The 57,671-nt window shown below is 43.2% G+C and carries 55 protein-coding genes (1 of these 55 running past the window's edge); 38 read left to right on the top strand and 17 right to left on the bottom strand.

The window, feature by feature from the left end; genetic code table 11:
- The 14 genes from HF312_07020 to htpG all read left to right on the top strand — a co-directional run.
- Nucleotides 1-892 carry the end of a hypothetical protein gene (locus HF312_07020; GenBank protein MCU7519954.1) on the top strand. 941 nt of this gene lie to the left of the window's left edge, so 892 of the gene's 1,833 nt are visible here — the last part of the coding sequence; the start codon falls outside the window, past its left edge; it ends in the stop codon at nt 890-892.
- Between the two features lie 39 nt (nt 893-931).
- Nucleotides 932-2,776 carry a PQQ-binding-like beta-propeller repeat protein gene (locus tag HF312_07015; protein MCU7519953.1) on the top strand — a complete coding sequence of 615 codons (1,845 nt, stop codon included), beginning with the start codon at nt 932-934 and terminating at the stop codon, nt 2,774-2,776.
- Nucleotides 2,777-2,861: 85 nt separating this feature from the next.
- Nucleotides 2,862-4,058 (top strand): class I SAM-dependent RNA methyltransferase, encoded by a 1,197-nt coding sequence (locus HF312_07010; GenBank protein MCU7519952.1) that lies wholly within the window; start codon nt 2,862-2,864, stop codon nt 4,056-4,058.
- A 111-nt stretch (nt 4,059-4,169) separates the two neighbouring features.
- Complete coding sequence (upp, locus tag HF312_07005; GenBank protein ID MCU7519951.1) at nt 4,170-4,805, top strand: uracil phosphoribosyltransferase; 636 nt, start codon at nt 4,170-4,172, stop codon at nt 4,803-4,805.
- Entirely contained in the window at nt 4,780-5,808 is a 1,029-nt protein-coding gene (locus HF312_07000; protein ID MCU7519950.1) for a tetratricopeptide repeat protein, read from the top strand. Before upp ends, HF312_07000 begins: the two co-directional genes overlap by 26 nt.
- Nucleotides 5,809-5,892: 84 nt before the next feature.
- Nucleotides 5,893-8,073, top strand: coding sequence for a bifunctional (p)ppGpp synthetase/guanosine-3',5'-bis(diphosphate) 3'-pyrophosphohydrolase (locus tag HF312_06995; GenBank protein ID MCU7519949.1), 2,181 nt, complete (start codon nt 5,893-5,895; stop codon nt 8,071-8,073).
- A gap of 43 nt (nt 8,074-8,116) precedes the next feature.
- Nucleotides 8,117-8,560 (top strand): Holliday junction resolvase RuvX, encoded by a 444-nt coding sequence (gene ruvX / locus HF312_06990; protein ID MCU7519948.1) that lies wholly within the window; start codon nt 8,117-8,119, stop codon nt 8,558-8,560.
- Between the two features lie 98 nt (nt 8,561-8,658).
- A complete protein-coding gene (gene eutM / locus HF312_06985) occupies nt 8,659-8,943 on the top strand; it encodes an ethanolamine utilization microcompartment protein EutM (protein ID MCU7519947.1) in 285 nt (94 codons plus the stop codon).
- A gap of 5 nt (nt 8,944-8,948) precedes the next feature.
- Nucleotides 8,949-9,527: a BMC domain-containing protein gene (locus HF312_06980; protein MCU7519946.1), complete on the top strand. Its 579-nt coding sequence runs from the start codon at nt 8,949-8,951 to the stop codon at nt 9,525-9,527.
- A gap of 167 nt (nt 9,528-9,694) precedes the next feature.
- The gene (locus HF312_06975; protein ID MCU7519945.1) at nt 9,695-10,615 is read left to right on the top strand and encodes a hypothetical protein; all 921 of its coding nucleotides are present in this window, start codon (nt 9,695-9,697) and stop codon (nt 10,613-10,615) included.
- A gap of 3 nt (nt 10,616-10,618) precedes the next feature.
- Nucleotides 10,619-11,248 (top strand): dTMP kinase, encoded by a 630-nt coding sequence (gene tmk / locus HF312_06970; protein ID MCU7519944.1) that lies wholly within the window; start codon nt 10,619-10,621, stop codon nt 11,246-11,248.
- A 1-nt stretch (nt 11,249) separates the two neighbouring features.
- On the top strand, nt 11,250-12,893 hold the full coding sequence (locus tag HF312_06965; protein ID MCU7519943.1) for a S41 family peptidase: 1,644 nt from the start codon (nt 11,250-11,252) through the stop codon (nt 12,891-12,893).
- Nucleotides 12,894-13,040: 147 nt separating this feature from the next.
- On the top strand, nt 13,041-13,334 hold the full coding sequence (locus HF312_06960) for a hypothetical protein (protein MCU7519942.1): 294 nt from the start codon (nt 13,041-13,043) through the stop codon (nt 13,332-13,334).
- Between the two features lie 207 nt (nt 13,335-13,541).
- Entirely contained in the window at nt 13,542-15,449 is a 1,908-nt protein-coding gene (gene htpG, locus HF312_06955) for a molecular chaperone HtpG (GenBank protein MCU7519941.1), read from the top strand.
- Between the two features lie 412 nt (nt 15,450-15,861).
- On the opposite strand, the gene HF312_06950 is transcribed toward htpG, so the two are convergent.
- The gene (locus HF312_06950) at nt 15,862-17,574 is read right to left on the bottom strand and encodes a GIY-YIG nuclease family protein (GenBank protein ID MCU7519940.1); all 1,713 of its coding nucleotides are present in this window, start codon (nt 17,572-17,574) and stop codon (nt 15,862-15,864) included.
- A gap of 229 nt (nt 17,575-17,803) precedes the next feature.
- Here HF312_06950 and HF312_06945 point away from each other — a divergent pair, with 229 nt between their 5' ends.
- The 7 genes from HF312_06945 (at nt 17,804) to aroA (ending at nt 23,652) form a co-directional block, all read left to right on the top strand.
- Entirely contained in the window at nt 17,804-18,598 is a 795-nt protein-coding gene (locus tag HF312_06945) for a TIGR00282 family metallophosphoesterase (GenBank protein ID MCU7519939.1), read from the top strand.
- A gap of 84 nt (nt 18,599-18,682) precedes the next feature.
- Complete coding sequence (locus HF312_06940) at nt 18,683-19,672, top strand: site-specific DNA-methyltransferase (protein MCU7519938.1); 990 nt, start codon at nt 18,683-18,685, stop codon at nt 19,670-19,672.
- Between the two features lie 75 nt (nt 19,673-19,747).
- Nucleotides 19,748-20,626: a bifunctional methylenetetrahydrofolate dehydrogenase/methenyltetrahydrofolate cyclohydrolase FolD gene (gene folD / locus HF312_06935; GenBank protein ID MCU7519937.1), complete on the top strand. Its 879-nt coding sequence runs from the start codon at nt 19,748-19,750 to the stop codon at nt 20,624-20,626.
- Between the two features lie 58 nt (nt 20,627-20,684).
- Nucleotides 20,685-21,554: a deoxyribose-phosphate aldolase gene (deoC, locus tag HF312_06930; GenBank protein MCU7519936.1), complete on the top strand. Its 870-nt coding sequence runs from the start codon at nt 20,685-20,687 to the stop codon at nt 21,552-21,554.
- Nucleotides 21,554-21,778 carry a hypothetical protein gene (locus HF312_06925; GenBank protein ID MCU7519935.1) on the top strand — a complete coding sequence of 75 codons (225 nt, stop codon included), beginning with the start codon at nt 21,554-21,556 and terminating at the stop codon, nt 21,776-21,778. The genes deoC and HF312_06925 overlap by 1 nt, the downstream gene beginning before the upstream one ends.
- Before the next feature lie 87 nt (nt 21,779-21,865).
- Nucleotides 21,866-22,375: an RNA methyltransferase gene (locus tag HF312_06920; protein MCU7519934.1), complete on the top strand. Its 510-nt coding sequence runs from the start codon at nt 21,866-21,868 to the stop codon at nt 22,373-22,375.
- Nucleotides 22,375-23,652 carry a 3-phosphoshikimate 1-carboxyvinyltransferase gene (gene aroA / locus HF312_06915; protein MCU7519933.1) on the top strand — a complete coding sequence of 426 codons (1,278 nt, stop codon included), beginning with the start codon at nt 22,375-22,377 and terminating at the stop codon, nt 23,650-23,652. Before HF312_06920 ends, aroA begins: the two co-directional genes overlap by 1 nt.
- A 107-nt stretch (nt 23,653-23,759) precedes the next feature.
- On the opposite strand, the gene bshC is transcribed toward aroA, so the two are convergent.
- Nucleotides 23,760-25,385 (bottom strand): bacillithiol biosynthesis cysteine-adding enzyme BshC, encoded by a 1,626-nt coding sequence (gene bshC, locus HF312_06910; protein ID MCU7519932.1) that lies wholly within the window; start codon nt 25,383-25,385, stop codon nt 23,760-23,762.
- A gap of 239 nt (nt 25,386-25,624) precedes the next feature.
- Here bshC and HF312_06905 point away from each other — a divergent pair, with 239 nt between their 5' ends.
- A complete protein-coding gene (locus tag HF312_06905) occupies nt 25,625-26,494 on the top strand; it encodes a DUF1207 domain-containing protein (GenBank protein MCU7519931.1) in 870 nt (289 codons plus the stop codon).
- Between the two features lie 24 nt (nt 26,495-26,518).
- On the top strand, nt 26,519-27,526 hold the full coding sequence (locus HF312_06900) for a flippase-like domain-containing protein (GenBank protein MCU7519930.1): 1,008 nt from the start codon (nt 26,519-26,521) through the stop codon (nt 27,524-27,526).
- A gap of 18 nt (nt 27,527-27,544) precedes the next feature.
- On the opposite strand, the gene HF312_06895 is transcribed toward HF312_06900, so the two are convergent.
- On the bottom strand, nt 27,545-28,687 hold the full coding sequence (locus tag HF312_06895) for a glycosyltransferase (protein ID MCU7519929.1): 1,143 nt from the start codon (nt 28,685-28,687) through the stop codon (nt 27,545-27,547).
- A gap of 169 nt (nt 28,688-28,856) precedes the next feature.
- Here HF312_06895 and HF312_06890 point away from each other — a divergent pair, with 169 nt between their 5' ends.
- From HF312_06890 to HF312_06830, 13 genes are all read left to right on the top strand, one after another.
- On the top strand, nt 28,857-30,023 hold the full coding sequence (locus tag HF312_06890; GenBank protein ID MCU7519928.1) for a glycosyltransferase: 1,167 nt from the start codon (nt 28,857-28,859) through the stop codon (nt 30,021-30,023).
- Nucleotides 29,981-30,637, top strand: coding sequence for a polysaccharide deacetylase family protein (locus HF312_06885; protein ID MCU7519927.1), 657 nt, complete (start codon nt 29,981-29,983; stop codon nt 30,635-30,637). Before HF312_06890 ends, HF312_06885 begins: the two co-directional genes overlap by 43 nt.
- 121 nt (nt 30,638-30,758) lie before the next feature.
- Complete coding sequence (locus tag HF312_06880) at nt 30,759-31,850, top strand: glycosyltransferase (protein MCU7519926.1); 1,092 nt, start codon at nt 30,759-30,761, stop codon at nt 31,848-31,850.
- Nucleotides 31,850-32,830: a radical SAM protein gene (locus tag HF312_06875; GenBank protein ID MCU7519925.1), complete on the top strand. Its 981-nt coding sequence runs from the start codon at nt 31,850-31,852 to the stop codon at nt 32,828-32,830. Before HF312_06880 ends, HF312_06875 begins: the two co-directional genes overlap by 1 nt.
- A gap of 19 nt (nt 32,831-32,849) precedes the next feature.
- Nucleotides 32,850-33,680 (top strand): DUF1207 domain-containing protein, encoded by an 831-nt coding sequence (locus HF312_06870; protein ID MCU7519924.1) that lies wholly within the window; start codon nt 32,850-32,852, stop codon nt 33,678-33,680.
- Nucleotides 33,681-33,811: 131 nt separating this feature from the next.
- Nucleotides 33,812-34,696, top strand: coding sequence for a site-2 protease family protein (locus tag HF312_06865; protein MCU7519923.1), 885 nt, complete (start codon nt 33,812-33,814; stop codon nt 34,694-34,696).
- Between the two features lie 43 nt (nt 34,697-34,739).
- Nucleotides 34,740-35,522 (top strand): hypothetical protein, encoded by a 783-nt coding sequence (locus HF312_06860; GenBank protein ID MCU7519922.1) that lies wholly within the window; start codon nt 34,740-34,742, stop codon nt 35,520-35,522.
- Nucleotides 35,519-37,108: a hypothetical protein gene (locus HF312_06855; protein ID MCU7519921.1), complete on the top strand. Its 1,590-nt coding sequence runs from the start codon at nt 35,519-35,521 to the stop codon at nt 37,106-37,108. Before HF312_06860 ends, HF312_06855 begins: the two co-directional genes overlap by 4 nt.
- 42 nt (nt 37,109-37,150) lie before the next feature.
- Entirely contained in the window at nt 37,151-38,152 is a 1,002-nt protein-coding gene (locus HF312_06850; protein ID MCU7519920.1) for a hypothetical protein, read from the top strand.
- A 77-nt stretch (nt 38,153-38,229) separates the two neighbouring features.
- On the top strand, nt 38,230-39,126 hold the full coding sequence (locus HF312_06845; GenBank protein MCU7519919.1) for a PorV/PorQ family protein: 897 nt from the start codon (nt 38,230-38,232) through the stop codon (nt 39,124-39,126).
- Nucleotides 39,127-39,132: 6 nt separating this feature from the next.
- Nucleotides 39,133-40,107, top strand: a complete 975-nt coding sequence (locus HF312_06840) for a GNAT family N-acetyltransferase (protein MCU7519918.1) — start codon at nt 39,133-39,135, stop codon at nt 40,105-40,107.
- 21 nt (nt 40,108-40,128) lie between these two features.
- Complete coding sequence (locus tag HF312_06835) at nt 40,129-41,205, top strand: glycosyltransferase family 1 protein (GenBank protein ID MCU7519917.1); 1,077 nt, start codon at nt 40,129-40,131, stop codon at nt 41,203-41,205.
- A gap of 17 nt (nt 41,206-41,222) precedes the next feature.
- A complete protein-coding gene (locus tag HF312_06830) occupies nt 41,223-42,626 on the top strand; it encodes an oligosaccharide flippase family protein (GenBank protein ID MCU7519916.1) in 1,404 nt (467 codons plus the stop codon).
- A 15-nt stretch (nt 42,627-42,641) separates the two neighbouring features.
- On the opposite strand, the gene HF312_06825 is transcribed toward HF312_06830, so the two are convergent.
- Nucleotides 42,642-43,769 carry a glycosyltransferase family 4 protein gene (locus tag HF312_06825; GenBank protein MCU7519915.1) on the bottom strand — a complete coding sequence of 376 codons (1,128 nt, stop codon included), beginning with the start codon at nt 43,767-43,769 and terminating at the stop codon, nt 42,642-42,644.
- Nucleotides 43,770-43,811: 42 nt separating this feature from the next.
- Here HF312_06825 and HF312_06820 point away from each other — a divergent pair, with 42 nt between their 5' ends.
- Together HF312_06820 and HF312_06815 are read left to right on the top strand one after the other, a co-directional pair.
- Nucleotides 43,812-44,861, top strand: coding sequence for a glycosyltransferase family 9 protein (locus HF312_06820; GenBank protein ID MCU7519914.1), 1,050 nt, complete (start codon nt 43,812-43,814; stop codon nt 44,859-44,861).
- 78 nt (nt 44,862-44,939) lie between these two features.
- Nucleotides 44,940-45,434 (top strand): DUF255 domain-containing protein, encoded by a 495-nt coding sequence (locus HF312_06815; GenBank protein MCU7519913.1) that lies wholly within the window; start codon nt 44,940-44,942, stop codon nt 45,432-45,434.
- A gap of 61 nt (nt 45,435-45,495) precedes the next feature.
- Here the strand turns inward: HF312_06815 and erpA are convergent, their stop codons facing one another.
- The 13 genes from erpA to HF312_06750 form a co-directional block, all read right to left on the bottom strand.
- Nucleotides 45,496-45,849 (bottom strand): iron-sulfur cluster insertion protein ErpA, encoded by a 354-nt coding sequence (gene erpA, locus HF312_06810; protein ID MCU7519912.1) that lies wholly within the window; start codon nt 45,847-45,849, stop codon nt 45,496-45,498.
- 63 nt (nt 45,850-45,912) lie between these two features.
- Nucleotides 45,913-46,257, bottom strand: a complete 345-nt coding sequence (locus tag HF312_06805) for a hypothetical protein (protein MCU7519911.1) — start codon at nt 46,255-46,257, stop codon at nt 45,913-45,915.
- 48 nt (nt 46,258-46,305) lie between these two features.
- Nucleotides 46,306-47,463 (bottom strand): cysteine desulfurase, encoded by a 1,158-nt coding sequence (locus HF312_06800; protein ID MCU7519910.1) that lies wholly within the window; start codon nt 47,461-47,463, stop codon nt 46,306-46,308.
- Between the two features lie 95 nt (nt 47,464-47,558).
- Nucleotides 47,559-49,070 carry an NADH-quinone oxidoreductase subunit N gene (locus HF312_06795; GenBank protein ID MCU7519909.1) on the bottom strand — a complete coding sequence of 504 codons (1,512 nt, stop codon included), beginning with the start codon at nt 49,068-49,070 and terminating at the stop codon, nt 47,559-47,561.
- An 18-nt stretch (nt 49,071-49,088) separates the two neighbouring features.
- Nucleotides 49,089-50,678: an NADH-quinone oxidoreductase subunit M gene (locus tag HF312_06790; GenBank protein MCU7519908.1), complete on the bottom strand. Its 1,590-nt coding sequence runs from the start codon at nt 50,676-50,678 to the stop codon at nt 49,089-49,091.
- Between the two features lie 71 nt (nt 50,679-50,749).
- Nucleotides 50,750-52,882, bottom strand: a complete 2,133-nt coding sequence (gene nuoL, locus HF312_06785; GenBank protein MCU7519907.1) for an NADH-quinone oxidoreductase subunit L — start codon at nt 52,880-52,882, stop codon at nt 50,750-50,752.
- A 4-nt stretch (nt 52,883-52,886) separates the two neighbouring features.
- Nucleotides 52,887-53,198, bottom strand: coding sequence for an NADH-quinone oxidoreductase subunit NuoK (nuoK, locus tag HF312_06780; protein ID MCU7519906.1), 312 nt, complete (start codon nt 53,196-53,198; stop codon nt 52,887-52,889).
- 75 nt (nt 53,199-53,273) lie between these two features.
- A complete protein-coding gene (locus tag HF312_06775) occupies nt 53,274-53,780 on the bottom strand; it encodes an NADH-quinone oxidoreductase subunit J (protein MCU7519905.1) in 507 nt (168 codons plus the stop codon).
- A gap of 19 nt (nt 53,781-53,799) precedes the next feature.
- Nucleotides 53,800-54,387, bottom strand: a complete 588-nt coding sequence (locus tag HF312_06770) for an NADH-quinone oxidoreductase subunit I (GenBank protein MCU7519904.1) — start codon at nt 54,385-54,387, stop codon at nt 53,800-53,802.
- A gap of 3 nt (nt 54,388-54,390) precedes the next feature.
- Nucleotides 54,391-55,461 carry an NADH-quinone oxidoreductase subunit NuoH gene (gene nuoH, locus HF312_06765; protein MCU7519903.1) on the bottom strand — a complete coding sequence of 357 codons (1,071 nt, stop codon included), beginning with the start codon at nt 55,459-55,461 and terminating at the stop codon, nt 54,391-54,393.
- Entirely contained in the window at nt 55,461-56,576 is a 1,116-nt protein-coding gene (locus HF312_06760) for an NADH-quinone oxidoreductase subunit D (GenBank protein ID MCU7519902.1), read from the bottom strand. The genes nuoH and HF312_06760 overlap by 1 nt, the downstream gene beginning before the upstream one ends.
- A gap of 66 nt (nt 56,577-56,642) precedes the next feature.
- A complete protein-coding gene (locus HF312_06755; GenBank protein ID MCU7519901.1) occupies nt 56,643-57,170 on the bottom strand; it encodes an NADH-quinone oxidoreductase subunit C in 528 nt (175 codons plus the stop codon).
- Complete coding sequence (locus tag HF312_06750; protein ID MCU7519900.1) at nt 57,167-57,661, bottom strand: NADH-quinone oxidoreductase subunit B; 495 nt, start codon at nt 57,659-57,661, stop codon at nt 57,167-57,169. Before HF312_06750 ends, HF312_06755 begins: the two co-directional genes overlap by 4 nt.
- Between the last annotated feature and the right edge of the window lie 10 nt (nt 57,662-57,671).

Here is a 57,671-nt window from a genome sequence, read left to right as displayed (position 1 = left end):
GAAAAAGATAAAACGGATTATCTATACCATGCAGCTCAGGGGTAATCCATTAATTTGGTTCTTAATCATACTAGTCACCCCTCTGGACTATCTTTGTGCAATAGAGCTGGGAAAGCTGAAAAAAGAAATTTCGCGCCTTCTGCCGGAGTGGCTTCGGGTCTGGCACAGTCTGGAAGCTTTGTCGTCCTTAGCCAATTTTGCGTACCTGAATCCCGGCTATGCGTTTCCTGAAGTAAATGATGGAAAAAGCGGAAAGAGTTTTATTACTGTCGAAAACCTCGGGCATCCGCTAATTCCTGAAGGGCAGAAGGTGAGGAATGACTTCGTGCTGGATCAGGAAAATAAGATCAACCTTATTACGGGTTCCAATATGTCGGGTAAGAGCACATTCCTCAGGACACTGGGCATAAACTCCGCGCTTGCACTTGCGGGTGCTCCCGTAGATGCCTCAAAAATGGAGCTCAGGCTCTCAAGGCTTTTTACCTGCATCAAGGTAACGGATTCCGTAACAGACGGAATTTCCTACTTTTATGCCGAAGTAAAAAGACTTAAAACATTGCTCCTTATGCTCGATGATGGGGAAGAACTGCCTGTATTCTTTCTGATTGATGAGATCTTTAAGGGGACAAACAACGTGGAAAGGCTCGTCGGTAGCAGGTCCTTCATTAAGGCCTTGGAAGGGAAGAACGGGTTCGGGGCTATAACGACGCATGACCTGGAACTGACAAAAATCGCTGGTGAGATTTCTTCGGCAAGAAATTTTCACTTCAGGGAGAAGGTTTCAGAAAACGTCATGACGTTTGACTACCAGCTTAGAGAAGGTCCGTGCCCTACGACAAATGCGCTCAAAATAATGAGGCTTGAGGGGCTTCCAATAGATGAAAATTTTTAGCTTAAAATAAACTGTTAAACAAATCTGAAAGAAAAAAAAGTGAAAACAAAACTACTGTTAATATTTGTTCTGTTAATTTTTACTACCGGCTTTGCACAGATAAAGCCTTTCCGCTTTGCATGGATGAGCGATCTGCACGTGGGAAGCGGAACGGGAGAAGAGGACTTAAAAAGATCCGTAGACGATATTAACCGCCTTGACGGGATAGACTTTACTATCGTCTCCGGCGACATTTCACAAAGCGGCAAAGGAAGCGATCTCCGCCTTGCAAAATCCATTTTAGATGATCTGAAAAAACCTTATTATATAATTCCGGGAAATCACGATACCAAGTGGTCTGAATCGGGGGCAACTGACTTCATAAAATACTGGGGGCAGGACCGCTTTACATTCCGCTGCGAAGGGATCTTATTTTTAGGACTTCATGAAGGACCCTTAATGAGAATGGCAGACGGGCACTTTGCGCCTGAAGACCTGAGGTGGCTTGACTCAACGCTTGCAAAAGTAAAGAAAGATGAACCCGTTATTATTGTTACACATTACCCGGTTGATTCACAGATCGACAACTGGTTTGAACTGCTAAAAAGGATAAAGCCGTTTAATGTTAAGTGCATTCTGGTTGGCCACGGACACCAGAACAGGAAACTTGACTTTGAGGGAATTAAAGGGATCATGGGGCGCTCGAACCTGAGGGGAGGTAAAAAAACAGGGGGCTATAACCTGGTTGAGGCTGAAGGCGACAGCATGCGTTTTAGTGAACGCACCCCAGGAGAAAAAACACTCCCCATTTGGAACAGAATATCTCTAAAGACAGTAAACTACCTGGCCGACACGGTAAAATATGAACGCCCGGACTATTCAATTAACAGTCTTTATCCTGATACTAAAGTCGTCTGGAGGAAAGAGACCGGATACACAATTGCATCTGCTCCGGCTGTAGTAAAAGACCTTGCCGTAACAGGAAATTCAAACGGAAGTGTATTTGCCTTTTCACTTAAAGACGGCAAAACCCTGTGGACATTTAAGGCCAAAGGCGCCGTTTATTCAACGCCTGAGGTCTCAGGCACCAGGGTGGTTTTCGGATCATGCGACAGCAACGTTTACTGCCTGAACCTTAAGAATGGAAAACTTCTCTGGAAATATAAAACCGGGGCATCTGTTGTTGCCGTACCTGTAGTTTCAAACAATACGGTCTTTATTGGAAGCAGCGATCATAAGTTCAGGGCTATTGATTTATTAACTGGAAAACTAAAGTGGGAGTTTGACGGCCTGAAGGGATTTGTGGAAGCAAAACCCTTAATCTATGAAGGCAGGGTAATCTTCGGCGCCTGGGATTCATATCTCTATGCTCTGGACGTGAAGAGCGGAAAACTTTTATGGAAGTGGAATAACGGAAAAGATGAAATACTTTATTCTCCTTCGGCATGCTATCCTGTAGCCTCGATGGGGAAAGTATTTGTTGTAGCCCCTGACAGGTATATGACTGCTCTTGATGCCGCAACAGGAAAAATGGTATGGAGGACTAATAAATTTTTAGTGCGCGAATCAATCGGGATCTCGGGGGACGGGAAATCAGTTTTTGCAAGATGCATGACTGACACTGTCATTTCCGTCTCGGCCTCCCAGAACAGCTTTACTCCCGTGTGGGTTTCGGATGTCAAGTATGGTTATGACATTGACCCCAATATGCCGGTTGAAAAACAGGGATCTGTTTTCTTCGGCACAAAAAACGGTTTTGTCTATGCCCTGGATGAAAAGTCGGGTAAGACAAAGTGGGCTTACCGCACAGGCCCGGCACTGGTAAACAACATTGCCGTTAAGGACAGAAAAAATGTTGTCGTTACTACAATGGATGGAAGCGTGATGCTCCTGAGGAGCAATTAAAAATTAAAAATTAAAAAGTAAGAACAAACGGGCAGGAAGAAAGTCCCATTTTATAATCAGAGGATAATTAAGAGAGAAAATATTTATGTCTATACTTCAGGAAAAAAGAAAAATTTTAGTAAGCTGCCCGCAGAGAATTGCTCCCATATTAAAAGAGGAAGTTTTAAGCCTCGGCTATCCTGTAGTCTCTGAGTCAGAGACTTTTGTCGAGACTGAGGGGACTTTTGAAGATACGATGAGGCTTAACCTTTTTATCAGGACCGCCCACAGGGTGCTTTTTTTCCTGGAAGAGTTTCCGGCTCCAACGCCGGATGCCCTTTATAAAGGGTTCAAAAGGATTCAGTGGGAGGACTATATAGACAAAGACGGCTACATAAGTATATCTTCTTATGCCGAGCATCCTTCGGTTAAGGATACAAGGTTTCCAAACCTTAAGGCCAAGGATGCAATTGTTGACCGCTTCAGGGATAAGTTTGGTGTCAGGCCCGATTCGGGTTCGGAAAGAAAAGGCGTAATGATCTATTTCTACTGGGTAGCCAACCGCTGCTCGGTTTTCTTTGACACCTCGGGCGTAACGCTGACTAAAAGAAACTACAGGAAAATTCCCTATAAGGCTCCTATGCAGGAGGCGCTGGCAGCTGCCGTTTTAACTGCCGGCAGGTGGAACGGGGAAGGCAATTTTGTAAACCCAATGTGCGGAAGCGGGACTCTTGCAATTGAAGCAGCCCTCATGGCATTAAACAAGGCTCCCGGACTCTTAAGAAGCGACTACGCTTTTATGCACATAAAAGGCTTTGACAAGGAAGCCTGGAATAAAGTAAGGCAGGAAGCAAGGCTCCAGGGAAAGAAGAAGTTAGAAGGTAAAATTATTGCTACAGATATAAGTAAGGAAGCCATTAAGGCATCCATTCAGAATGCTAAAACAGCCGGTGTCGATCACCTGATTGAATTTAAGGTGTGCGATTTCAGGGAAACCGAAGTCCCTATCGGCGGAGGCAAAGTCTTCCTGAATCCGGAGTACGGCGAAAGGCTTGGAGAGGAAAGGGAACTGGAGGCAATTTATAAGGGGATCGGGGACTTCTTTAAGCAGAAATGCCTTGGCTATACGGGCTACGTTTTTACGGGCAACATGAATCTTGCTAAGAAGATCGGGCTCAGGACAAAAAGAAGAATCCCGTTCTTCAACGGGAAAATTGACTGCAGGCTCCTGGAATTTGAGCTTTATGAAGGATCGAGAAAAGGCCCAAGGCTGAACGGGGAACAAGAGACTTTGGATGAGTAAAATCCATGTGAAAAGGGAGTCCTTCATCTTCTTTTCTAATATTTTTTCATTAAATCAATAATTTCATTAACTTGGGACAACAAAAATACAATTTAAGGGTTTTTCAGATATATGCAGGAATTTAATAATTTTAACCTGGTAGATCATCCGCTGATAAAAAGGGATCTGACCATATTAAGAGACAAAGACACGGATCAGAACAATTTCAGGATTGCTTTAAGAAGGGTATCCTCAATTCTTGCCTTTGAAATCAGCAAAAGCTTTAAGGTAGACACATTTGAGATTGAAACGCCGCTTGAAAAAACTGACGGCTATAAACTGGCTCAGGATATTGTGCTTGTTCCAGTCCTAAGGGCCGGATTAAGCATGGTAAACGCGTTCCTGGAAATAATTCCGGAAGCAAAGGTTGGGCATATCGGAATCCAGAGAAATGAGGTTACCTTAGAGCCGGTGGACTACTACTACAAAACTCCAAAAAATATTGATATAGCAAAGGTTATTCTCCTGGATCCTATGCTTGCCACGGGCGGCAGCGGGGCCGCAGCGCTTAACTTCTTAAAGAAAAGAGGTGCTGTTGAGTGTATTTTTGCCTGCCTTGTTGCCTCACCGCAGGGAATTAAGAAAATTGAAAGCGTGCATCCGGATGTTAAAGTCTACTCGGCTGCATTGGATAGGACATTAAACGATAGGGGCTACATTCTTCCAGGATTAGGGGATGCCGGTGACAGGACGTTTGGTACTTTATAAAGCGTGGCTTTGGGTCCTGGTACTATCAGGACCGCTTTTTTGTCAGCAGTATCCCGACCAGAAGGTGGATTATCTGCTTAAAAGAGGCATAAATAAAATTATGTCTGAAGATTATGGCGAAGCAGAGCAGATGTTTCTGAAACTGAGCCAGAGCTATCCCGACCTTCCTCTGGGCAATATTTATCTTGCGGCCAATAAGATTGCAATTGCCGTGGATAACGGGGAAGCTTTTGACGAGAGATATATAAATTCTAAGTTTAACCAGGCAGAAAAGCAGATAGAAAAGCTCCTGGCTAAAAATGAGAATAACCCCTGGAACCAGTACTTCGCGGCTTTGGCCAAGGGGTATTATGCTTACTACAAGGCCTTAAACAAGGATTACTTTTCTGCTTTTTCCAACGGTCTTTCCTCAGTTTCAAAATTTGAAAAATGCCTGAAACTTGATTCCTCATTCTACGAAGCATACATTGCCATTGGGTCCTATAAGTACTGGAAAAGCGCAAAAACCGAGTTCTTAAAGTGGCTGCCTTTTGTAAATGATGAAAAGGAGTTAGGTATTAAATACCTGAAGATGGCCATGTCGAAAAGGACTTATAATTTCGTCCTGGCAGAGAATTCACTTCTGTGGATATATCTGAACCAGAAGGATTATCATAGGGCTGCCTCTCTGGCAGAAAACGTATTAAGGGAATACCCTGAAAACAGGTCTTTCAAGTGGGGCTTGGGGCAGGCTTTGCAAAGGATAAATAAGCCGAAGTCAATTGAGGTATATACGGCGCTTCTGAAGTCTTTTACAGACCAGAGATATAATAACCACTATAATGAAATTATTTTGAAGCACAGGCTGGCAATACTTTTCCATGAAACAGGAGACGACAAAAAGGCTGTAAGGCTATGTAACGAAATTCTTGCCACCACGCAGCTTTCCGAATGGGTCAAGGACAAGCTGGATGACCGGATGGATAAGGTCAGGAAATTCAAAGAAGAACTATTGCAGCAGTAAAATTGTTTATCAGGTAAATAATCCCCAAAAAGCAGTTGATTTTGACAAAATAACCTGTAAATTAAGCTTGAATTTAGGATAAATATGGCATTAGGAGTTACTAAAAACAAACGGATTTTTGAAGATCTGCTGGAGACCTGCAAGCATAATCTTCCGAGCGTGGATGAGGCAATGCTGAAAAAGGCATTTGAGCTCAGCTATGAGGCCCATAAAAACGACTTCAGGGCATCGGGAGAGCCATATTTTAACCATCCTTACGAAGTTGCCATGATTGTGGCAAAGGAGATTCCTCTAGACGATATTTCGGTCATAAGCGCGCTTCTGCACGACGTTGTGGAAGATACCGACATTGATATCTCCTTTATTGCCAAGGAATTCGGTAAAGAAGTTGCCGAAATTGTGGACGGCGTTACAAAAATGGGCGGGGTCTTTAAAGGGCAGGACATAACACAGGCAGAGAATTACCGCAAGATGCTCCTTTCAATGGTAAAGGACGTAAGGGTAATACTTGTTAAGTTTGCCGACCGCCTGCACAATATGCGCACGCTGGAATTTGTAAATCCTGAAAAGCAGAGGAGAATTGCCAGGGAAACTCTTGAAATCTACGCTCCCTTTGCACACAGGTTTGGTCTTGCCCGCGTTAAGTGGGAACTGGAAGACCTGTCTTTTAAGTACCTGAATAAGGAAGCCTACGACGACCTGGCGCGCAAAATAAAGAATAAAAGGCGCGAAAGGGAAAATTACATAAACAGGTTTAATACTCCTATAATGGAGAAGCTGAAAGAGCACGGCTTAAAGTTCGAAGTATCAGGGCGCCCGAAACACCTTTACAGCATCTACAGGAAGATGATAAAAAGGAACAAGCCTTTTGAGGAAATCTACGACCTTTTTGCAGTTAGAATTATTCTTGAATCTAACGATTCAAATGAATGCTATTATGTGCTTGGTATTATAAACCAGATATATATTCCTGTACCCGACCGCTTTAAGGATTATGTTTCCATACCAAAGACAAATAACTACCAGTCAATTCATACAACTGTAATCGGTCCCGAGGGCAAGCTTGTTGAAGTGCAGATCCGCACGCGAAAAATGCACGAAGTAGCTGAAAAAGGTGTGGCGGCTCACTGGAAGTACAAGGAAAACAAGTTTACCTCCGATTCCGAGCTGGAAGAATGGGTTAACTGGATAAGGGACGTTTTTGAGAACGCATCAAAAGATGAAGCAAGCAAGGAAATTCTTGCCAGCTTTAAGCTGAACCTATACCAGGATGAAATTTATGTTTTTACACCGAAAGGGGATTTAAGAAGGCTTCCTGTTAACTCCACTCCAGTGGACTTTGCCTTTGAAATCCACAGCAAGGTGGGTTATCACTGCATTGGTGCCAAGGTTAACGGCAAGATTGTTCCTCTGGATACAATTCTGCACAGCGGCGACCAGCTTGAGATTATTACCTCCAAGAACCAGCACCCTAACAGGAGCTGGGCAATGTTTGTTACAACCCACAAGGCCAAGGCTGCAATAAGAAGGTGGATCAACAAGGAAGAAGAGCAGCTCGTGCAGTCGGGCAAAGAGCTCTGGGAGAAGAAAGTAAAGAAGCTGAAGCTCTCTTTCAGCGCTGACGACACGATAAAGCTGGCAAAGAGCCTGAAATATGACGGCTCAGGGCAGCTTTTTAAGGCAATTGCACAGGAAAAGGTAAACCTGGATGAAGTCCTTGCTCCAAAGAAGGATAAGGAAGCCAAGGAATCGATCTCCGAAATGGAATTTGACAGCTTTGCCAACATAGCAAGAACGGACCTCGGAGGAATTCTTGTCGACGGCAAGAGTGAAAACGTGATGTACAGTTTTGCCAAATGCTGCAACCCGATTCCGGGAGATCCGATAGTGGGATACATTACAATCGGCGAGGGGATCAAGATACACAGAAAGACTTGTGACGACCTGATAAATATTGTAAAAAAAGGGGAAAACAGGCTTGTACCTGTGCAGTGGCCGACTGTGGACAGCAACCTTTTTGTTGCAGGGCTTACAATTGTTGGTGAGGATGTACCCGGCATATTAAAAGATATCTCTCACAGCATTACATCTTATCAGAACACAAATATTAAGTCTGTAAACATTGTTGCCAACAACTCCATGTTTAAGGGCACAATAACGCTTTACGTGAAGAACCTGGATCACCTTTCCAGGATAATTGAAAGGCTAAAGAAGAACAAGGGGATTTATACTGTCGAGCGCTTTGACAGTACAAATCTTGTCTAAGCTGTAATTTCTAAGCTGTAACTGTTAACAAAGTAAGAGTTTTATGGATTTCAATTCCCCGGGTGAAGAGAGGATAATGGCAATTGACTATGGCGAAAAAAGAGTAGGCCTTGCCCTTTGCGATCCTTTAAGAATATTTGCATACCCGTTTAAGACAATATTGAACGACCGGAATTTCAGGACGAACCTTCTTTCTATCATAAAGGAAAACAGTGTGAGCCTGATACTTTTAGGCTACCCGTTAAAGGAAAACGGCATGAAGACAGACGTTACCGAAGCCGTAGAGAAGTTTAAGACGGAACTTGAAGGCCTGGCAAAGCTCCCGGTTATATTAAGAGACGAAAGATACACATCAGCCATTGCCAAAGAGCGCATAATTGAAAGTGTAAAAAGTAAAAAGAAAAGAAGGGATAAAGGACTTCTGGATAAAAATGCCGCGTCCATAATTTTGCAGGATTATCTGGATGAAAATCCGAAAAAGGGGTGAATTACAGGGATTCAGAAATTAGGCTATCTGGCTTCTTGACATTTATTCCTTTATAAATTATTTTCGATGCTACAAATAAACGAAATTAGGAGCACTTTATGACACTTGATGCACTTGGAATGATAGAAACCAAAGGTTTGGTTGGTGCAGTTGAAGCTGCTGATGCCATGGTAAAGGCAGCCAAGGTAGAATTAATCGGCAAAGAGACAATCGGCGGCGGTTATGTTACTGTTATGGTAAGAGGTGATGTTGGTGCCGTTAAGGCAGCTACAGATGCCGGAGCTGCTGCAGCTCAGAGAGTAGGCGAGCTGGTGTCCGTGCATGTCATTCCGCGTCCTCACAGCGACGTGGAGCTTATCCTTCCTAAAAGACCAAAAGTTTAAAACATATGCAGCTAGCACTTGGCCTTATTGAAACAAAAGGACTTGTTGGAGCAATTGAAGCTGCCGATGCTATGGCTAAGGCAGCAGATGTTAGAGTTATCAGTAAGGAAAAAATTACAGCTGCTCTTGTTACTATAAAGATAACAGGAGAAGTTGCAGCCGTCAGATCTGCCCTGGATGCAGGTGCTGCTGCTGCACAGAGGGTAGGACAGCTTGTCTCGGTGCATATTATACCCCGTCCTGACGATCAGCTGGATAGTATTTTATACGATAATTCCCTTAGACCTTCTGAGTCTGAAGACTCCGCTAAAGATACTGCAGTCATTTCTGAGGCTGATGGCGGTTTTGAGCCTTCCAAAGAAAGCGATGAACCCTCGGGTGACGACCCGGACGATGAAGCCGAAGAAAACGGCGGAGTTGAGATTATGGACATTCAGTCGATCAGCTTCGAAGAGCTGGAACAGATGAATGTTCACAGGTTGAGGAGTCTTGCCAGGGGGCTTAGCCAGTTCCCTATAAAAGGGCGGGAGATCTCAAAGGCCAACAAACAGGTTCTTCTCGATCACTTCAAAAAGCTCAAATAGTTTTTAGTGTTCAGTAATTTATTTAAGAACTCCACAATTATTGTGGAGTTTTTTATTTTTATTTGAAATTATATTTACTGCCAGTCTTTTATTGATTATTATTGTAATAATAATCAGTGTTTTCCATTTTTTGCACACTTACTATTGAATTATTCTAAAGAAAACCGATGCCGAAAGTAAATAAAAAAGTATTCTCTATAGTTTTAGCCGTTTTATTTTCTTTTATACTGTGGGGTTCTGTTACTCTTTCCAATTCTTACTACACTACACTAAAAGTCCCTGTGCGCCTGACCAATCTTCCCAAGGGATATGCGGTCTCCAGGATGTCTATTAACGAAGTGAATTTAAGAATAAAAGGGGAAGGGTGGCGACTGGCTTCACTCATCTTAAGCAACAACCTCGAGTACTTTGTTTCTGCCGGGCTGGACAGCCAGTCGAAAACTATAAATCTTAGAAACGCCCTGGGTGAAAACACGTGGCTTTCTTCGGGAATTCAGCTCTTTGACCTTTACCCTGATCTTCTTTCTGTCAGCATGGAGAAGATTACGGAAAGAAAGCTTAAGATCAGGCCTGAACTGAGCATGAATTTCAAGGCGGATTTTGGGCTTGTATCAGGCATAAAAGTTATTCCCGATTCGGTTGTTGTTTACGGTCCCGGGAGTATTGTAAACAGCCTTGAAGCTGTTCCTACTGTAAGCAGGATATTTAAGAGTCTGGATGATAAAGTTCTGGAGAGGGTAGATCTGAAAAATATACCGGGCCTCAGCTATTCGACCGGCAGCTGTGTAATCCGCTTTGACGTACAGAAGATTGTGGACAAGGCTTTCGAAAACCTTGAAGTTGAAGTAAGAAATACGCCGAGGGGTGAGGATCTGGTGGTCTTTCCAAACAGCATTACAGTTGTCCTCAGGGGCGGCATTAATATACTGGGCAAACTCAAAAGTGAGGACGTGCATCCTTTCGTTGATTACAATCAGGTAATTAAGGATACACTCGGGATAATTGAGCCCGAGATAAAGGTCCCTGATTACATTACAGTTATTGATAAAAAACCAAACCAATTACAATATATAATTAAAAAGTACTAATCTATGTTTATTACATTCGAAGGAATTGATTTCTGCGGGAAATCCACACAGGTAGCTTTGCTTGAAGAATACCTCGTAAAGAAGAATAAAAACGTAAAAATTATAAGGGAGCCCGGAGGGACAGTCATTTCAGAAAAGATCAGGGATGTGCTGCTGGACAAAAAAAATGACAGGATGTTCATTGAAACAGAGATCCTTCTCTTCTCGGCTGCCCGCGCGCAAGTAGTCAGAGAAATAATTCGTCCTTTTTTAACTATGAATTATTACGTAATATCTGATAGGTTCCATGATTCTACAACGGCTTACCAGGGTTTCGGCAGGTCAATCCCACTGGAGTTTGTGGACACAATTACGCAGTTTGCAATCGGTGACACGGTACCGGATTTAACATTCTTTATTGACATTCCCGTCGAAGAGTCGGACAGAAGAAAATCTGCCAGGAATTCTGAGGAACTGGACAGAATAGAAGTCTCAAAAAATGGCTTTTATGAAAGGGTCCGCCAGGGTTATATTTATTTATCGGAGAGGGAAAAGCGCTTTATCAGAATTGACGGCCTCATGTCTATTGAGGAAATTCACGAGAGAATCATAAAAGAAGTAACAAAGGTTGAAGAGATGAAAGGAGCAGGATAAGATGTGGAAATGGGTGAGAATACTGTCAATACCGGCAGCGGTAGTAATTTTTTCGGGATTTTTTAAAGGGGATGCCGACATATACTTCCAGATCTCCAGGAGCATAGACGTTTTCGGGAAGGTGTATAAGGAGGTTTCCTTCAACTATGTTGATGAGCTGAACCCTGAGGAATTTATGCTGTCGGGAATAACCGGAATGCTTTCGGCACTCGACCCCTACACTACGTTTATTGATGAAAAAAGGAAAGGAGATATAGATCTTCTTACCAGCGGAAAGTACGGGGGAATAGGCGTGTCAATCGGCCTGAGAAACGAGAAAGTTACAATTGTGGATATTATTGACGGGTATTCTGCCCAGCGCCAGGGTTTAAGAATTGGCGATGTGATTACAAAGATAAATAACCAGGAAATTACAAAGGATAACTTTGACGATATTTCCTCGCTCGTTAAAGGTGATCCCGGAACGGAAGTCCAGCTCTTAATTTTAAGGGACGGCACCGATCAGCTGACATTTAACCTGCTGCGCGAGGAAGTGAAAATTAAAAACGTTACATTTGCCGATTTTGTGCCCGAAAACAGCAATAACGTCTACCTGAAGCTAACGGGCTTTACGAGAACGGCAGGCGAGGAGGTCCAGAAAAGCCTCGTATCCTTAAAGAGTAAAAAATCAGTTAATTCCGTTATACTGGATCTAAGGGGAAACCCGGGAGGGCTTCTGGACGCGGCTGTTGACGTCTGTGAGAAATTCTTAAAGCAAAATCAGCTAATAGTTACGATTAAGGGGCGCGACAGCTCAAACTTTAAGAGCTATAAGTCAACAGAAGAGCCCGTATACGGCAATTCCAACCTGGTGGTTTTAATTGACAGCGGCTCGGCCTCGGCCTCGGAAATTGTGGCGGCAGCAATACAGGATCACGACAGGGGTGTAATCCTTGGAACCGACTCATTTGGAAAAGGGCTCGTGCAGACTGTAATTCCCTTGTCGTACAACACATCGCTTAAAATTACGACTGCAAAGTATTATACGCCGAGCGGCCGCTGCATACAGAAAATTGACTACTCCAAAAACAATAAGGTATTTTCAAATCCCGATTCAGACGTTCAGAGGAGCTACAAGACCGATCATAACAGGACCGTTATAGCCTACGGAGGGATTAAGCCCGATACTGTTGTTGCGAGCGACTCGCAGTCAAATGTTGTAAACGAGCTTTCTTCAAGGGGGCTGTTCTTCAAGTTTGCAACCGAATATTCAAATATGCACAGTAAGGCAGATTATTTCAGGATGAATCCGGACGTGCTTTATTTGACCTTTATGGATTTTCTGAAAAAAGAAAAGTTCGATTACGTTCCTGCTACAGAAAAACAGCTTAACGGGCTGATTGCTTCATCCGAAAAAGAGAACTATAACAGGCAGCTCATTGACCAGCTTTCTGCATTGAAGGGCAGGTTTAAGGAAATGAAGCAGTATGAACTTAAAGAACATAAGTCTGAAATGATCAGCTCCATAAGAAGCGAGCTTGCTTCGCGGTATGACGGGTCGACCGGAAGGATAAAAGAGAATCTGAAGAGCGATAAGCAGTTTCTTGCGGCTCTTGGAGTGGCAAGTAACAACGACGTTTATTCGCACCTTCTGACGCACCACTAGTAAAAAGAAGTAGAGCATAAATTTACCCCCGGTGAGCAATTTTGCTCACCGGGGGTTTTATATTTTAAAAAATTATGGTATTTTTGTCTTCCAAATGAAGGCCTTTGGAACTGAATTAACTATTTTGGTAACTTTAAGACTTTTAATATGAAAAATCTTGCAATTTTTAACTTTAAGAATCCAACATTCGACAGATGCCCGAGCTGCAGAAAAACCGGCGTGCTCCACAGATCAAGAACGAGGAATATTAAAGAAGAAATTGTAAAGAAAGTTTCACCATATGGCCTTTACCGCTGCAAAGAATGCGGCTGGAGAGGATACCGTGCCAAAGTTGTTTTCACTTCAAGGTCACTGTTGAATTTGTTTTACTACGGACTTATAATTCTGGCTGCAGGATTTGTTGTGTGGTCTGTCTTAAAGCGGTCTGACTGGAACCTTTAAGAGCAGGCTTTCTTATACCAGTATCATTATCTATGTAACCTTCGTTTTTTTTGGCTTTATCTGTTATACCAAATAAGCTTACAGATTGGCCAATATCGATCAGCATATCCTGTTTCAGCAAATTGAAAAAGAAACAGAAAATTTTGTATGTTTAAAAAATATTGCACAAAATATCTTACATTTATACTAAAAGGAGGTAAGTAAAAAATGGCAGTTGAAAATACGGCAGCTAATCACTATGAATTTAAGGCAGAGGTAAAGCAGCTATTAAATATTCTTGTGCATTCTTTGTATACAAACAGGGATATTTTCCTGAGGGAGCTTATTTCGAACGCATCGGATGCACTTGACAAGCTGAGGTTCGAGTCGATTTCAGGAACAGACGTTCAGGACAGCGATCTTCCGCTGGAGATTAATATCTCTTTTGACAAGGATAAACACACCATCACCATTTCCGATACCGGAATTGGCATGACAAAAGAAGAAATTATAAGCAATATAGGCACAATTGCCCGCTCCGGTTCGGCTGAGTTCTTAAAGAAAGTAACTGACGCAAATAAGGACGTATCGAACATCATAGGTAAGTTCGGCGTTGGGTTTTATTCAGTTTTTATGGTGGCCTCAGAAGTCGAATTAAAGACAAAGTCATTTAAGCCGGGTGAGCCCGCAATGAAGTGGACCTCCGACGGGCTTGGATCATATGACATTGAGCAGATAGATGAGGACTTAAAGCGCGGCACAACAATTGAAATTCACTTAAGGGAAGACGCATATGAGTTTGCAGAGAAGTACCGCCTGGAAACGATTATTAAAACGCACTCCAACTTCATCACTTTCCCGATCTATCTTGAAAAAGAAAGAATAAATACACTGACTGCCATCTGGAGGGAGCCGAAGTCATCGGTTACAAAAGAGCAGTATAATGAGTTCTATAAATACTTAAGCTACGACGTTGAGGAGCCGCTGGATATAATCCATACATCGGTTGACGCCCCGATCCAGTTTAACAGCCTTCTTTATATTCCGAAGAAGAATATGGATCTCTTCGGCTTCAGCCGTCACGAGTACGGTCTGGATCTTTATGTAAGGCGCGTAATGATCCAGCATCAGAATAAAGACATACTTCCTGAGTACCTCGGGTTTGTAAAGGGTGTTGTAGACAGCGAGGATCTTCCGCTTAACATTTCAAGGGAGACTCTGCAGGAGAACGTAATATTTAATAAAATCTCCACGAGCATAACAGGACAGGTGCTCACTCACTTAAGCAAGATGGCAAAAGATGATGTGGAAAAATACAACCAGTTCTGGAAAGAGCACAGCAAGATTTTCCGTTTGGGCTACAGCGACTACTCTAACCGTGAGAAGTTTGCCGAGCTATTAAGATTTAACTCTTCAGCATGCAAGGATGCGGACGAACTGATCTCACTTGCGGATTATGCGGCCCGAATGAAACCCGGTCAGAAGGAAATCTATTATGCATCGGGAGCTTCAAGGGAAGCCATAAGTGCCGATCCGCACCTGGAGATCTTTAAGAACAAGGGGCTTGAGGTGCTTTACCTTTATGATCCGATTGATGAATTTGTCATGGATTCGCTTTACAAATACAAGGACTTTTCATTGAAGTCTGTTGAGCACGCAGATCCCAAAGAGCTTGAGAAGTTTGAGAATAAAGAAAGCAAGGAAACGGTGCAAGAGCCGCTTACCGAAGGTGAAGACAAGAAGTTCCAGGATCTCTTAAAGTACATGAAGGAAATTTTAGGTGACCGTGTAACAGAGGTCAGGGTGTCAGAAAGGCTGAGTGAAAGCCCCTCAGTTCTTGCAAATCCATCGGGGCAGATGACCAGTCAGATGGAAAAGATAATGCACATGGTTAACAAGGACGCCTCCATTCCGAAGAAGGTATTTGAAGTCAACAAGGATCACAAGCTGATTAGGAATCTGCTGAAGATATACACTCAGGATCCCTCAGATGAATACATTAAGCAGGTAACAGAGCAGCTATATGAGTCTTCACTTCTTCTTGAAGGCTACTTGAATGATCCGCACAAGCTTGTAAACCGCATCAAGGACATCCTTGAAAAGTCGAGCGAGTGGCATCTGGCTGCAAAGAAATAAAACCTCTTACATTTGCAATTGATTCCCGTGCCAGGCAAAGCCTGGCACATCTATTTTAAAAACTGCGTTAACAGTTCATTGTCTGTTGTCCCTGATGAAAGGAATTTATTTCCCAAAGAGCCTCGGAGAGGCAACTTGTCTGTAGGAAAAAATGGTCCCCAAATTCCCATAGAGCCTCGGACGAGGCGACTTGTAAATAGACGACACCACGCCTATTGTCTTTTCTACGCCTGTTGTCTTTTCTCAATTATTCACCTAATTATATTCCGCTCCTCCGGAGCTCCGGGGTGGTGGGGGATTTGGTTCCCGGGGTTCCGGCACCCCTTGGGGGTTTGTCACCGCCGGGCTACAAATCAGCCGCGGCTGATCCTTCCAGGACTCTTTTATGGGGAAAATTAAATGGAAAATGGGCTTACTGCATGAAATCTTTCAGCTGGTATCCTTTTGAGGGGCGCTTGATCTTGCCTGTCAAGCCGGACTGGATGTGCTTGAAAAGCTCGTGTTTGCTCTGGAAGTCTTTCAGGTAAAATACACGTACATTGTTCCTGTTTCGGATGAGCCAGTTTAGGGCAATTTTTATTTTGTCCAAATCACGCCTGTCGGCTTCCATATGGTAATTTATAGTGTTGTCAAAATAGTCGTCAAGTGCTTCGTCAAAATGGTCATCGTCTCCAACAATGTAATCTTTGATATATATCCTGCCCGAAAGTAGCAGAACAAAATCCTTTTTGCCCGTCGTCCTTACCTCGATCAGGACCTTTGTTGAGTTTACGGGTTCAGATAAAATCGATGTCTTGTGGATCTGCGCCAGGACGAGGTTAATTAAATCCCTAGTCTCCGAGGCTTCCTCAAACCTCTGCTTTTCTGAAAAATACTTCATCTTTGCAATGAGGCTGTCTAAGGCATACTGGTTCTTACCTGATAAGAATTCATATACTTTATCCAGCTCTTTTTCGTATTCAGCCGGGTCAAAATCCTTCATGCACGGGGCAACGCAGCGGTAGATCTGTGTAAGATAGCAGCCCCTGTGCTTGTTAAACTCCCGGTCGGAACATTCCCTTAACTGAAAAGTGCTATGAACAAGCTTCACCATGTTCTTAACCGAGTCCTTGTTCGTGTAAGGACCGAAATAATCATCCCCGTCAAAATCAAACCTGCGCGCCATCTCAACCTTCGGGTACTCATCCTGCCTTAGCACTTTAAGGAAAAAATTGTTTCCGAACTTCTTTAAGAGAACATTATGAACCGGGTTATGAATCTTTATCAGTTCGCTTTCGGCAATGAGCGCCGTTAGTTCGGAATTTGTTGTCATAAAGCCCAGGCGCTCGGCCTGACGCACTATCTTCCTGCTTTTTGACGGGGCAGTACTTGAAAAATAGTGCTTGACCCTGGTCTTCAGGCTTTTGGCCTTGCCGACGTAAATAATTTCCTCTTTGGAGTTCTTGAAGAAATATACTCCCGGAAGATCGGGAAGCCTTGCAACGTCACTGGCCAGCTTTTTCTTTGTAAGCATGTAGTCCGGTTCCTTAAAAGGCGAGCTCTGGAAATCTATAATTTCCGCCGCGGTTTTATAGCCTTCCTTTGCCTTCAGTTCCTTTATCATCTTAAGGAGCACCTTACCAGTCGCCGTGGCATCTGAAAGTGCCCTGTGGACGTTCTTATTGCGAATTTTAAGGTGTTTTATCACTGACGAGAGCGACTTACTGGAAAGTTCGGGATACATCTTCCTTGCCAGCTTCAGCGTGCACAAAAGGGGATTGGCAAATTTTTCGCTTCCGCAGTCCTCAAAGGCACGCCTGAGGAAAGAAACGTCAAACTGCAGGTTATGGCCGATTAAAATGCTGTCGTCCATGAATTCCTTGACACGGTTGGCTATTTCGTCAAAATACGGGGCGTCGTAAACGTCGGAATTTGAAATTCCGGTCAGGGTCGTAATAAAATACGGTATTTCCATTCCGGGATTGACAAACGTCTGGTAAGTCTCAACTATCTTGAGCTTTCTGATCCTGACCATACCGACTTCAATAATGCGGCAGGTAGATGGGCTCATGCCTGTAGTTTCAACGTCAACGACGCAGAATTCTGCATTCTCAAAGGGTATATCTGTTAGGTTTTTGGGCGACATCACTAAAAATCTGAATTTTAGGTTCAAATATAATAATTAAAGACGATACAAAATTGTACAATTATTTATACCCGCGAAAGTATTTAAGGCGTCCTGGTCAATAAATCCGAATATTTTCAGGAATCCCAGCAATAAATTTAGTATTATAACTTATTAAACTTTTCTTATTTAGCGGAAAAGCAGGAAAAACAACTATTCTGTAATCAAATATATTGGAATTATGGCTCTTATTAACATACTTTTTATCGGCGACATCATTGGAAAGCCGGGCATGGATATGGTAAGAACATGGCTGCCCGGACTGGAAAAAAAATACAAAGCTGATTTTATTATTATAAACGGAGAGAATGCATCCGACGGAAAAGGATGCACGGATAAAGAGGGGAAAGCGCTTTTTGAGATGGGTGCCGGCGTAATTACCGGGGGCAACCATACCTGGGATAAACACCAGTCGCAGGACTATCTTAAGACAGAGGAGCGTTACATCCGTCCCCAGAATTATCCCAGAGGGACTTTTGGACGCGGGTACTATATTGCAGACACCCCAAAGGGGAAAATTGGGGTGCTTAATCTGCAGGGACGTGCATTTATGGCTACTATCGACTGCCCGTTCAGAACGGCCGACTGGGCAATTGAGAAAATAAAGCAGGAGACGAAAGTAATTATCGTGGATTTTCACGCCGAGGCAACGGCAGAGAAAATTGCACTGGCAAACTATATTGACGGGAAGATAAGCGGATTTGTTGGGACTCACACGCACATACAGACCTCCGATGAACGCATTCTGCCCAAGGGAACAGGCTATATCACCGACGTCGGGATGACGGGGCCTTATGACTCTGTAATCGGCATGAAAACCGAAGCCGCAATAAACCGCTTCCTCTATCAGACGCCGCAGAAATACCAGACCGCGGAAAATGACCTCCATCTCTGCGGACTTTTTCTGAAGATTGATTCAGAAACGGGAAAAACAGTTGAAATAAGCAGGATTATGCTGCCGGAGTTCGTAAAACAGTCTGAATAAGTGTTTTAAGTAAATTGATTAAGATACGCTGAATTAATTACTAAGTCGGGCTGAATAATAACTATAGACAGGCTGAATCAGGTTATGGAAAAGATGACTCTGCCCAGGCTGGACAGGGATGAGGAACTCTGCCGGATGCTTCTGCCTTACTGCAGGATAAAACCGGGTGAAGTGTGGTGCGATCCTAAAGGAAGGCATAAAATAGGCTGCCTCGATGCCTTAGACATTGAGGCACTTAAGCTTTTTATGGAAAGTGAAAAGGCGGTAATGGCAATCCATGATCCGCCTTATAACATGGTTGCATTCGGGGAGATGACCTCCGGGGAATTTGTAAGCTGGTCAAAAAACTGGGTCGATAACACGGACCTCTTTCTGCAGGACAACTCTTCGCTCTATATCTGGCTTGGAGCCGATCAGAAAAACCATTTCCAGCCCTTCGGTGAATTCATCATAATGATGAAAGATACAAATTTTGAAAGCCGGAGCTTTATAAGCATGCGCAATCAGAGAGGCTACGGCACACAGAAGAACTGGATGGCCGTAAGGCAGGAACTGCTTTACTACATAAAAGGTGATCCGTATTTCAACGTAAAAGCCGTTTACACGGGCATCCCGAAGGTTGTAAGGGGATACTACAAGAAGGTAAACGGACGCGTGACAGAAAACATGGAAAGAAGCAAGTCCAGCTTCACGCGTGCCGGGAACATCTGGATCGACATACAGCAGGTTTTCTACAGGATGGAGGAGAATGTAAGTGGCTGCTACGCACAGAAGCCGCTCAAGGCAATTGAAAGAATCATTCATTCCGGAAGCCGCAAAAGTGACCTAATAATTGACTTCTTTTCACATTCAGGCACAACACTTCTGGCCTCGGAAAGAGCCGAAAGGCGTTGCTCGACAATTGATATCAACCCCGTCTTCTGCGAAATTACGCTCCGCCGCCTGGAAAGGTACAGGACCTTAGGTAAAACCGGGTGGCAGAATTCCAATCCCTTTGCCGCTGAGATAATAGGAAACAAAATTATTCTGGATTACCTGAAGAGCCGTTACTCACAGGAGGGGGCGCTTAGGTAGGTGAATAAGTACGTGCAATTCGTTTTTATTATCTTTATATTTGAAACAAAAATTTCATAAACAGACCAGAACATTATGAACTTAATTGACGGAAAGAAAGTAGCTTCCGAGATCAAGGAAGAGCTTAAAAAAGATGTTTCCCGCCTTAAAGAAGAAGGCCGGAGGGTTCCGGGACTCGTGACTATTCTTGTGGGCGATAGCCCGGCTTCACAGAGCTATGTAAAAAGCAAGGTCAAGTCCTCTGGTGAGGTTGGTATGGTCTCAAAGCTTGAGAAGCTGGACGAATCAACTTCAGAAGACGCGCTCCTTGAAATGATTGATTCCTACAACAGGAACAACGACTTTGACGGAATACTGGTGCAGCTTCCTTTGCCCGGGCACATCAATGAGGATAAGGTCATAAATGCAATATTGCCTGAAAAGGACGTGGACGGGTTTCACCCAATAAACGTCGGCAGGCTGGTAATAGGACAGGACACACTCTATCCCTGCACACCGGCAGGCGTTCAGGAACTGCTTAAATACTACAAGATTGAAACCAAAGGCAAGCACGTCGTTGTTGTGGGGCGCAGCAACATTGTTGGAAAGCCGGTTTCAAACATTATGCTGCAGAAAAAGCCGTATGCAAATGCCATTGTAACTGTATGCCACTCGGCGGCAAAAGACCTCACGCAGTACACAAAATCGGCCGACATTTTAATTGCTGCAATCGGAAAGGCTAATTTCATTACTGCCGAAATGGTAAAAAACGGTGTGGTTGTTGTTGACGTCGGAATTAACAGGGTCCCTGACGACAGCCCCAAGGGCTACAGGATTGTGGGAGACGTGGACTTTGAAAGTGTGGCTCCAAAGTCATCTTATATAACTCCCGTTCCCGGAGGCGTTGGCGCAATGACAATTGCAATGCTTCTAAAGAACACTTACAAGGCATATTTAATGAGGAACAAGAGTTAATATTTGTCCTCTTAAGAATACAAGTAAATATTTATAAAATAAAATTTTTAATGGTAAAATGGATTCATCAACAATAGATAAAGTTGTTTCACAGGTTTTTATTGAGAAAGCGCTAAGAGATTTTTATTGTGTGGGAAACACGTGTGCCGGCTGGGAAAAGAACGTAATTGACCAGCCGACGGCAGTTAAAAGCATTATCAAGCAGGGAGCTGAAAGAATTGCAGCGGGCCCGGGAGTAGGCGGCGGGATAAGCGACAAGAACCTTGCCCGCATGATCGATCATACTCTTCTGAAGCCTGAGGCCACAACCGACGAGGTAAAGAAACTGTGCCAGGAGGCAAGGGAATATTCATTTGCCTCTGTGTGCGTTAACCCTTCGTTTGTTCCTCTTTGCAAAGAGCTCTTAAAAGGAACGAGCGTCAAGGTATGCACAGTAATTGGCTTTCCTCTGGGAGCAACAACTACAGAAACAAAAAGATTTGAAGCCGAGCAGGCGCTTCAAAGCGGGGCGCAGGAAATTGACATGGTGCTGAACGTCGGACGCCTGAAGCAGGGTGATAACGAGTACGTCTTTAACGATATTAACCAGGTAGTGCTGGAGGCAAAAAAATATAATGCCGTATGCAAGGTGATCCTTGAAACAGCTCTTCTGAGCGATGAGGAAAAGGTAAGAGCCTGCTTAATCTGCAAGAGCGCCAAAGCCGATTTTGTAAAGACTTCAACCGGCTTCAGCAAGGGCGGCGCAACCGTGGGCGATGTAGCCCTTATGCGCTACGTTGTAGGTACTGCCATTGGCGTTAAGGCCTCAGGCGGCATACGCACGCTTGAAGATGCAGAGGCGATGATTCAAAGCGGCGCAGACAGAATAGGCGCAAGCGCCAGCGTTAAGATTGTTACAGGTGAAAAATCCACGAAAGACGGGTACTGATGACATTAACAATGGTAGTTACCAAAACCGATGACGGCTTTACGGCGGAAGTTCCTACAATTAAAGGATGTGAAAGCTGGGCTCACGACGAAGATACGGTAATAGATAAGACTCTGGACCTCGTTGCTTTTTATCTGAAGCTCGAGCAGTCCTACTTTGCGATGGACAAGATAAGAAGAACAGGGAATAAGTCATTCTATAAAATTATCTTTAACAAAAAGTGATTTTTTGTGAGAGAATTCAAAACAGGCTCACGCCTCAATAAAATTATTGAAGTCATCAAAAAGCGCCAGCATTCGCTGAGTGTGGTCATGGAAAATATTCACGACCCGCACAACGTTAGCGCAATTTTACGCACCTGTGATGCCGTTGGAATAGCAAAGGTATCACTGGTTTACAATGTTGAGAAATTTCCTAAACTAAACCGCACTAGTTCTGCCAGCGCGATTAAGTGGGTGGAAAGAGAGAGGTACCGCGATGTAAAGGAATGCTTCGATAACCTGCATAATGAGGGCTTTAAGATTTATGCAAGTTCACTTGCGGAGCATTCAATAAGCCTCTACGACATAGATTTTACGCAAAAAGCTGCTGTTGTGCTTGGAAACGAGCACAGGGGCATTTCAGAGGAAGCCGCCCAGAGCGCCGACGGCCTTTTCTTTATACCGATGCACGGAATGGTGCAGAGCCTGAATGTTTCGGTCGCCAATGCCGTAATACTCTATGAGGCTCAAAGGCAGAGGCTCATAAGCGGGATGTACGACAAGCCTGAACTAAATGAAGAGGAAATTGACAAATTTATTGACGAGTGGTGTAAAAAGTAATGGATAAAAGCTTCCAGAAAGTTGAAAAGGTTAAAGGTGTTCTAAAGCTCCCGGGCGATAAGTCTATCTCACACAGGTCTGTAATATTCTCAGCCTTGGCCGAAGGGACCTCATCAATTGAAAACCTCTCAGACGCCGAGGACGTAAAGTCCACAATAAGCTGTTTTGAACAGCTGGGCTGCTCATTTAAGAAGTCCGAAGGCAGGCTATTGGTTACGGGAAAGGGATTTAAGAAATTCAAAGAGCCTGAAGTTTTATATGCCGGGAATTCAGGCACCACTTCGCGCCTTTTGAGCGGTATTCTAGTTGCACAGCAATTTACTTCTGTTATTACGGGCGATGAATCGCTTTCATCGCGCCCGATGAAAAGGATTGTTGACCCTCTGGCAGAAATGGGGGGATTGATTTCAACAACCCCGAAGTTTACACTTCCAATTAAAATTTCGCCTTCAGAAAACCTTCATGCAATTGAATATAATCTTCCTGTTGCCAGCGCACAGGTAAAAAGCGCCGTTATGTTGGCAGGGCTTCACCTGGAAGAAGAAACAACCGTTGTGGAATTTACGCCGTCAAGGGACCACACCGAAAAGCTCCTTTCACTTAGGACAGAAGACACTGGTACGGAAAGACGGATCTTTGTTTCAAAAAAAGATTACCCTTGGGCAAATGAATATTTTGTTCCTTCGGATATTTCAACTGCAGCGTTCTTCATTGTGCTGGCATTATTATCCAAAGAATCTCATCTTGTTATAAAAAATATCAGCCTTAACAAAACAAGAACAGGTATACTTGAAGTTTTAAGAGCTATGGGAGCCAGGATTGAGGAGGATAATGTTAAGGTTACGATGGGTGAACAATACGGCGATCTTATCGTCTCCTATAGTGACCTACATAACATAGATATTCCCAAAGAGATTATACCTAATGTAATTGATGAGATTCCGGTATTAAGTATTGCAGGCCTTCTTGCAGATGGTAATTTCAGGATCTCAGATGCACACGAGCTAAGGGTAAAGGAAACGGACAGGATCAGTGCAATATGTGAAAACATGAAAGTGCTTGGCCTGGATGTAACTGAAAATGAGGACGGCTTTGAAATTGCAGGCCGGATAAAAAATCAGAATCCCACGTTCAAAAGCTACGGCGACCACCGCATTGCTATGGCCTTCGGGGTGCTTTCATCACTGCTTGATAGCGGCGGGAAGGTAATTGATTTTGATTGCGTAGGTATCTCTAACCCCGATTTTTTAAATCAGCTTAAGTCCATAACAAAATGAAAGAGATGTTTTATGGCAGAAGTAAGCTTATAGGAAGCATCAATTGTTAATTTGATACAACCCAGGTTTTATGAAAAAGGCCCTTATTAGGGAGCCTTTTCTTTTAGTTAAAGTTCCGTTATCTGGTGCTCGAACCTGTTGATGGCCAGTTCGCTGAACATCCACTTTATAATATCCAAACCGTATTTGTGTGCAAAATAGATAAAAGACAACTCACGCTCCTGAAAATTTCCGTTGGGAAACAAAACGTTTGAGGCTTTGTTAAGCTGCCGGATGGTGGATTCATGCTTTTTCTTCTGCGCCTCGTTTGTCTTATCTTTCAGGATCTTAAGCGACTGGTCGACCCTCTCGTTAACCTTAGATACGGCATCATTTAATGTTTTGTCAATTGAAAGAAGCTTTCCTTTGAGCTTGTCCAGCGACTGCTGGATCTCACGCTCACAGGCCTGAAATTCAGACTCAAATTCCATATCTGAAATTGATTTAATTACATTCTCAAATAAAGTTTCCTTGTCATTAAAGAAATCGTTGAACCTGAGACTGTATTTGTCTATAGTTTTCTGTATGTTCTTTTCAACTATTGTGAGCGATGACCTGGGATAAACAACGGGCTGCGGAACGTTATAAAATTTATACAGCGGGATTACCTGTGCAAAGTAAGAGATTTCTCCGGGGCCGCCAACGTAAAAAGCGGTAGGGAGTATGTAATCCTGGCAGATGGGCCTCAGAAGAACATTAGGGCTGAATTTATCGGGATTCGAGTCCAGCATTTCCATTATTGTGTGCTTTAATATCTTCTTCCTCTTGGATTTCAGCCTGAAGTCGTCATCTGCGGGTTCAATTAGGTATCTGCCGTCCTCGTCACTATAGAACAGGTTAATAGGGTTTACCTTAACCTGTGCATGGTAAACCTCTTCAAGCTCGGCACTTATCTGGACCAATTCTTTCGTATGGTCGCTGAAGTTCTCAAGCTCCTGCCTGAATACGGGTCTTAAGAGCTCCTTGATCCTGCCGTCCTGAGGGTCAAAAAATATAATTCCGTATTCATCAAAAATGTCAAATAAGAGTTTTCTGAAAGAGCTTTTGAAAGTTTCACCTTCCTTATAATAGTTCTTCAGCTTCTCCATAATCCGGGGCTTAAAGTCATTGTCCCTCAGTATGCTGTTGACCTCTTCGTTTGTCTGCGAGATGCTGCTGTTGAAGGTGAGTTTCCCCATGCTTCCGCGGTTCACCTCTGAAGGTTCTCCGTCATTATACACCACATTTACTACGTCATTACTTTCACCAATCAGGTTAGCCGAGCGTACCTCATCAAAATCGTGGTCGTCTCCTTCAAGCCAGAATACAGGCACAAAGCGGTAGGCCTCGTACTTATCCTTCAAGAATGAGCAAAGCTTAATTGCGGTAATAATTTTATAGAATGTATATAAAGGGCCTCCATAGAGCCCCAGCTGTTGTCCTGTAACTACGGCCAGTGTTTTATCTGATGAAAGAAGATCTATGTTTTCCAGAGTCTTTTTAGACGGAGTCAGGTTTTCATACTGGTCGTGTAATATGCTGCTAAGAAGGGTGCGGTGGTTTCTTTTTTTGCCTGCAACCTCAGCAAAATGGCTTCTGAATGCTTCAGTATCCCGGAAATCCTTATGATAAAAATCCTTAACGCTTTCAAATTCATACATATAATCCAGAAACAGGTTCTGCTGACCGGGAAGATCACTGAAATTTACGAACATTTTCCTCTCCTGTTACATTTTTCTGTTGAGTGCTTATAATATATAAAAAATGCGGCCTTAATGAAAGAAAGAACGGAGGGCTAATACGTGAAAATTGCTTTTGAAACCAGGGCGCTTTTGAAACCAGGGCGCCTTTGAAACCAGGGCGCCGGGATAAATTATGATGAGCGCTCATGAAGTATTTATAATTATTTCTTATCTTTGCCATGTTATAAACTCCACAATTTTTGAGCATTAGTATGTTTAGGTCCGTTTTACTCTTAGTGCTGTTCCCATGCCTCTTATTCAGTCAGACTGATTCTGCATCGGTTAATTATGAATTTGCGCCTTCGGGGCTTCATTTTATGCCTTTGAAGGCAAGCTACCAGGAGGCAAGGATGGGTATTCTGTATTATCCGTCTGACGCCAACCTGAAGGTGGATATTGGCAACTCGGTTGACCTTCTGAAGCTTAAATTCCCCTCATCAAGGGGAGTGCTGACCTTCGGGGTAGAGTTTATGGCTTATGCCTACTCTACAAGCTACAGCGGGCACAGGCTTCAGATAGACGCTCTCGACGGATTTTTCGGCGGCAATGCTGCTTTTTCAAAAAGCTATGATGAAGGAAGGCTCATTTCAAGGTTCAGGATCATCCACAACAGCGCCCACCTTGTTGACGGGCATTACGACGTGGAGCAGGGGGTCTGGAGAGGTTCAAAGACACCAATCCCTTTTACGAGGGATTTCGGGGAGCTATTACTTGGCTATGAGGCTTTTAAGAAAAACTACTCCTTCAGGATCTTTGGAGGCCCGGCCTACTCTACACTGGTAAGACCTCTTGAAATAAAAAAATATTCCTTCAGCTCGGGGTTTGAATACGCTTTCTATAACCCTTTCGGACAGGTTTTCCGGAAGGATTTCAACTTGTTTGCCGCTTACTACATAAATATACTTGGTACTCCTGTCTTTCATGGCAACAATAATTTGGTGGCCGGCGTTAAATTCGGACAGTGGTTCGACAAAGGGATACTCCTTTACTTAAACTACTATACCGGCAACAACATGTTCAGCGAGTATTTTAAGGATAATATACAAAGGTTCGGCATCGGCTTTTCTATTGATTTTCTTTAAGGCAGCCAGATTCAGACTTAATTTATGAATAAAGTAATTTTCGCAAAAAAATATAAAGGCAGAGCTGTCTCTTTTCTGAAGGTCCTGATAGCTATTGGACTGCTGATTTATCTAATCAGCGCCGTAAGCTTCAGGGAAATAATGGCGGCACTTAACGGCGCAAATTATTTTATGATTGCAGCAGCCTGCATTCTGAGTTTCTTAAATATATACCTGCAGTACTGGAAGTGGAAAATTCTGTGCCGGGAGATTGTTGAAGAGAGAGAAAGAAAGATTATCCTTAACTCTCTTTTATACGGTTTTTCAGCCGGCATAATTACGCCATTCAGGCTTGGTGAGTATGTGGGGCGCGCACTTGCCTTTAAGGGCAAAAAAGCGCTTAAAGTGACGCTTGCAACGCTTATAGATAAATTCTTTGCATTTGTGCCGGTGTTTTTCATCGGTGCTGTTGCAAGCGCGGTATTCCTATATAGTTCCTATGGAATAGGGAAAGCATGGCTCCTGGTGCTTCTAGCGGTTATTCTTCTATCCTTATTTTTCTACCTGTACTCGGTGCTGAAAACGGATTTCTGGGAAAGGATGATTATAAGGTTAACTTCAAAATCCAGACGCCTGACGGAGTTTATGGACGGGCTCAGGACATTTAAGCTCTTAAGCGGCAGAACTTCTCTTGACATCTCATTAAACACTTTTGTTACATATCTTACATATATTGCGCAGTATGGATTCCTGGTTGCTGCTTTTTCAAACGGGTGGGATATAATGACTTATTTCTGGCTTGGCATGCTGATATTCTTTGCCAAGGCGGTTATTCCGCCTGTAACATTCGGGGAACTTGGAATAAGGGAAAGCGCTTCTGTGTTCTTTGCCGTAAAGCTGGGCCTGAGCTCGGCAGTCGGATTTAACGCTGCGATATTTCTTTTCTTTATAAACGTTCTTCTTCCTTCCATCCCGGGCGTGCTGCTGCTATTTAACACTAAAGGCTCAGCAAAAGCCAGTGCTGCCGCATCTGAAAACAAAATAGAAGATTAGCTCATTTTCTTCGCTCTTTTAAGCTTCTTTTACCTTCGGCCTCAGGTTCGATCCTTTCCAGTCAAATGGGATTGTAAGAGAGCTTAAGAGTGTTGCTATAATAAGCAGGGGATGAATCAAAGACAGCAGAATGAAAATCTTTGTCTTGAATTTAATACCGAGGACTTTGAATCCATATTTAATTACAAAAAAGTCCGCCGCAACTTTAACAATTCCCAGGGCTAATAGAACACTGAGGCTCACGCCAAGAAGATAGAACAGGGGAGAAAGTACAATTGACAGATAATAAAGGAAAACGACTGCCCCGGCAAGCTTGATCTTTAAGGGATAGAAAGCTCCCTGTGTGCCCCAGCGCAGGCGCTGATGCCACACGCCTTTGACGCTTTTGGGTGGAAGTGACTTTACAATTGTATCTTTGCCCAAGGCAAAGGCGGTTTTATAATTCCCGTTTTTTACCAGGTTCTGCAGGAAGAGGTTGTCGTCACCCGAGACGCAGCTGGAACTATCGCCATAGCCCCCAACTTCATTAAAGACTTTCCTTTTATACGCCAGGTTTGGAGCTGAACACATAAGAGGAAGGCCCTGACCCATTGCGCCGGCTGAGACAACGGCCTGGGAAAGGAAGTCAAGCGTATGAAGCTCATGGAATACGGTGTAGTCATCCGGATCAAAAACCGTGAGTGCCGTCACAAGCGCCACGCCATCGTTAAAGTGACTGATCATATTCATCAGCCACGCGGGGGAGTGAATGCAATCGGCATCAGTTGTTACGATTATTTCTGAATCCGTCCGGGCAATGGCATTCATGAGGGCGTGCTTCTTTGGTGCAATACCTGCCGGCAAGCTCTCTATATTGATAAGCCTGAAGTTAGCATTCCTGGAGGCAAATTCCTTCATTACCTCTTCAGTTGAATCTGTGGAACGGTCGTTAATCATTACAACAGTCAGCTTCTCTTTCGGATAGGTCTGGTTTTCCAGTGAGGTTAAAGTCCTGTGTAAGTTGGCTTCTTCATTTCTTGCAGGTACGTAAACTGAGACCGTTGGCAGCTCACCTATAGCTTTAAGAGGGGCATTCTTCAGCCTCGCGACCCCGTGCCTTACCCAAAGCGTAAAAGTAAGATAGAAAAGTGAAAGAAAAAGAAATACTATGCTGATTGTCATAAATATGTTTCCGGAGTGATATAATTAGGAAAATAAACATAACAAATAAAGCTGAAATAAAAAATGTTCCATTTATTTCAGGTTTATTATTAAATTAGCATTTCAAATATACAGTTCATCTGTGTTAATTATTTAACTGATTTCTGATAATTTTTATCATCCTTCTTTTATGGACATACTAATATATTTGCTGTTTGCAGGACTGCTGGTTTATGCCATCATCGGCTTCCTTGTCAGTTTCGGGATTAACCGGACTTCAGGAAAAAAACGTTCCGCCTTAAAGACAAGCCCGTTTGTTTCAGTCATAGTTGCAGCAAGAAATGAGGAGGATAATATTGAGGACTTACTTGAAATTCTTTTGCATCAGACATACACTGAATATGAAGTAATTATTGTTGACGATAATTCAACAGACAGGACAAGGAACTTTGCCGAAAGAGTAATTGCAAAAGAAATAAAGCTTAAAGATAAATCTGCGGGCACTCCTGAGGCGAGAGTAATTCCGGCAAGAAAGAATGTGCTTAACTGGGGACCGAAGAAAAACGCACTGCACACCGGAATTGAATCAAGCAAAGGTGAAATTATTCTTACTACGGATGCCGACTGCCGCCCTTCAAAAGACTGGATAAGCCAGATCGTTTCTTTTTATGAAGACGGCGTTGGATGCGTTGCCGGCTACACGAGACTTGAATCTCACAGGCCGGGCTTTCTTGAAAAGCTAAAAAGCCTCGAAAGCCTTGCCATGGCGATTATTGCAATGTCGTTTATAGGGCTTAAAAAGCCTTACATTGCAGGCGGCGGCAATTTCTCATACAGGAAGGATCTCTACTATAAGCTTGGCGGCTTTGGTGAAAATGCCGTAATTGCGGCAGGGGATGACGACCTTTTTGTACAGAAGGCCTCAAAAGTTACAAAAGTTGCCTATGCAACTTCAAAAGATTCTGTCGTAAAGTCCATTCTTAAGAATGACAACTACATCAACAGGAAAAAAAGGCACATGGCTATAACAAAGCACTATTCATACGATTTAATCGCGCTGGGAGCCCTTGTGTTCTCTTTTATTGCGGTGCTTTTCATATGCCTGGCCTGGTCACTTTTTACGCTTAACATTCCGCTTCTTAAGATTGCGGCCGTTGTTTTCATGCTGAAAGTCCTAATTGATATTTTTGTGCTTGACCTGGGTTCAAGGCTCCTGCACGACAGGTATAATCTCCTTGAAGTTCTCTTTACAGAACTCCTGGTATTTCCTTATACAATTGTGCTCCAGCCCTTTTCACTCGTTGGCAAGATTAAATGGAAAGACAGAAGTTTATGTACGTTTATGACCCTCCTCTGATTATAAAAAAAGCGCTTCCTTTTTTCTACTGGAACACTACGGATAACCGCATCATGATGACCTTTGATGACGGGCCGAATCCTGATACAACAGGAATTATTCTCCAGGCGCTGAATAAATATGGAATTAAGTCACTATTCTTTTGCGTGGGCAATAATGTCAACCGTTACAGCTCCCTGCTTGGTGAAATTTTAAGCGAGGGGCACGAAATCGGCAACCACACTTATAACCACAGGAAGCTTTCATTTCTGGACAAAAAGGTTGTATCTGATGAAATTGAGAGTACAAACAGTGCAGCCATGGACAAGTTTGGCCGCAGGATGAAATTCTTCCGCCCCCCGTACGGCAAGTTCGACCATATGACACACAGAATTGCAAAAAGTAACGGGCTTTACATGGTCCTCTGGTCGCTCCTTACGTATGATTTTCAGAATAACTTCAGCGTGGTTAAAAAGGGGATTAAGAAAAGCCTAAGGCAGAATTCCATTATTGTACTCCACGACAACTCCAAAAGCAAAGGGGTGCTCAGGGACTCAATTGAGCTAATCGCTGAAGAGGCTTCTTTGAAGGGCTATAAGTTCGGGACGGCAGGAACAAGCCTTTCGAAAAGATGAATTTAGTGAGTTAATTTTCTTCACTTATAGCTCAAATATTAGTACATTTACAAAAAAAAATTCCGATTGACTTAATAAATAATTACGTATTCTTCTTTAATAGTGCCGGGACCTTTGACAGATGTTTGAAACTATTTTTTTAATAGCAGTAGGCCTTTATTTCCTGCAGTCGTTTATGCTGCTTGTTGGAGCTGGCAAAAGATATAAAAAGATTCCTTACGAAAAACTTCCTTCAGTCAGTGTAATAGTTGCTGCAAGAAACGAAGAGGAGAATATCGGAAGGTGCCTGAGTTCGCTCGATCGTCTTGAATATCCCGAAGGTAAAATTGAGATAATTATTGTAGATGACAGTTCCACGGACAGCACGCGTAAAATTGTTGAAGATTTTATTTCCGGAAAGCCGAAGTTTAAGTGCATTTGCACGACGCATAAAGTAGACCACCTGAAAGGGAAAACAAACGCGCTCGCCAATGCTATTGAAATAGCAAAGGGCGAAGTGATTCTGACAACCGATGCCGACTGCCAGGTACAGCCGGAATGGGCAAGGTCAATTGCCTCATATTACGAAGAGGATGTTGCCATGGTATGCGGTTATACGACGCAGGAGGCGACAGATCAGTTCAGCGGAATGCAGATGCTGGATTTTATGTACCTGCTTACTGTTGCAGCAGGATCTATGAATCTTAATTTTCCTCTAAGCTGTATTGGCAACAACATGTCATACAGAAAGTCGGCTTACAAGGAAATTGGCGGCTATGAGGCGCTCAAGTTCAGCGTGACGGAGGATTTTAACCTCCTTAAGGCAATGTTCAAACTGGGCAGGTATAAGATTATCTATCCTCTTGAGGCAGGAGCTTTAGTTGAATCCAAACCGTGCTACGACTTTAAGTCCCTTTTCTGGCAGAAGAAAAGGTGGGGTGTAGGCGGACTGGACAGCGATATCAAAGGATTCCTTGTCATGGCCAGCGGATTTCTGGCAAATCTATTTACAGTACTGACGCCGTTTTTCTTCAGTGCCACTGCTCTTTATCTTGTGGTCTTTAAGATAAGTACGGACTTTTTTGTTTTATATCCGGTGCTTAAGAAATTTAACCTCGTTAAAAAGCTGAAGTATTTTGCGAGCTTTGAAGTCTATTTTATAATTTACGTCCTTTTATTACCTTTCATAGTTATTCCCAGTAGAAAAGTAGTCTGGAAAGGCAGGAATTACTGATGCTCTTACTTTGTAATTATTATGTTACCTACAAGTGCAATTCCTCTTGTGAGTTCTGTCATTTTGCCGATCACGAGAAATTTAGTACTTTCCCGGAAGCATCTCTCCAGGATTTTAAGAATAATGTCAGCCAGCTTGCCCGTCTCGGCGTAAAATTCATTGATCTTACGGGGGGTGAACCTCTTCTGAATAAAGATATAGCAGAAATGGCCGGCTTTGCCCGCAGCCTGAGGATGCAGACAAGTATAACGACAAATACCTTGCTTTATCCCAAATATGCCGATAAATTGGCGGGTAAAATCAACCTTCTGCATTTCTCAATGGATTCTCCGGATGAAGAAGAGCACAACAGTATAAGAAGGGTAAAATGCTTTAAGAGCATTTTTAAGAGCATTGAAATTGCAAAGTCGCTTGGTGAATATCCCGATATTCTCTTTACGGCAACAAACGAGAACTTCAGGAAGCTTCCGCGAATGTATGAAATTACGCAGAAGTACGGGCTGGTTCTGATAATTAACCCTGTATTCTCTTATTTCGACAACCCGGGGCTGAATGAGGAAGCAATTGAATACCTGGAAGAGTTTATCAAGGGGAAGCTGGACGTTTATATGAACGGGGCATTCTTAAGGCTCCGGAAAAATGGCGGCAATGATATAAATAAGCCCAGCTGCAAGGCTGTTTCACGCGTAATAGTTATATCCCCGGATAATAAAATTGTGCTGCCGTGCTATCACTTTGCCAATAAAACCGTTCCGATTGACAGGCCGCTTAAAGAGATCAGAAAGTCAGAAGAATTAAAAAAATACATGGAAATGGAAGGGCGCTTTCAGTTTTGCTCAGGATGCACGGTGAACTGCTACTTTGAGCCGTCATTTGCATTCCCTTTGGATATTTATTCAATACAAAGTTTAGGTTCAAAACTAAAATACAGCTTTAACAAGCTAATCGTTCAGAAAGTAAAGAAGAATTTTCAAAACTAAACATTTAATTATTTCTATTATGAGAATTATTTCAGTTATAACAGCTCTGTTCTTTTTTAATGTGATGGCTTACTCACAGACGGAAGTAAAACTGTTCCCCGATAAATTAAATATTCAGCCATTTACCGCTAATGCTCTTGAACCCAGAATGGGGGTTCTGTTTCATGTAAATAATAATGAACTAAGGCTCGATATAGGAAGCTCCATGGATCTGGTTAATTTCTCCCTAAGTGAGAAAGAAAACCTCTCCATTGGTGCAGATTTCTTTACCTATACACTGCTTAGAGGCGAAAAGGATTTCCATTTTCCTGTAGATGCCGTAGATTACCTTTTCGGCGTAAATGCCGGATACAAGAAAACAATTGAAGACGGCGAATACGGGCTCAGGTTCCGCCTAAGCCACATAAGCGCGCATTTTGCAGACGGGCACTATGATTTTAAGAATCTGATCTGGCGCGATAACCAGAACCCGAGGGTATATAGCCGTGAGTTCCTGGAGTTTATTCCGTTCTACAGGATGAATAATTTAAGAGTCTACGCGGGACTTACATATATTTTCCATATCGATCCGACTTATCTTGGGAAATATAACTATCAGGCGGGTTTTGATTATTTCCTGAAGAATAAATTATTTAATTATGTTACGCCATTTGCTGCTTATGACATAAAGATGGTTAAAATACGCAAGTATTCTGCAGAGAACACGTTTAACCTTGGAATAAAGGTAGGGCACTCTGAGGGCAGGGGATTCAGCCTTTATTATTCATATTATTCGGGAATGAGCATGCACGGCGAATACTTTGACTATCTAAAATCTTATAATGCAATCGGATTTAATTTGGATTTGTAAAAATGTCAGAAGAATTCCGTGATCCTTACTTTTCTTTAAACCTCGAAAAGGCGGAAAGAAAAGAAAAAAATAAAATTGCCGTCCACCTCCTTTTGTTTGTGGTAACATTTTTTACTACAACTATGGCAGGAATGGAATGGATTACTGGCAGCGCGGGCCCCTATGAGCTCAGCAGCCTGAGGGTAGGATTGCCATATTCTATCTCAATTTTATTTATACTGGCTTCACACGAGTTCGGGCATTATTTTGCGGCAAGATACCACAGGGTGAAGGCCACTTTGCCTTACTTTATTCCTCTGCCGTCGTTCTCCGGGATGTTCTTAAATTTCGGTACCATGGGTGCCGTTATAAGAACTAAAACTGCTGTGCCGGACAATAAGGCGATGTTTGACATCGGTGTGGCGGGGCCAATAGCTGGATTTATTGCAAGCCTGATTGTGCTCATATACGGCTTTACACACCTTCCGGGGGTGGGCTATATTCTGGCTATTCATCCGGATTACTTTACTTCTACTTACGGCACTCAGGGGCTGAACCTTAAATTCGGGGATACTTTGCTCTTTTCATTTTTAAGGCATATTTTCACAAATAGCAGTCAGTTTGTGCCTCCTATGTCTGAAATTTATCATTATCCATATTTGTGTGTCGGATGGTTCGGACTTTTTGTAACTTCCATGAATATGATTCCGGTAGGACAGCTGGACGGCGGGCACGTAATATACAGCATGTTAGGTGCCGAAAAACACAAAGTTCTAAGCTGGGCCTCTTTAGTTGTGCTCCTTGTGCTGGGTCTCATGGGCCTTTCCGGGGAACTTTTCAACTTCAGCTTTGGAATTGGCTGGACGGGGTGGCTCGTTTGGGGAATAGTTCTATTCTTTGTAATTAAGGTAAAGCATCCGCCGGTCATGTACTTTCACAAGCTGGACAGGACAAGGATGATTATAGGACTTGTCAGTATTGCAATTCTGATTCTGTCTTTTTCTCCTTCGCCGATCACAATTGCAGCGGGTTCCTGATTTAGAGCTTGATATATTTTAAATTTAAACTTAAACTAACCCAATGAAAAATTATATTATCCTGTTTTGTTTAGCCCTGTTTTTCGGCTGCGATAAGATTCCATCCGGAGTAAGCGATGTACACGAAAGCAGCTATGAGGTGACGGGAATGGATGCTCCGGCGGATTTCGTTTTTGACAATGCCGATTCATCTTTCACAGTGACCTTAAAGCTTAATTCATCAAGCGACATCGAGCAGGTCTGGATTGACGTTTATTCTCCCGACGGGACAAAGATGAATGAAAGGCCTTTCCAGCTTGCAGATAACGGCAATAAGGCACTTGGGGATACAGCCAAAGGTGATAACGTTTTTTCCAACCGGTATCCGTTTTCGCAAAGCTACGTCAACGGCATATACAAAATTGAATATTTTGTACAAAGTACTGATGGTCTGACAAATAAAGTTGCCGAACACACTTTTAAGTATGATAATAAACAAACGGATTATCCTCCTGTTTTGTCCGATCTCGTAATGCCCGATACGGTTAACGCAGGCGTACCTTTTAACTTTTCTGTCAGGGTAACAGACAAAAACGGCCTTACCGACGTGAAGAAAGTATATTTCAAGTTTATACGCCTGGAAGACGGATCTGCTTCGCCTAACGTGGACATGTGGAACGACGGGGAGCTTCTGCATGGCGATGAGGTAAAAGGCGACGACATTTACTCATTCAGCAATTATTTTACTCTGGAAACAAAAGGAAAAACAAGACAGTTTGTTTTTCAGGCAGTAGACAGAAGCGATTCCTTAAGCAATATTATTACCCATAACATCTATGTTAAATGAAAATTAAAACCCTTTTCCCGATAGTTCTGACCCTTCTTCTTTTTTTGACCGGCATGGGATATGCCCAGATCAGCCCTGAGTCGTATGGCATGAAGAGGGAGAAAATACAGAAGACTTCATCTTTAACACCAATAAGCAACAGCATAAGCGACATTCTGACCGTTGGGGATACCGTATGGGTTGGCACAAGCCGCGGCTTAAGCCGTTCTACCGACAGAGGGGAGAACTGGACAAACTATTACGGCACTGAGGCCTTTGGAAGTGAAAGCATTTCGGCTCTAGCATATTCAAACGGCGTTATCTGGGCCGCAACGGCACACAGCGTCGAAAAAGACGGGCAGAGTCTTTCAGAAGGAAGCGGCCTCAGGTATTCCAAAGACAACGGAAATACGTGGAACGCAGTTCCTCAGCCTGTTGATGCCCCCGGGGATTCTGTTATTAATTACGGCATAAACAGGTTAAGAGCCCTCCCTGTTACGGTTGCCGTTAACAACCTCGCTTACGACATTGCACTTACGCCCGGGACGGTCTGGATATCTTCATATGCCGGGGGCTTAAGAAAAAGTACTGACATGGGTAAAACCTGGCAGAGGGTGGTGCTTCCTCCGGACAGGCTGGACAGCATTATGCCCACAGACACACTGCATTTTGCGCTTCAGCCCGTTGCGGGCAACTTCGGCTCCGAGAGCAACCTGAACCACAGAGTGTTTTCTGTAATAACTGACGCGGGCAACAATTTATACGCCGGGACTGCGGGCGGAATAAATAAATCAACCGACGGCGGCATAAGCTGGCAGAAATTTACACATCAGAATCAGCCCTCTCCCATAAGCGGTAACTTTGTGGTCGCAATGGGCTACAACACTGAAACAAGCTCCATATGGGCTGCAACCTGGAAGGCTGAGGAGACCTCGGAATTCTACGCAGTAAGCTATTCAAAAGATGGCGGAAGCTCCTGGCAGACAACACTGGAGGACGAGAAGGTGCATAACTTCGGCTTTAAAGGTCAGGACGTCATTGCAACAGCCGACAACGGGCCCTTCAGGTCCAGTAACATGGGGCAGTCGTGGATACTTCCCGGGCAGATCGTGGATAAGCAGTCGGGCATTTCACTTCAGAATACAGTTTATTATGCCGCGGCCTCACAGGATAACACAGTATGGATTGGAACAGAGGCCGGGCTTGCAAGGCTGAATGAGACTGGTTCAATGTGGCAGGGAGACTGGAAGCTTTTTTATGCTACACAGCCTCTTTCCTCTCAAAATGAAGCCTATGCGTTTCCGAACCCATTTTCGCCAGACGTGGAAAGGTTAAGCATTAAGTACTCGACTGGCGGCACCAGGACAAACGTCACCATCAGGATCTTTGACTTTGGAATGAACCTCGTCAGGACGGTTATTCAGAATGCAGAAAGAGGTGCCAGCTTTCATGCCGTTGAAGGGCAGAGCAATATCAGTAACGGTGTTATAGACTACTGGGACGGGCGCGATGAAAACGGCAAAATTGTTCCAAACGGAGTTTACTTCTACAGGATCGATAAAGGCTCGGGTGACCCGGTTTTCGGCAAAGTAATAGTTTTATTATAACATTTTAGCAAACAGATTTTAATACAATATTTTGAGGTCCTATTGAAAAAGCCCATTATAATTTCAGTTTTCTTCTTTTTAATGGCATCCTCATTATTCCCTCAGGCGGGCTATAGCGAAATAAGCAGTATGCCCGGGGCATTCAGCCGCCTGGGTTTTGGCGCAAGAGGAATAGGCATGGGAAACGCAATGTCTTCAATAACAGAAGGCAACCTGGTTTCCTATTATAACCCGGCACTTTCTGCTTTCCAGCAGGATAATTCATTTGCCGCCTCTTATTCTTTCCTTTCGCTCGACAGGACGCTGAACTTTTTGAATTTTACCAAAAGGTTTGAGCTTAAATCAAAAAGCCAGGATACGGCAAAAAGACAAGTAAGGACGCCGGGCCTGAGCTTCGGAATTATTAATGCCGGCGTGACAAAAATTGACGGACGTGATAATCAGGGTATGCAGACCGGAGACCTGTCCACCTCCGAAAATCAGTTTTTCCTGAGCTTTTCAAACAGGTTTTCTGAAAAACTTGCCATCGGCCTTGCAGTTAAATTCTACTACTTTAAGCTCTATGAAAAGATTACAACGAGCGGAATCGGCTTTGACATTGGAGCCCTTTACACATTGAGCGGAAGAATGAACCTGTCTTTAGTCCTTACTGACTTAAACAGCAAGTACAAATGGGATACCGCGCCTGTAAGGCAGGAAAGCGGGAAAACGACAGAGAATAAATTCCCGATAGGGAAAAAAGTGGGCTTAAGCTACCGCATCCCTGAGTATAAAATAATTGCCTCAGCTGAATTTGAAGGCTACGGCAAAGGGGCAAATTTCCTGAGGTTCGGGGCAGAGTACAATATCTACGACCAGCTCTTCTTAAGGGGCGGCATAGACAAGCTTAATTTAAGCAATAAGGATTATCCTGCACGCCCTGCAGTTGGTTTTTCTTACTTTAAGAAGCTCTCAGGTTTTATTGCGGGAATTGACTACGCATTTGTACCGGAGCCTTATTCATCCTCCGGAGAGCACATACTTGGCATTAACGTCAACTTTTAATGCTTAGTTTGTGATTTTTAGAACAGTTGCTTATTGGTTTAACAAAAGGTAATTTTGTAAGGAACTTTTGGTATTATATGAAAAAAACAATTTTAGTTTTCTTATTATTTTCCACATATATTTCGGCTCAGACGGCAGGCAAAAGCGGCTTGTCTTTTCTGAAGCTCGGCTTTGGCGCCAGGAATGTCGCCATGGGTGACCTGGGGGTTGTAAACTCCACGGACGTGACAGCGCTGAACTATAATCCGGCAATGCTTTCCGGGTTTTCATCTCCTGAAATTCTTTTTACACACAACCAGTGGATTGAAGACACAAGAAGCGAATACCTGGGCGTTAGCTTTAAGCTCTTAGGGCTTCCGTGGGCAGTTGGAGTCAATACCACTACAATAAGTGACATTGAAGTTAGAACGCGCCCAGGAGAAGTTGAAGGGAAGTTTAACGCGAATTATTTTGCCGGAAGCCTGTCCACAGGCTTCGGTATAACAAGCCACATTTCTGTCGGTGCTACTGTAAAATACCTCTACGAAGGGCTGCTTTCAGACGAATCGAACGGACTCGGCTTTGATCTTGGAATGTTTTATGAAAGCCCAGTCGAAGGCCTGAACTTTGGTGCCGCATTCAGAAACCTGGGCAGCATGAACGGCTTGAGGACAGAAGCTACAAAGCTTCCCTCCGACTTCCGTTTTGGGGCACTCTATAGTGATCTTTTAAATGAGCTTAATTCGAGCTTTACATTAGGAGCAGAAGTGCAGAAGTATCTTGTAGCTAAAGATACACACGTTAACTTTGGCGGGGAGCTTCTCTACGATGATATGATTGCTTTAAGAGCAGGATATCAGACAGGATTTGAATCCAAAGGCTTCACAGCGGGCCTTGGGCTCAAGTGGTACAACCTGAGCTTCGATTATGCTTATACACCGTTTCTGCTGAATTTGGGATCATCTCACACTATTTCCTTAAAATTTAAATTCTAAAATACCATGATTGAATATTCTCCTTTTAAGTCTTCTAACGTATCCCAGCACGAATGGGACGAGTTTGTTGAAGAGTCGGATAACGGTACAATCTTTCATACCAGAAAATTTCTTTCTTACCATCCTGAAGGAAGATTCCAGGATGCATCAATTGTTGTAAGAAGAAAGAACAATCTTTTCTCGGTTCTTCCGGCTGTAATACTTGAACGCGACGGCAAAAAAATCCTGTCCTCACACGGAGGGGCCTCCTACGGCAGCTTTGCCTACCGCTCTGATCTGAATTTTCAGGATGCGCATGAACTGGTTGACATACTCCTGGATCATGCAAAAAAACTTAAGGTGGACAGGATCCAGGTGACCCCTCCGCCAATTATCTATCAGTCGAAGCTTAGCAATTATATAGACTTTGCGCTTGTAAGAAACGGATTTTCATACCTCAAAAGGGAAGTCTCAAGCGTAGTGCAGCTTGACACAGAACGCGACAAGCTGATTTATACCTACCGTCCCGAAGCCAGAACAGCCCTTAAGAAGGCAATAAAGCAGGGCGTTGAGGTTGTTGAATGCGAACGCTTTGAAGAGTACTATGAAATTCTGAAGAAGAACCTTAAGATGAGGCACGGTGTTACGCCGACGCATACGTTGGACGAGCTTCTGAAACTGAAGTATATGTTCCCGAAAAAGATCAGGCTCTGGGGTGCATTTGTGGGAGAAAAACTGATTGCCGGCGTATGCAATTTCAGTGTTAATCCGAAAGTGGTGCTTGCATTCTACATAAGCCATGACGAGGAGTACCAGGAATACCGCGCAGTAAATCTTCTTTTCTACGAAATAATGAAAAAATACCAGGACGAAGGCTTTAAGTACCTCGATTTCGGTATCTTTACGGTCAACATGGAGCCCAATTGGGGCCTTGGCCGCTTTAAGGAAAATTTCGGGTCGAGAGGTATATTCAGGGATTACTTCTATAAAGACCTGAAGTAAAGCCCCCTTCTTTAAAGCAATATGCACAAGATCCTACACATTGCTCCAATGAATTATGCGGGAGTCCCTTACAGCTTTTATGATATGCATCTTAAATGCGGTGATGACTCCCGCATCATTACTTTTCATAAAAATGAGCGCGATTTTCCGGAAGATATATGCCTGAACTGGCCCCTTCCGCGCTTTAAGGTTGCTTCTTTGTGGAGAAAAAAGAAGGTAGCCTTAAGGGAAGCCTCATTAAACAATGCCGCGCCAGTCTTTAAGCCGAAGAACATTTTAGAAAGCTGGTACTTTTCATTTACTGACCTGACGAGGGCACCCAAGGTTGAAAGGCTCATCAGTGAGTTTAACCTGAACGAGTTTGAAATTATTCATTACGATGCAGGCCTTGATTTCTTCCGTGACGCAAGGCAGGCAAAAAAATGGAAAAAAGAAGGGAAAAAGATAGTCTGCTGCTACTACGGGAGCGATCTAAGGACCCGGGGAATAATAAGAGATCTGGATAAAATATCGGATCTTAACATAACTTCGGAATATGACCACCTGGCCCTGAAAAAAGATCTCGAATATGTTTTCTATCCCTACGACCCCGGGGAACTGCCCGAAAAAAGCAGTACCGAAAACGACGTGCCCGTAATCGTGCACTCCCCGACAAACAGGAAATATAAAGGTACGGATCTAATACTGTCTGTAATTGATAAGATTAAAAAGGAGAGAAAGATCCGCTTCCTGCTCCTGGAAAACATGCCTCGCGCTGAAGTTCTTAGTGCAAAAAGCCGGTCAGATATCTGTATAGACCAGGTGGGCGGCACAATGGGGGGAACGGGCTACGGGAAGGCAGGAATCGAAACAATCGGAATAGGGATACCTACTGTTACAAATATGACGCTAGAATATGAAAAGTGGCTGCCCGAGAACCCGTTTGTTGTAGCTAATAATGCCCGGGAGCTTTATAATAAGCTTAGTGAGCTCCTTGAGTCCAGAGAGCTGAGGCTTACGCTTGGAGAGAAGGGGAAGCTGTGGCTTAAGAAATACCACGGCTATGAAAGCGTAAACAAGAGACTCTATGATCTCTACAAAGAAAAAAACGTAATTTAATAACATTAAAAGTATAAATGAGCCTATTTAAATCAACTGCGTGGTACACATTAGGTAACCTGTTCGCCCGTTCACTGGGATTTATTCTGCTTCCGTTTTATTCAAACTTGATACCGGCCGAGGACTTCGGGCGCTATGCGCTTTTAATGTCGGCTTACGCCGTAATGAGTGCAGTTTACCAGGGGGGACTTTTCCCCGGGTTTTCAAAGTATTTCCTGGAGGCAGATGATGAAAGTAAAAGAAAGAAAATATTTACTTCCTGCTTTTCACTAATATTTCTGATAAGCCTTGTAATTACAGTTTTGGCAACCCTCTTAAACAGGAACGTTTCTTTTTTACTGCTGGGTTCATGGGAATATGGAAAGCTAGTACTTCTTACGGCATGGATGCTTTTTATTGACACCATTTTTCTTACAGTACTTCATCTCCTTAAGACAAAAGAAGAATCAAGGCAGGTCATTTATTACACATCGCTTTCGGCCCTGTTTAACCTTATTCTCAACTTCTTCTTTGTTTTTTATTTAAGGCGGGGAGTTGAAGGGATTTTCCTGGCACAGCTGTTCTCAGGAGGCGTAATTGTGGTAATTATGGCGGGCGTATTAAAGGAAAATTTCAGCCTTAAAAAGGATAACGCTGTCATAAGGAATATTCTGATATTTTCTTTCCCTCTTCTTATTGCAGGGATCCTCTCAACGTTTGTTGACGTGGCGGACCGGTTTATTCTTGACCATTTCCTGGATAAAAAGCTGGTCGGCATATACAGCTTTTCTTACAGAATTGCCATGGTGATGAACATATTTGTGATATCCTTCAGGACCGCATGGACGCCTTACTCCCTGCGCCTTTTAAGGCAGGAGAAAAACTACAGCATCTTGTTCGGGCACAGTCTGACCAGGCTTCTTGCCATAAGCCTCCTTATTTTTCTTGGTGTATCTCTTTTTATAAAAGACCTTTTCAGCTTTCATCTGGGCGGCACAACCTTATTTAATCCCGAGTATACGCCGGGGATTATTATTATTCCTCTTGTTCTTATGGGGTATTTGTTCAGCGGGCTCGTTTCATTTTACTCAGTCTATCCTTATCAGTCGGGGAAAAGCTATCACTTCCTGATAAGTGACCTTGCGGCTTTTATAGTAAACGTAGCTTTGAACTTTATACTTATTCCGAAATACGGCATAATGGGTGCTGCGCTGGCAACAATGATAAGCTTCTTTGCAGGATTTATTTATCTGTTCGTTATTTCAAGGCCCTTAAAAGTTACATATCAGATAAAAGAGCTCCTTACGCTCATTCTCTATGCGGTGGCATTTTATCTTTTGGGGCGTCTTGCGGACAATTTCTGGATGAACCTCGTTCTTGTCGTGGGATTTACAATTGTAATTCAGAGATCTTTGAACCTGATGAAATTAAAAGCAGGATGAAAATAAGGAAGCACTTTATTCTGAGACGAGACTTATGAGTTCACCTTCCAGGCACGCCCAGTTAAAACGCGTTTCAGCCATCTGACGCGCGTTTTCTGAATGCTGACGTAAGAGCCGTGGGTTTTTTATGTATTCAGATATCTTGGACGAAATCCCGTCAATATTGGTGGGATTTACCAGGAAGCCGAACTTTGAGACGTCCATTTCATCTCTGATAGGCCTGATATCAGAATAAATTACCGGCTTGCCTGAGGCCATATATTCAAATATTTTAATTGGAAGTGAATTCCTGTAAACGAAAGAATAATTCCTGAGGTCCAGGCATATATCGGCATCCATAAGCTTTTGAGAGATCTCCTCATATTTTCCCCAGGGGACCATAACAAGCCTTATGCTTTTTTCTTTAGACGCCATCTCCTGAAAAATCTTTTCTTCTGCTTCGTACTGGAAACGTCCAATTATTTTTAATGTAACGGAAACCCCCGGGTTTTCTTCAGCCGTTTTTGCTGCGGCCTTAAGTATGTTGAGTATGCCACGTTCAAAAGAAATGACGCCTGCGTAGCAGAGCGTAAGATTTTTCCCGTCAAAAGGAGGAGGGGAGTAGGTGAAGAATTCCAGAACCGGGTAGTAGCCTATAACTGTCTTCTTCTTAAAAGGAGCTATCAGCCTGTAGCGCCTGAGCTTATTTTTTTCGCCTATTATCAGTGTGTCTGCCAGGCTGGTGGCATAAATGTTAAAAAGAAATAGTGTGATGTAGGTTATCACCCTCTTTAAGCCATTTTGCTTTAGCGCAACATTCTCCGGGTACCATTCGGTTATGTCGGAAATAATCCTTATCTTCTTCTGTTGGCTTTTTTTATAACGCCAGGCGGCAAGAACTGTTAGAGGCTCAGAGCAGATTATGACATCCGGATCTTCAGAGGTAAGAAAAGCTTTTAAGTTGAATATCTTTTCTTTTTTATTTAAGTTATTCCCTTTAAAACCGGCAATATGAATGTTGTTCTCTGTAAAATCTGCCTCCTGGACCGAAGAGATTATTGCCACAGAAAACCCGGACTTTTCAAGAGTCCTTCCTATTTTGTGGAAAATTCTCTCGTCTTTTGGCGGATGGCCTGAAGTGAGTAAAACGACTTTTTTCTTCATGGCCTAAAGATAATAAATTTTAGAATATTATATAAAGCTTTAATGTCTCAATTAAGAATTTTAATTTCCCGGCCTGATAGAATCGGTGACGTGGTTGTCTCTACTCCCATTCCGAGGGAGATTAAAAAGCAGTTCCCGGACAGTTATGTAGCCGTCCTCTTAAAGCCATATACAAGAGATATTTATCTGAATAATCCCTATGTAGATGAGATAATTGTCTACGATCCTGAGGACCGGAAAGACCAGTTCTGGGACATGGTAAGACAAATCCGCTCTCATAACTTTACACATGCCGTAATGCTCCTGCCAAATGAAAAAATCAACTATCTCCTATTTTTTGCGGGTATAAAAACAAGGATTGGGGTAGGGCATAAGTTATACCAGTTTTTAACGTTTACCAAATATGTGGACAGGAAAAAGTATATTCCCTTAAGGCATGAGGCGGATTACTGCATGGACACAGTCAGGAAGATTGGCGTTAAGACAGATAACCTGGATACTGAGATTCACCTTACAAAGGACGAGATACACAGCGTTTTTGAATTCAGGAAGCAGAACGCCCCGGAAGGGCAATTTCTTATCGGACTTCATGCCTCAAGCGGAAATTCGGCTCCAAACTGGAAGGCTTCGGAATACCGCAGACTGCTGCTAAAATTAAAGAAACTTAGTAATATAAAAATAGCCGTTACAGACAATTTCGTGCCGGATGAACTAAGTGACATTCCGGATGTCATTTATCCTAACGTTAACAAAGATTTAAGAGAATCAATTGTAAACTTTGCGGCTCTGGACCTTTTAGTTTCCGCAAGCACCGGGCCCATGCATCTGTGTGCCGCATTAAAAGTCAGGACCTTGTCGCTTTTCTGTCCCATGACAGCCTGTTCACCCAAACTCTGGGGTCCGAAAGGCAATAAGGCGCATATAATGCTTCCAATCGGGAATTATTGCGATACTTCCTGCAGTCAGGATCCCAAAAAGTGCACCTTTGAAGGCACCCACGGCATCAGCAGCGAAAAGGTTTATTCTGAAATTATGAATATATTGTCTATTGAGAACTATGTTACAGCTGCACCACTTTCACCGGATTTTTAAGGCCGTATACCGGAATCTTTTTTCGTTTACTTTAATCTAACAGACTGAATATTGTTTTTTAACCTGAGAGGGAATCTTATGAAAAGAAAAATAACGTTACTTATTGTATTTGTAATTGCACTTCTGGGATCGGCCGCTTTTTATTATCCGGCGCCGGAAGAGGTAAAATGGACAAATTTCGACAAGGGGTTAGAGGCCAGCAAAAAGGAGAATAAAAAGGTTGTTGTGGACGTTTATACCGACTGGTGCAGCTGGTGTAAAAAGATGGACGCATCTACCTACAAGAACTCTGAAGTGGCAAAATATATGGCTGATAATTTTATTGCGGTTAAATTAAATGCAGAATCGGCCTCAAAGGTGAAATTTATGGGAGAAAGCTATACTGAGCAGCAGCTTGCACAAGGCTTCGGTGTAACCGGATTTCCTTCCACAATATTCTTTGATGAAAAGCAGCAGCCTATAACTGTTGTCCCGGGATACCTGGATGACAAACAGTTTCTTAATATTCTGAAATTTATAAATGAAGGTGCATATAAGAACCAGAATTTTGAAGATTATATGAAAGGGAAGTAGGCCTCTGAGATATTTTACAAAAAAGGCAGAGATTTCTTAATCTCTGCCTTTTTTAATGACCTTATACTCCAAAAGAGTTGCCGCATCCGCAGGTTTTAACAGCATTGGGATTGTTAAAGACAAAGCCCTTGCCGTTCAGGCCGTCAGAAAAATCAAGTTCGGTACCCATCAGATAAAAAAGGCTCTTTCCGTCAACAAAGAGTTTTACTCCATTTGATTCAATTACTTTATCGCCTTCACGCGGAGAAGAGTCGAAGCCTAAAGAGTATGTAAGCCCTGAGCATCCGCCTCCTTTGACGCCTACTCTAAGGCCATATTCCTCAGGAATACTGTTCTCCTTCATCACCTGTTTAATCTGATTTACAGCTTTATCTGTTACCTTTATTTCGGATGAATCAACGGTTGTATTTGCCATACCTCGTCATTTCCTTTCTATGTAAGAAATTATTTAAGAACTACACCAGTAAAATCCGGAAAACTATGCGTTTTCTGCTTTGCCTTCCTCAGGCTTTGCTCCTTCTGCAGGTTTTGCCTCTTCAGGCTTCGGCTCCTCTTTGGGAACATAGTTTAATTTCCAGGCATTTTCACTAACCTTAAAGAGAATTCCGTCTTTTTCCAGCGTCTGAATCAGCCTGGAAGCAGTTTCCTCAACATCCTTATATGATAATTTAACCGATTTTCTCTCAAAAAAGTTCTTTACTCCGTACTGCAGGTCTCTTATAAATACGTTTGACTTGTTAAAAAACGGATATTTCTCCTTCATAAAGCCGAAGAACAGATCCAGATTGTTTTTCAGATAGTCAAATGCTGCATCTTTATTCATTTTGAACCCCAATTGTTTGATTCTTAAAAAAATATTTAATTCTGTTTATTACAGGTTTTTATTCCGGACCTTTTTTACGGCCCCGGTAAACCTGGATATTGTATAATCTATTTCTTCTTCTGTATTGAACCGCCCAAGGCCGAACCTTACGGAAGCTTTCATCAGGGACTGATCCAGCCCGATAGCTTTTAAGACGTGACTGCCCTCGGGGCTGCCGGAGGCGCAGGCGCTGCCGGTGGAGAGGGCAAGGTCCCTTAACTCGCTTAAAAGATGATCAATATTAATGTTTTTAATGCTGATATTCAAATTATTGACAAGCCTTTTTTCAGGATGACCGTTAAGATATATATCATCCAGAGCCCTGAATATCCCTTCTTTAAGACGGTCCCGTAAAAGCCTTATCCTTTCAGTTTCCACGGGCATTTCCTCTTTTGAGATTTCAAGCGACTTGGCAAAGCCCACAATTGCCGGGGTGTTCAGTGTGCCTGAGCGTAAGTCCTTTTCCTGCCCTCCGCCCTGCAACAGGGGGGTGAGGCGGATTTTAGGGGACTTTTGTCTAACATATAAGGCGCCGGTTCCCCTGGGGCCGTAGTTCTTGTGGGCGCTGAAAGAAGCCATGTCAAGAGCAATGCTGCTTACATTGAAATCCATTTTACCAATTGCCTGTGCGGCATCAGTATGAAAAAGGACTCCTTTCTTTTGGCATATTGCAGCAATTTCGCTTAAAGGGTAAATGGTCCCGATTTCATTATTTGCAGCCATTAAAGATACCATGAGAGTATCGTCTTTTATTGCCCCTTCAAACTCACCTGGGTCAAACATCCCGTATTGATCCAGCTTCAGATAAGTAACCAGGAAGCCTGATCTTTCCAGAAACCGCACTACATTCAGCACCGAGGGATGCTCGGCCTCAGTTGTAACTATATGCCTTTTTTTATTTAGCGGGGAAAGAGCCAGCCCTTTAAGAGCAAGGTTGTTGCTTTCTGTTGTTCCGCTTGTAAAAATTATCTCTTCCGGCTTTGCCCCGATAAAATCTGCAACCTTTTCCCTTGCGCTTTCCACGGCAGAAGATGCAGCCCATCCGTAGGGGTGCGACATGCTTGAGGGATTACCGTAGTATTCGTCAAAATAGGGGAGCATTGCTTCAATGACCCTTTTATCGGTCCTGGTTGTTGAATGGTTGTCGAGGTAAATAGGAAGTTTCATAACTTTAGATACGTCACATCTTTCCGGTGCTTAATATAAAAAAGGCGAATCACAGAAATGATTCGCCTTTTAATATAAAAAGTTCACCTTAATTTTTACATGCCTAAAATCGTAATGCAGCTCTTTGCAAATTCAACAATCGGTGTGAAGTAAACACCGAAGATAACAATTGGAGCCAGCATAACAAGAATCAGAATAAGGCTTAAAGGTGAAAGCCTTATTGAAACCGGCTCTCCGGTCGGCTTTGAGAGGAACATTTCCTTTAATACCTTCATGTAGTAGTACAAAGAAACAACCGTGTTAAGAAGAGCAATAACAGCCACGGCTATCATATTCGAGTCTACCAGTGCTATGAAGAGGTAGAGTTTGCCAATAAATCCAGCCGCCGGCGGAAGGCCGGTTAAGGAAACAAGGAACATACCGAAGGTGACTCCAAGGAAGGGCATTGAGTAGCCCAGGCCTTTATAGTCTTCCAGGTTCTCGCTTCCAATCTTATTGGCTATAATCATTACGATAAAGAATGCGCCCAGGTTCATGAAGGCATAGATGCCGAAGTAAACCAGCATTGCAATGAGCCCCTGGTTTGAAAGCACTGCAACCGTTAGAAGAAGATAACCTGCGTGTGCAATGCTTGAGTAAGCAAGCAGTCTTTTTAAGTTAGTCTGCCAGAGCGCTGTAAAGTTTCCGAGCGTCATGGTCAGTATTGCAATTACAATCAGGAACTCTTTCCACGGGAAAACCGGGATCATCATCCAGTGTCCTGAGGGCGCAACAGAAGAGACAAAGGTTACTTTTATAAATCTTACCAGGAGTGCGAAACCTGCTGCCTTAGAGGCAACTGAAAGGAATGCCGTAATGGTAATTGGCGCCCCTTCGTAAACATCTGGCGTCCAGAAGTGGAACGGGGCAGTGGATATTTTATATCCGATACCGGCAAAGATCAGTATGCCTGCAAATGCAAGTGCAAGAAGATTTATCTGCGGGGCCTGCAGCAGTGTGTTAATTACATAAAGATTTGTGGTTCCTGTAAGTCCATAAACTATGGAGATACCAAAAAGCATGAGTCCTGAAGAAACAGCGCCGTAAATGATGTATTTAAGTGCTGCCTCGCTGTTGCGGTCCTTAAGCTTTGTAAAGCCCGCAAGTACATAGGATGAAAGTGACATCAGCTCAAGGGAAAGATAGATCAGTATCAAGTCCGTTGCCGATACCATGAGGAACATACCAAGTACCATTCCCAGGATAAGCGTGTAGTATTCTCCGTGCCTTGAAGTGCTCTTTTTTATCTCCTCCGAACTGAAAGAGAAGAACACTACCAGAACAGTTGAAACAACTACAAGAAGCTTGAAGAAAGCCCCAAATGAGTCAACCGTGACCATCCCGAAGCTCTTCGACTGACCCGAGAGGGAAAACACAGCGCCCGAGAAGGTCATCTGGTTCATGACGCAGAAGCCGGCAACGAGCATTCCTGCAATTGACAAATAAGGAAGCAACTTTTTATTATTCCCGAGTATCAGATCAGCAAGCACTACAAGCACCAGGAATGCAGAAACTGCAATTTCAGGAACCAGGTAAAATAGATTATTATAAATGGTGTTAAATTCCATGGTCTTCAGTTTATTTGATTAAAATTTTCCTAACATAGAGAAATTAGCCGGCATCTTATTCATAAAGTCTACCAGACTATTAACAGATGTATTCATTATGTTAAGCATGCCTGAAGGATAAATTCCAAGCAGGAAGATAACAATTGTCAAAGGAATGAACATTAAGTATTCTCTTACAGTAAGATCTGTAAGCATATTCCATTTTTCATTGAACTTGCCTAAGAAAACTCTCTGTAATGCCCAGAGCATGTAGCCTGCACCAAGCAGTATGCCGAGTGTCGAGAACATGGTAATTATTCTTATGCTGTCAACGCTGAAACTTCCCAGGAATACAAAAGATTCAGATATAAATCCGCTCATCGAAGGAAGTCCGATTGCGGCAAAGAATGCTATTGTAACGAAGAAAGTATAAACCGGCATCTTGAGAGCAAGGCCGCCGAAATCATCAAGACCTCTTGTATGTGTACGGTCATAGACAACGCCAACAATAAGGAAGAGCATTGCTGTAATTGTACCGTGGTTGAACATCTGGAAGATGGCTCCGTTTATACCGACCGTTGTAAGTGAAGCCATACCTAAGAGCACGTAGCCCATATGCGATACAGATGAATAAGCTATCATCTTCTTGAAGTCTTTCTGTGCCAAAGCGCAAAGTGCACCGTAGATGATATTTATCATACCAAAGAGTGCAATGTACCAGGCCAGCTGACGTGTAATTTCAGGGAATATCGGATAGCTGATTCTTATGATGCCATAAGTACCCATCTTAAGAAGAACACCGGCAAGAATAACGCTTATTGGTGTAGGGGCTTCAACGTGTGCATCAGGCAGCCATGTATGGAACGGGAACATCGGTATTTTTATTGCAAAGCCGATGAAAAGAGCTATGTAAGCCACAAATCTCAGATTGTGAGGATTTAACGGAGAAAGAATACCTGTTGCGGTATAGTTCTTAGGATCCATTAAAGAAAGTAAATTAAATGTAAATGCGCTTGTTCCGTTTGGAAGTAGCTCTTTGGCGCTGAAGTAAAGCCCTATCATTACAAGAAGCATAAACACGCTGCCGACTAAAGTATAGATAAAGAACTTAATAGCAGCATATTCTTTTCTTGGGCCGCCCCAGACACCGATAAGGAAGTACATCGGAAGAAGCATGAGTTCCCAGAACACATAGAACAGGAAGAAGTCCAGTGAAACAAAGACGCCCATCATACCTGTATCGAGCAGGAGGAAGAGGGCCATAAATCCTTTTACTGACTTTGAGATGTTCCAGGAAGAGAGTGTAGCAATAAAAGAGATTAAAGCAGTTAAAAGAACCATTGGGGCGCTGATGCCGTCAATGCCAAGGAAATAGTCTACTTTTACTGTTCCCAGCCAGGATAAGCCTGAAATCTCAATCCACCTGAACTTTTCAATGAACTGAAAAGAATTCTGCTGGAATACCCCGCTAAGTGAGTAGTTATAGCTGTGAAGTATTATTCCTGCCAGCACTACCTGAGTAGCTGTAACTGCTGCAGTCAATCCTTTGATTAGTTTTTCCTGTGTTCCCGGGAGGCACAAAATAATTAACATTCCCAGAACAGGAAGGAAAGTGATAAATGACAAAATTGGGAAATATGCCATGATGAACTTTAACCTCTAATATTTTTAATTACAAAACCCGTTCTATATAGTTGCCATTAGAAACTAAATGGCCTGAAAATAAACAATAATATCAAGACTGAGAAGATTACAAAGACAACGTAGGTCTGAACTCTGCCTGTCTGGAACCTCCTGAAAAATATTCCAATAAAACCGCTTAAGTATGCCGCCCCGTTAACCAGGCCGTCTACAACGTATTTGTCAAACATCCCGCCAAGGTTTGAAAGGCCGCGTGTCAATGTAGCAACCCCGTTTACGATACCGTCGACAACTTTGCTATCGAACCATGCCAGGAAGCGGCTGAACGCAAGGGCTCCGCCGATAAACGTTGCGCCGTAGAGTTCGTCAATGTACCATTTGTTGAGTGAGAACCTGTAAAGAGGTCCAAGCCTTTCGGCCAGCTTATCAGGATCAATTTTCTTCCACTGGTACATCGAGAACGCAAGCAGTATTCCAAGTCCGCCCAGGACAAGTGAAAGTCCCATGGCAGGGTAGTGAGCCTGGTGCATTGCATGCATGTAATGTTCTGAATGCACGACTGTTTCCGCTTCGGCCTGAGGGGCTGAGTGCTCAACAGCAGAAGCTTCAGCTGAAGCCTCTTTTGCCTCAGTCTTCATGAAGTCAAACCTCTGCACCTGGGGTACAATTGTAGATGGAGTCTTAACCCATTTGTTAAGGAACCATCCTGATGAGGCGTTAACCGGGTTGGCACCGTACCAGAAGAATACTGAAAGCAAAGACAGTACAACCAGAGGCATTGCCATTACAAAAGGGGACTCATGGGCATGTTCGTACTTGTGCTCGTCTCTGGGAGTTCCGTGGAAAGTGACAATAACGAGGCGGAACATATAGAATGCCGTCATCATTGCAACCAGGAAGGCTACCACCGGAATGAGCCAGTGGCCCGTAAGGCTTCCGAAAGCCAAAGTGCCTGCTAAAATGCCGTCTTTACTCATGAAACCTGAAGTAAACGGAACACCAGAGATAGCAAGTGTTGAAATAAGGAACGCGGCATAGGTTATAGGAAGCTTTTTCCTTAAACCGCCCATCTTTCTTATATCCTGCTCGTGGTGCATTGCATGAATAACGGACCCAGAGCCTAGGAACAAGCATGCTTTGAAGAAAGCGTGTGTAATAAGGTGGAAGAATGCATACTGGTATGCTCCCACACCCATTGCCATAATCATGTAGCCAAGCTGGCTTACGGTTGAATAGGCAAGTACCTTTTTAATATCGTTCTGTGTAAGCGCTATTGTAGCCGCTACGAAAGAAGTTACCATACCGACAATTGCAATTGTAAGCATTGCGTCGGCCGTAAGCATAACAAATACTCTAGCTACAAGATAAACACCTGCAGCAACCATGGTAGCGGCATGAATGAGAGCAGATACCGGTGTTGGGCCTTCCATTGCATCAGGAAGCCATACATGCAGAGGGAACTGGGCCGATTTTCCGACAGCTCCCATAAAGATCAGTAATCCTGCTGCTGTAAGCCATGCGCCGCTGTTAAAGGGAAGGTGTCCGGCCGCAATCTGAGCAAAAATTGTGTCAAAGGTGAATGTATGATAGTTTGTAAAAAGTATCATAATTCCGATGAACATACCGGTATCACCGACTCTGTTTACAAGAAAAGCTTTCTTGCTGGCGTCTGAAGCAGATTTCTTCTCGAACCAGAAACCGATAAGGAGATATGATGAAATTCCAACCAGTTCCCAGAAGATGTACATCATAAGAATATTATGTGTAAGGACAATGCCCAGCATGGAGAAGGTAAATATTCCCAAGTAAGCATAGTAGCGGGAAAATCTCGCGTCGCCTTTCATATATTCCAGCGAGAATACGTGAACCAAAAAGCTGATCAGCGTTACAACGAACAGCATAATGGCTGTCAGGTTGTCGATCTTGATCCCCAGGTCCATTGTAATGTTACCCAGTACCGGGACATTCCACAAGTGGATCCATGTAGCTTCCAAAATGAGGTTCTTGCCGGCAAAGAAGGCAAGCTTCCCAAAGCCCACATAAATCGACAGGCACAGGGCCGAAAATATGAGTATAGTTTCGAGCCAGTGTGATCCGGGAATCTTTTTACCAAACAATATCAGTGCTGCAAATCCGATGACAGGCAGTAGTAATATTGCCAACGAAATATTTAATAATGATGCTTCAGTCATAGAGCTATTCTTTTAGTTTGTCAATTTCATCCACGTTTACTGTGGCGAAAGTTTTGTAAATGTTTAATACAATGGCTAATGCAATAGCAGCTTCAGCAGCCGCCAATACAATAACAAAAAGTGCTACGGCCTGTCCGTTCAGTCCAAAATTACCAAACCTTGAAAAAGCGACAAAGTTAATGTTGGCTGAATTCAGGATCAGTTCCAGTCCCATCAGTACCATAACGGCATTCTTGCGTGTTACAATGCCGAAAATTCCCAGTGAGAAAAGAATTGCACTTACTACTAAAAAATGGGTTAATCCAACTTGAACCAATTCAGGCTCCGGAATCTAATTTTGAAATAACTGTTTATAAAATTTGTTCAGAGAAAGAACTTGCTTAAAACTGCTTTAGCTTGCTTTTTCTTCTTTTCTTGCTATTGTAGCCGCACCGATCAGGGCAATGAGCAAAAGAATTCCAAGAAGTTCAAATATCAGTACATAATCTGTTAAAAGTATGTGTCCCAGTGCATATGCCGTCGTTTTCGTAGGGTACTGTGCCATTTGTGAATGCCAGTTTGTACCCGTAAAGATCTTAATTAAAACACCTGCCATGAGAGCCGTACCAAGTATTGCAGGAATAACCTGCAGTGTACCGGTCTTGATCTGGACGCTGGTTATTTTATTTGTCAGCATGACACCGAAGAGAATTAAAACAAGAATGCCACCAACATAAACCATCAGCTGTACAACTGCTATAAAGTCGGCACCGAGCAGTACATACAAACCCGCAATGCCGAAGAATGTAAAGAGCAGGCTGAAGGCTGAATAGATTATATTTCTGGCAGTTACAACCACAAAGGCCGAGGCCAGTGTGATAGCTGCAAACAGATAGAATACTATATCATAGATGTTCATTTATAATTTCACCGTTTTATTATTTGTTTTCTGTATCTGTTTTAGTTGCCTCTGCTGCCGGAGCTGGTTTCGGCACCTTGGGAGCTGCTGCGGCGGCTGCTTTTGCTGCTGCTTTTTCGGCTTCCATTTTTGCAAAATTCTCTTTCTTTACGGCAACTTCTTCTTCAGTCATATTAGAGAATTTGTATAATAGATTAGCTCTCTCATATTCCGAAAACTCATAAACATCAGTCATCTTTATGCATTCGGTAGGGCAGGGATATGTGCATAAACTGCAGAAGCAGCACTTTGCAATATCTATATTAAACTGGGTTACCCAAAGAGCTTTTTTCTTGCCGTTGGAAGTTTTGCCTAAATCTTCTGTGGGCATTCCCTTTACTGTTTCAATTGAGATGCAGCTTACCGGACATGCTCTTGCGCACTGGTCACAGCCGATGCAGTCGTCAATATTAACGTATAATCTGTTACGTGCCCTGTCAGGAAGTTGAACCTTAACGTCAGGGTATTGAATTGTTACGGAAGGCATAAACAAGTGCTTTAGCGTAATTTTCATTCCCACTAAAACGGTCCATATGGCTTCCCAGGTATTTTTAAGATATTGTTTCATATATTAAAGTAAAGTTATTAGACCTACGATGATCAAATTAACAAAAGCATAAGGGATTAAATATTTCCAGCAGACAGTCATCAGCTGGTCAACTCTCAGACGCGGAAGAGTCCATCTGAGCCACATCTGTACAAGCACAAAGAACATTCCTTTTGCCGTGAACCAGAAGAACTGTTCAAGCGGAACCAGCCATGAGATGCCGAGCGTGTTGCCCAGATATCCAAAAGGAGACTGATAGCCGCCGAAGAAAAGTGCTGCCACAACTGATGAAACTGCAAACATGTTTGCGTATTCAGCAAGGAAGAACATTGCGAATTTCATACCTGAATATTCTGTGTGGAAACCCGCTACGAGCTCGCTTTCTGCCTCAGGAATATCAAAAGGTGTTCTGTTTACTTCAGCAAGAGAGCTGATGTAAATGATTATAAAGCCTACAATCATGAAGGGGATAAGCAGGAGCTTTGAAAATCCAAGTCCCGCACCGCCTAAAATGTTCCAGTTCCAGAAATAAGCAGTCTGCTGTTCGCTTATCTGGTGAAGGCTTAATGTGCCTGTTACAAGAACAAGTGAAAGAATTACAAGAGCTGTTGGTATTTCATAGCTTATCATCTGGGCGGCACTTCTCATGGCGCCGATCAGAGAATATTTATTATTCGAAGCCCAGCCGCCCATTAAGATGCCGGCAACAACAAGGCTTGAAATAGCCACGATAAAGAACATTCCAAGGTCAATGTCGGCTCCGATATAAGCGCCTGAGAAAGGAATTGCAGCAAAGGCGGCATAACAGCCGGCAAAAACGAGGACCGGAGCCAAATTAAAGAGCTTTTTGTCGGCATCCGTAGCAGTGATGTCTTCTTTCTGAATGAGTTTCAAAATATCAGCCACTGTCTGCAGAAGTCCGCGGTAACCTGTACGGTTAGGCCCGAGCCTGTCCTGCATAAATGCCGAGACTTTTCTTTCAAGAAGAACTGCTGCAAGTGCGAAGGGCAGAATAAATACGAATAATGGAAGAGCTGCAGCAATTACGGCAGCAACGTATTCATTGCCGATAAGATTGTTTAATAGATTATACATTATCTGTCCACCTCTCCCAGAACTATATCTATACTACCTAAAATTGCTATTACGTCAGCAACAAGATGACCTTTGCACAATTCACCCAAGACTGCAAGGTTAACAAAGGATGGACCTCTGACCTTCATTCTATAAGGATTCACTGATCCGTCGCTGATGATGAAATATCCTAATTCTCCTTTCGGGTTTTCCACACGGCTGTAGATAGTACCTACGGCAGGTTTAATTCTCTTTGGAATAGCCGCGTGCACGTCACCTTCAGGCAGCTGATCCAGAGCCTGCTCTACTATCTTAACACTTTCTTCCATTTCTCTAATGCGGACGTAGTAACGGTCCCAGCAGTCGCCTGTTGTACCTTTCTCGCCCGAACCCATAGGGATCTCAAAATCAAACCTGTCATAAACAGAATATGGATCGTTCTTTCTTAAATCCCACTTGATTCCGCTTGCTCTAAGGTTAGGACCTGTGATGCCGTAGCTTATGGCAGTATCCAGGGGCAGAACGCCAACGTTGGCAGTACGTTCAATAAAGATCTTATTGTATGAAAGAAGGTTGTTAAATTCTACAAGGCTTCCCTTGAAATACTTCAGGAACTCCCTTGCCATCGGCACAAAATCCGGGTGCAGGTCGTGCGAGAGTCCGCCAACCCAGTTATAATTATAAAGCATGCGTGCGCCGCAGGTCATTTCAAACAGGCTCAGTATTTTTTCCCTGTCCCTGAAGCCGTAAAGGAAGGGGGTAAAGGCACCAATATCGACGCCATATGTTCCTACTGCAACCAGGTGGGATGCAATTCTCTGAAGCTCTCCCATTATGACCCTGATATATTCAACTCTTTCAGGGACCTGGATTCCGAGCAGCTTTTCAACTCCAATCACGTAGCCGAAGCTGTTATACATGGCAGCCAGATAGTCAAGCCTGTCTGTATAGGGGATGACCTGGTTATAGTTCATCGCCTCAGCATGTTTTTCAAAGCAGCGGTGTAAATATCCGATATGGGGTTTTACGTTGACAATCAGCTCGCCGTCAAGTTCAACTTCAAGCCGCAGCACGCCGTGTGTTGAAGGGTGCTGGGGCCCCATGTTTAATACCATTTCTTCAGTTTTTAATGCCATTTTTTATTCGCTAAATCATTATCAATAGTTTTTACCGGAATTTGTTTTATTTTATGCCGGATTAAATCAGTAGGGAACCTTCATGCCCTGATAGAATTCCGGATTCTTATAATCTTTTCTGAGTGGATATCCTGCCTCCCAGTCGTATGGCATTAAGATTCTTCTGAGATCCGGGTGGTGCAGGAATTTGATGCCAAACATATCGTAGGCTTCTCTTTCATGCCAGTTGGCACTTTTCCAGACGCCTTCAACTGATTCAACTTCAGGGTTATCCCTTGGAGTTGCAGCCTTTAAGGTTGCTTTCTGTCCGAGTTGAATTGATTCCAGGTGATAGTATACGCTCAGTGTGCCGCCGTTAATTGTAACTGAACCGTCTGCATCGGTAACTTTTTCACCGTTTGCATCGTCAGCGCCGGAAAGGACCATTAAAGAGTCAAACTTCAGCCCTTCGGTATCCCTCAGATAAAAGCAGATCTTATGAATTGCCTTCGGGTCAACCATAATTATCGGTTCAGAGGGCTGGTTGAGGAGTTCAAAAACATCCTCCGGAAATTCCTGTTTCAGGATATTAAAAATTTCTTCTCTAGTTTTCATGCGGTTTTCTTAACCAGTGATTCGTTTCTGATTTTTTCCTGTAGTTTTAACAGGCCTTCTAACAAAGCCTCAGGCCTGGGGGGGCAGCCGGGAACGTAAACGTCAACCGGAATGACCCTGTCAATTCCTTTTAATACGTGATAGCCGTGCTCCCAGTACGGTCCGCCGCTATTGGAGCAGCTTCCCATTGAGATTATATATTTGGGATCGGGCATCTGTTCGTAGAGACGCTTGATACGTGTGGCCATCTTGAGAGTAACAGTGCCTGAAATGATTATGGCATCAGCCTGGCGGGGTGTTGCACGGGGAATGACTCCAAACCTGTCGAAATCGTAATGTGAGGCCGATGTAGCCATCATTTCGATTGCGCAGCAGGCAAGGCCAAATCCAAGCTGCCAGACTGACGATAAACGGGCCCAGTTCAGCAAATCCTCTGTTTTTGTAATGACAATGTTACTGTCTGAAAATTCCTGATCTAATAAACTTTTCATGATTTTATTC

It is taken from the genome of Ignavibacteria bacterium (assembly GCA_025612375.1).
In the GTDB taxonomy this organism is placed as follows: domain Bacteria; phylum Bacteroidota; class Ignavibacteria; order Ignavibacteriales; family SURF-24; genus JAAXKN01.
Note: the sequence above shows the minus strand (reverse complement) of the source record. Positions and strands in the feature narration are given on the sequence as shown.

What these genes read in the sequence shown, in the direction of transcription:
- HF312_07010 (MCU7519952.1), top strand. Translation starts at nt 2,862, where the DNA reads ATGTCTATACTTCAGGAAAAAAGAAAAATTTTAGTAAGCTGCCCGCAG.
- upp (MCU7519951.1), top strand. Translation starts at nt 4,170, where the DNA reads ATGCAGGAATTTAATAATTTTAACCTGGTAGATCATCCGCTGATAAAA.
- HF312_06995 (MCU7519949.1), top strand. Translation starts at nt 5,893, where the DNA reads ATGGCATTAGGAGTTACTAAAAACAAACGGATTTTTGAAGATCTGCTG.
- ruvX (MCU7519948.1), top strand. Translation starts at nt 8,117, where the DNA reads ATGGATTTCAATTCCCCGGGTGAAGAGAGGATAATGGCAATTGACTAT.
- eutM (MCU7519947.1), top strand. Translation starts at nt 8,659, where the DNA reads ATGACACTTGATGCACTTGGAATGATAGAAACCAAAGGTTTGGTTGGT.
- HF312_06980 (MCU7519946.1), top strand. Translation starts at nt 8,949, where the DNA reads ATGCAGCTAGCACTTGGCCTTATTGAAACAAAAGGACTTGTTGGAGCA.
- HF312_06975 (MCU7519945.1), top strand. Translation starts at nt 9,695, where the DNA reads ATGCCGAAAGTAAATAAAAAAGTATTCTCTATAGTTTTAGCCGTTTTA.
- tmk (MCU7519944.1), top strand. Translation starts at nt 10,619, where the DNA reads ATGTTTATTACATTCGAAGGAATTGATTTCTGCGGGAAATCCACACAG.
- HF312_06965 (MCU7519943.1), top strand. Translation starts at nt 11,250, where the DNA reads ATGTGGAAATGGGTGAGAATACTGTCAATACCGGCAGCGGTAGTAATT.
- HF312_06960 (MCU7519942.1), top strand. Translation starts at nt 13,041, where the DNA reads ATGAAAAATCTTGCAATTTTTAACTTTAAGAATCCAACATTCGACAGA.
- htpG (MCU7519941.1), top strand. Translation starts at nt 13,542, where the DNA reads ATGGCAGTTGAAAATACGGCAGCTAATCACTATGAATTTAAGGCAGAG.
- HF312_06950 (MCU7519940.1), bottom strand. Translation starts at nt 17,574, where the DNA reads ATGTCGCCCAAAAACCTAACAGATATACCCTTTGAGAATGCAGAATTC.
- HF312_06940 (MCU7519938.1), top strand. Translation starts at nt 18,683, where the DNA reads ATGGAAAAGATGACTCTGCCCAGGCTGGACAGGGATGAGGAACTCTGC.
- folD (MCU7519937.1), top strand. Translation starts at nt 19,748, where the DNA reads ATGAACTTAATTGACGGAAAGAAAGTAGCTTCCGAGATCAAGGAAGAG.
- deoC (MCU7519936.1), top strand. Translation starts at nt 20,685, where the DNA reads ATGGATTCATCAACAATAGATAAAGTTGTTTCACAGGTTTTTATTGAG.
- HF312_06925 (MCU7519935.1), top strand. Translation starts at nt 21,554, where the DNA reads ATGACATTAACAATGGTAGTTACCAAAACCGATGACGGCTTTACGGCG.
- HF312_06920 (MCU7519934.1), top strand. Translation starts at nt 21,866, where the DNA reads ATGGAAAATATTCACGACCCGCACAACGTTAGCGCAATTTTACGCACC.
- aroA (MCU7519933.1), top strand. Translation starts at nt 22,375, where the DNA reads ATGGATAAAAGCTTCCAGAAAGTTGAAAAGGTTAAAGGTGTTCTAAAG.
- bshC (MCU7519932.1), bottom strand. Translation starts at nt 25,385, where the DNA reads ATGTTCGTAAATTTCAGTGATCTTCCCGGTCAGCAGAACCTGTTTCTG.
- HF312_06905 (MCU7519931.1), top strand. Translation starts at nt 25,625, where the DNA reads ATGTTTAGGTCCGTTTTACTCTTAGTGCTGTTCCCATGCCTCTTATTC.
- HF312_06900 (MCU7519930.1), top strand. Translation starts at nt 26,519, where the DNA reads ATGAATAAAGTAATTTTCGCAAAAAAATATAAAGGCAGAGCTGTCTCT.
- HF312_06895 (MCU7519929.1), bottom strand. Translation starts at nt 28,687, where the DNA reads ATGACAATCAGCATAGTATTTCTTTTTCTTTCACTTTTCTATCTTACT.
- HF312_06890 (MCU7519928.1), top strand. Translation starts at nt 28,857, where the DNA reads ATGGACATACTAATATATTTGCTGTTTGCAGGACTGCTGGTTTATGCC.
- HF312_06885 (MCU7519927.1), top strand. Translation starts at nt 29,981, where the DNA reads ATGGAAAGACAGAAGTTTATGTACGTTTATGACCCTCCTCTGATTATA.
- HF312_06880 (MCU7519926.1), top strand. Translation starts at nt 30,759, where the DNA reads ATGTTTGAAACTATTTTTTTAATAGCAGTAGGCCTTTATTTCCTGCAG.
- HF312_06875 (MCU7519925.1), top strand. Translation starts at nt 31,850, where the DNA reads ATGCTCTTACTTTGTAATTATTATGTTACCTACAAGTGCAATTCCTCT.
- HF312_06870 (MCU7519924.1), top strand. Translation starts at nt 32,850, where the DNA reads ATGAGAATTATTTCAGTTATAACAGCTCTGTTCTTTTTTAATGTGATG.
- HF312_06865 (MCU7519923.1), top strand. Translation starts at nt 33,812, where the DNA reads ATGGAATGGATTACTGGCAGCGCGGGCCCCTATGAGCTCAGCAGCCTG.
- HF312_06860 (MCU7519922.1), top strand. Translation starts at nt 34,740, where the DNA reads ATGAAAAATTATATTATCCTGTTTTGTTTAGCCCTGTTTTTCGGCTGC.
- HF312_06855 (MCU7519921.1), top strand. Translation starts at nt 35,519, where the DNA reads ATGAAAATTAAAACCCTTTTCCCGATAGTTCTGACCCTTCTTCTTTTT.
- HF312_06845 (MCU7519919.1), top strand. Translation starts at nt 38,230, where the DNA reads ATGAAAAAAACAATTTTAGTTTTCTTATTATTTTCCACATATATTTCG.
- HF312_06840 (MCU7519918.1), top strand. Translation starts at nt 39,133, where the DNA reads ATGATTGAATATTCTCCTTTTAAGTCTTCTAACGTATCCCAGCACGAA.
- HF312_06835 (MCU7519917.1), top strand. Translation starts at nt 40,129, where the DNA reads ATGCACAAGATCCTACACATTGCTCCAATGAATTATGCGGGAGTCCCT.
- HF312_06830 (MCU7519916.1), top strand. Translation starts at nt 41,223, where the DNA reads ATGAGCCTATTTAAATCAACTGCGTGGTACACATTAGGTAACCTGTTC.
- HF312_06825 (MCU7519915.1), bottom strand. Translation starts at nt 43,769, where the DNA reads ATGAAGAAAAAAGTCGTTTTACTCACTTCAGGCCATCCGCCAAAAGAC.
- HF312_06820 (MCU7519914.1), top strand. Translation starts at nt 43,812, where the DNA reads ATGTCTCAATTAAGAATTTTAATTTCCCGGCCTGATAGAATCGGTGAC.
- HF312_06815 (MCU7519913.1), top strand. Translation starts at nt 44,940, where the DNA reads ATGAAAAGAAAAATAACGTTACTTATTGTATTTGTAATTGCACTTCTG.
- erpA (MCU7519912.1), bottom strand. Translation starts at nt 45,849, where the DNA reads ATGGCAAATACAACCGTTGATTCATCCGAAATAAAGGTAACAGATAAA.
- HF312_06805 (MCU7519911.1), bottom strand. Translation starts at nt 46,257, where the DNA reads ATGAATAAAGATGCAGCATTTGACTATCTGAAAAACAATCTGGATCTG.
- HF312_06800 (MCU7519910.1), bottom strand. Translation starts at nt 47,463, where the DNA reads ATGAAACTTCCTATTTACCTCGACAACCATTCAACAACCAGGACCGAT.
- HF312_06795 (MCU7519909.1), bottom strand. Translation starts at nt 49,070, where the DNA reads ATGGAATTTAACACCATTTATAATAATCTATTTTACCTGGTTCCTGAA.
- nuoL (MCU7519907.1), bottom strand. Translation starts at nt 52,882, where the DNA reads ATGACTGAAGCATCATTATTAAATATTTCGTTGGCAATATTACTACTG.
- HF312_06775 (MCU7519905.1), bottom strand. Translation starts at nt 53,780, where the DNA reads ATGAACATCTATGATATAGTATTCTATCTGTTTGCAGCTATCACACTG.
- HF312_06770 (MCU7519904.1), bottom strand. Translation starts at nt 54,387, where the DNA reads ATGAAACAATATCTTAAAAATACCTGGGAAGCCATATGGACCGTTTTA.
- nuoH (MCU7519903.1), bottom strand. Translation starts at nt 55,461, where the DNA reads ATGTATAATCTATTAAACAATCTTATCGGCAATGAATACGTTGCTGCC.
- HF312_06760 (MCU7519902.1), bottom strand. Translation starts at nt 56,576, where the DNA reads ATGGCATTAAAAACTGAAGAAATGGTATTAAACATGGGGCCCCAGCAC.
- HF312_06755 (MCU7519901.1), bottom strand. Translation starts at nt 57,170, where the DNA reads ATGAAAACTAGAGAAGAAATTTTTAATATCCTGAAACAGGAATTTCCG.
- HF312_06750 (MCU7519900.1), bottom strand. Translation starts at nt 57,661, where the DNA reads ATGAAAAGTTTATTAGATCAGGAATTTTCAGACAGTAACATTGTCATT.